The 40,527-nt window shown below is 69.3% G+C and carries 34 protein-coding genes, 1 tRNA gene and 1 pseudogene; 19 read left to right on the top strand and 17 right to left on the bottom strand.

From position 1 onward, the window contains the following. Positions 1 to 141: 141 nt before the first annotated feature. The gene (locus ACZ5DS_RS37340; protein WP_468247584.1) at positions 142 to 477 is read right to left on the bottom strand and encodes a hypothetical protein; all 336 of its coding nucleotides are present in this window, start codon (positions 475 to 477) and stop codon (positions 142 to 144) included. A gap of 323 nt (positions 478 to 800) precedes the next feature. Here ACZ5DS_RS37340 and ACZ5DS_RS37335 point away from each other — a divergent pair, with 323 nt between their 5' ends. Beyond that, complete coding sequence (locus tag ACZ5DS_RS37335) at positions 801 to 1,787, top strand: helix-turn-helix transcriptional regulator (RefSeq protein ID WP_468247582.1); 987 nt, start codon at positions 801 to 803, stop codon at positions 1,785 to 1,787. Between the two features lie 25 nt (positions 1,788 to 1,812). Next, entirely contained in the window at positions 1,813 to 2,799 is a 987-nt protein-coding gene (locus ACZ5DS_RS37330) for a helix-turn-helix transcriptional regulator (protein WP_468247580.1), read from the top strand. Here the strand turns inward: ACZ5DS_RS37330 and ACZ5DS_RS37325 are convergent. Next, positions 2,762 to 3,796 (bottom strand): helix-turn-helix transcriptional regulator, encoded by a 1,035-nt coding sequence (locus ACZ5DS_RS37325; protein WP_468247606.1) that lies wholly within the window; start codon positions 3,794 to 3,796, stop codon positions 2,762 to 2,764. The two genes, ACZ5DS_RS37330 and ACZ5DS_RS37325, sit on opposite strands and share 38 nt — an antisense overlap. Before the next feature lie 388 nt (positions 3,797 to 4,184). Further along, the gene (locus ACZ5DS_RS37320; protein ID WP_468247578.1) at positions 4,185 to 5,291 is read right to left on the bottom strand and encodes a sugar ABC transporter substrate-binding protein; all 1,107 of its coding nucleotides are present in this window, start codon (positions 5,289 to 5,291) and stop codon (positions 4,185 to 4,187) included. A 295-nt stretch (positions 5,292 to 5,586) separates the two neighbouring features. Between ACZ5DS_RS37320 and ACZ5DS_RS37315 the strand changes: the two genes are divergently transcribed. Next, positions 5,587 to 7,605, top strand: coding sequence for a PA14 domain-containing protein (locus ACZ5DS_RS37315; RefSeq protein WP_468247575.1), 2,019 nt, complete (start codon positions 5,587 to 5,589; stop codon positions 7,603 to 7,605). 7 nt (positions 7,606 to 7,612) lie between these two features. Further along, positions 7,613 to 9,577: a PA14 domain-containing protein gene (locus tag ACZ5DS_RS37310; RefSeq protein ID WP_468247573.1), complete on the top strand. Its 1,965-nt coding sequence runs from the start codon at positions 7,613 to 7,615 to the stop codon at positions 9,575 to 9,577. Between the two features lie 60 nt (positions 9,578 to 9,637). Here the strand turns inward: ACZ5DS_RS37310 and ACZ5DS_RS37305 are convergent, their stop codons facing one another. From ACZ5DS_RS37305 to ACZ5DS_RS37285, 5 genes are all read right to left on the bottom strand, one after another. Continuing rightward, on the bottom strand, positions 9,638 to 10,084 hold the full coding sequence (locus tag ACZ5DS_RS37305) for a heat shock protein transcriptional repressor HspR (RefSeq protein WP_468247570.1): 447 nt from the start codon (positions 10,082 to 10,084) through the stop codon (positions 9,638 to 9,640). Between the two features lie 5 nt (positions 10,085 to 10,089). Next, entirely contained in the window at positions 10,090 to 11,256 is a 1,167-nt protein-coding gene (gene dnaJ, locus ACZ5DS_RS37300) for a molecular chaperone DnaJ (protein WP_468247568.1), read from the bottom strand. A 36-nt stretch (positions 11,257 to 11,292) separates the two neighbouring features. Then, complete coding sequence (gene grpE, locus ACZ5DS_RS37295) at positions 11,293 to 11,988, bottom strand: nucleotide exchange factor GrpE (protein WP_468247565.1); 696 nt, start codon at positions 11,986 to 11,988, stop codon at positions 11,293 to 11,295. Further along, complete coding sequence (gene dnaK, locus ACZ5DS_RS37290; RefSeq protein WP_468247563.1) at positions 11,985 to 13,829, bottom strand: molecular chaperone DnaK; 1,845 nt, start codon at positions 13,827 to 13,829, stop codon at positions 11,985 to 11,987. Before dnaK ends, grpE begins: the two co-directional genes overlap by 4 nt. A 94-nt stretch (positions 13,830 to 13,923) precedes the next feature. Beyond that, positions 13,924 to 14,943, bottom strand: coding sequence for an MraY family glycosyltransferase (locus tag ACZ5DS_RS37285; RefSeq protein ID WP_468247560.1), 1,020 nt, complete (start codon positions 14,941 to 14,943; stop codon positions 13,924 to 13,926). Positions 14,944 to 15,137: 194 nt separating this feature from the next. Here ACZ5DS_RS37285 and ACZ5DS_RS37280 point away from each other — a divergent pair, with 194 nt between their 5' ends. Beyond that, positions 15,138 to 17,405, top strand: coding sequence for a (Fe-S)-binding protein (locus ACZ5DS_RS37280; protein WP_468247558.1), 2,268 nt, complete (start codon positions 15,138 to 15,140; stop codon positions 17,403 to 17,405). Positions 17,406 to 17,503: 98 nt separating this feature from the next. Here the strand turns inward: ACZ5DS_RS37280 and ACZ5DS_RS37275 are convergent, their stop codons facing one another. Continuing rightward, a complete protein-coding gene (locus tag ACZ5DS_RS37275) occupies positions 17,504 to 17,833 on the bottom strand; it encodes an antibiotic biosynthesis monooxygenase family protein (RefSeq protein ID WP_468247555.1) in 330 nt (109 codons plus the stop codon). A 354-nt stretch (positions 17,834 to 18,187) separates the two neighbouring features. Here ACZ5DS_RS37275 and ACZ5DS_RS37270 point away from each other — a divergent pair, with 354 nt between their 5' ends. Both ACZ5DS_RS37270 and ACZ5DS_RS37265 read left to right on the top strand, forming a co-directional pair. Then, the gene (locus tag ACZ5DS_RS37270; RefSeq protein WP_468247554.1) at positions 18,188 to 19,240 is read left to right on the top strand and encodes an alpha/beta hydrolase; all 1,053 of its coding nucleotides are present in this window, start codon (positions 18,188 to 18,190) and stop codon (positions 19,238 to 19,240) included. A 469-nt stretch (positions 19,241 to 19,709) separates the two neighbouring features. Beyond that, positions 19,710 to 20,990 carry a hypothetical protein gene (locus tag ACZ5DS_RS37265; RefSeq protein ID WP_468247551.1) on the top strand — a complete coding sequence of 427 codons (1,281 nt, stop codon included), beginning with the start codon at positions 19,710 to 19,712 and terminating at the stop codon, positions 20,988 to 20,990. Positions 20,991 to 21,148: 158 nt separating this feature from the next. Here ACZ5DS_RS37265 and ACZ5DS_RS37260 read toward each other — a convergent pair whose 3' ends face one another. Together ACZ5DS_RS37260 and ACZ5DS_RS37255 are read right to left on the bottom strand one after the other, a co-directional pair. Beyond that, entirely contained in the window at positions 21,149 to 21,427 is a 279-nt protein-coding gene (locus ACZ5DS_RS37260) for a hypothetical protein (protein WP_468247548.1), read from the bottom strand. Further along, entirely contained in the window at positions 21,424 to 21,654 is a 231-nt protein-coding gene (locus tag ACZ5DS_RS37255; RefSeq protein ID WP_468247546.1) for a hypothetical protein, read from the bottom strand. The genes ACZ5DS_RS37260 and ACZ5DS_RS37255 overlap by 4 nt, the downstream gene beginning before the upstream one ends. A 232-nt stretch (positions 21,655 to 21,886) precedes the next feature. Between ACZ5DS_RS37255 and ACZ5DS_RS37250 the strand changes: the two genes are divergently transcribed. The 4 genes from ACZ5DS_RS37250 to ACZ5DS_RS37235 all read left to right on the top strand — a co-directional run bounded on the left by ACZ5DS_RS37250 (position 21,887) and on the right by ACZ5DS_RS37235 (position 25,175). Next, a complete protein-coding gene (locus ACZ5DS_RS37250; RefSeq protein ID WP_468247543.1) occupies positions 21,887 to 22,141 on the top strand; it encodes a GntR family transcriptional regulator in 255 nt (84 codons plus the stop codon). Continuing rightward, complete coding sequence (locus ACZ5DS_RS37245; RefSeq protein ID WP_468247540.1) at positions 22,138 to 22,398, top strand: GntR family transcriptional regulator; 261 nt, start codon at positions 22,138 to 22,140, stop codon at positions 22,396 to 22,398. Before ACZ5DS_RS37250 ends, ACZ5DS_RS37245 begins: the two co-directional genes overlap by 4 nt. A gap of 153 nt (positions 22,399 to 22,551) precedes the next feature. Next, positions 22,552 to 24,033, top strand: coding sequence for an FG-GAP and VCBS repeat-containing protein (locus ACZ5DS_RS37240; RefSeq protein WP_468247537.1), 1,482 nt, complete (start codon positions 22,552 to 22,554; stop codon positions 24,031 to 24,033). A gap of 62 nt (positions 24,034 to 24,095) precedes the next feature. After that, positions 24,096 to 25,175 (top strand): Yip1 family protein, encoded by a 1,080-nt coding sequence (locus tag ACZ5DS_RS37235; protein ID WP_468247534.1) that lies wholly within the window; start codon positions 24,096 to 24,098, stop codon positions 25,173 to 25,175. A gap of 99 nt (positions 25,176 to 25,274) precedes the next feature. On the opposite strand, the gene ACZ5DS_RS37230 is transcribed toward ACZ5DS_RS37235, so the two are convergent. Further along, the gene (locus ACZ5DS_RS37230; protein WP_468247531.1) at positions 25,275 to 25,772 is read right to left on the bottom strand and encodes a phosphoribosyltransferase; all 498 of its coding nucleotides are present in this window, start codon (positions 25,770 to 25,772) and stop codon (positions 25,275 to 25,277) included. Positions 25,773 to 25,785: 13 nt separating this feature from the next. Then, positions 25,786 to 26,361, bottom strand: coding sequence for a dCTP deaminase (gene dcd, locus ACZ5DS_RS37225; protein WP_094215902.1), 576 nt, complete (start codon positions 26,359 to 26,361; stop codon positions 25,786 to 25,788). Between the two features lie 574 nt (positions 26,362 to 26,935). Between dcd and ACZ5DS_RS37220 the strand changes: the two genes are divergently transcribed. After that, positions 26,936 to 27,009: transfer RNA gene (locus tag ACZ5DS_RS37220), tRNA-Gly, on the top strand. Between the two features lie 671 nt (positions 27,010 to 27,680). Beyond that, a complete protein-coding gene (locus tag ACZ5DS_RS37215; protein WP_468247527.1) occupies positions 27,681 to 29,381 on the top strand; it encodes an RICIN domain-containing protein in 1,701 nt (566 codons plus the stop codon). Positions 29,382 to 29,694: 313 nt separating this feature from the next. Here the strand turns inward: ACZ5DS_RS37215 and ACZ5DS_RS37210 are convergent, their stop codons facing one another. Continuing rightward, the gene (locus ACZ5DS_RS37210) at positions 29,695 to 32,151 is read right to left on the bottom strand and encodes a non-reducing end alpha-L-arabinofuranosidase family hydrolase (protein ID WP_468247526.1); all 2,457 of its coding nucleotides are present in this window, start codon (positions 32,149 to 32,151) and stop codon (positions 29,695 to 29,697) included. Between the two features lie 76 nt (positions 32,152 to 32,227). Here ACZ5DS_RS37210 and ACZ5DS_RS37205 point away from each other — a divergent pair, with 76 nt between their 5' ends. Continuing rightward, positions 32,228 to 32,536 (top strand): hypothetical protein, encoded by a 309-nt coding sequence (locus ACZ5DS_RS37205; protein ID WP_468247604.1) that lies wholly within the window; start codon positions 32,228 to 32,230, stop codon positions 32,534 to 32,536. On the opposite strand, the gene ACZ5DS_RS37200 is transcribed toward ACZ5DS_RS37205, so the two are convergent. Together ACZ5DS_RS37200 and ACZ5DS_RS37195 are read right to left on the bottom strand one after the other, a co-directional pair. Next, positions 32,427 to 33,209: a hypothetical protein gene (locus ACZ5DS_RS37200; protein ID WP_468247524.1), complete on the bottom strand. Its 783-nt coding sequence runs from the start codon at positions 33,207 to 33,209 to the stop codon at positions 32,427 to 32,429. The two genes, ACZ5DS_RS37205 and ACZ5DS_RS37200, sit on opposite strands and share 110 nt — an antisense overlap. After that, entirely contained in the window at positions 33,206 to 33,736 is a 531-nt protein-coding gene (locus ACZ5DS_RS37195; protein WP_468247521.1) for a SigE family RNA polymerase sigma factor, read from the bottom strand. Before ACZ5DS_RS37195 ends, ACZ5DS_RS37200 begins: the two co-directional genes overlap by 4 nt. Before the next feature lie 472 nt (positions 33,737 to 34,208). Between ACZ5DS_RS37195 and ACZ5DS_RS37190 the strand changes: the two genes are divergently transcribed. Continuing rightward, the gene (locus ACZ5DS_RS37190; protein ID WP_468247519.1) at positions 34,209 to 34,391 is read left to right on the top strand and encodes a hypothetical protein; all 183 of its coding nucleotides are present in this window, start codon (positions 34,209 to 34,211) and stop codon (positions 34,389 to 34,391) included. Between the two features lie 684 nt (positions 34,392 to 35,075). Continuing rightward, the gene (locus ACZ5DS_RS37185; protein WP_468247517.1) at positions 35,076 to 35,645 is read left to right on the top strand and encodes a DUF4232 domain-containing protein; all 570 of its coding nucleotides are present in this window, start codon (positions 35,076 to 35,078) and stop codon (positions 35,643 to 35,645) included. A 373-nt stretch (positions 35,646 to 36,018) separates the two neighbouring features. Here ACZ5DS_RS37185 and ACZ5DS_RS37180 read toward each other — a convergent pair. Beyond that, positions 36,019 to 37,688 (bottom strand): annotated as a pseudogene (locus ACZ5DS_RS37180) (HelD family protein); the annotation flags it as partial. An 818-nt stretch (positions 37,689 to 38,506) separates the two neighbouring features. Between ACZ5DS_RS37180 and ACZ5DS_RS37175 the strand changes: the two are divergent. The 3 genes from ACZ5DS_RS37175 to ACZ5DS_RS37165 all read left to right on the top strand — a co-directional run bounded on the left by ACZ5DS_RS37175 (position 38,507) and on the right by ACZ5DS_RS37165 (position 40,283). Beyond that, positions 38,507 to 39,187 (top strand): RNA polymerase sigma factor, encoded by a 681-nt coding sequence (locus ACZ5DS_RS37175; protein ID WP_468247514.1) that lies wholly within the window; start codon positions 38,507 to 38,509, stop codon positions 39,185 to 39,187. Further along, on the top strand, positions 39,174 to 39,404 hold the full coding sequence (locus ACZ5DS_RS37170) for an anti-sigma factor family protein (RefSeq protein WP_468247511.1): 231 nt from the start codon (positions 39,174 to 39,176) through the stop codon (positions 39,402 to 39,404). The genes ACZ5DS_RS37175 and ACZ5DS_RS37170 overlap by 14 nt, the downstream gene beginning before the upstream one ends. 495 nt (positions 39,405 to 39,899) lie before the next feature. Further along, positions 39,900 to 40,283, top strand: a complete 384-nt coding sequence (locus tag ACZ5DS_RS37165; protein ID WP_468247509.1) for a hypothetical protein — start codon at positions 39,900 to 39,902, stop codon at positions 40,281 to 40,283. Positions 40,284 to 40,527 lie beyond the last annotated feature (244 nt).

Raw genomic sequence — 40,527 nt, 5'->3', positions numbered from 1 at the left:
CCCCCCCCCCCCCCCCCCCCCCCCCCCCCCCCCCCCCCCCCCCCCCCCCCCCCCCCCCCCCCCCCCCCCCCCCCCCCCCCCCCCCCCCCCCCCGCTGCGGGGGGAAGCACCTGAGCGATCTTTTACGACGGGGGAATCGCGTCAGGCACTGCGGGGGGTGGCCGAAATAGTCCTCAAGTCCGAAACCTCCGGTTCTGCCAGCCGGTGGTCTCGTTGGTCCAGGTTCACAAAGATCATGCCGTACCGGATGGCACATCGGACCGGCTGCGGCGCTCCGCGGGGCTTGCGCAGACACCGGTAGGCCCTGACATCCTCGTCATCGTCCCGGGTGACGACGACCGGCTCACCGAAGACGGTCACCATCAACGAGTCACCGGAGTGGGGGATCGCGGTGACCAGGTCGATGAAGTGCCAGCCCGAGCGGTAGGCCGTGGCCATTTCGCGTCGGAAGGAGCGGTCGTCTGGTGGAGTAGTCATCGCCAGTCAGTCCCAGACACTGTCGTCCATGCTGACCGGAGCGTCGACGCCGACAGCCACCGTCCCCGTGGTCCGAGTACCACTCGCCTTGTGGCCGTCACTCTGCGCACCGAGGAGGCCGGCCAGTGTTCCGAAGGCCACAACGGCGGAGAAGGCGGCGACAAGCACCGAGCGAAGCATTCTCTTACGCATAGTTGGCTTCGTCCTCACTTGAAGGTCCCCTCTTCCCCCGTCGAGTAAGACGATGGCTCATTCGGGCACGTCATGACCACACGATCGGTGCATCATGTTCCTGCACGTTCAGGACCCTGGGGGGTGGAGATTTGGCAACAAATGGGATTAAGGCGGCACATCCCCATGCGGTGACCGAGCTGTGTGACGAAGGCAACCGCCTCTATGCGACGGCGCTGCGCACCGGACGCATCGCGCGGGCGGATGCCGAGGCTGCTCCATGTCTGATGGAGTTCGCCCTCCTTCACCCGGATCCGGATGATGCGAACTGGCTGCGCCCCGTCCCGCCGTCGGTGGCCCTGGCCCAGCGCCTCCACCCCCTGGAGCAGGAGATCAGCGACCGGCGGCGGGTGTCCGTGGCCCTGGCCGACGCCTTCGAGCCGTTCATGGCACTCAGTGCCCAGGAGGCCGCGCCGACCCACTCGATCACCGTCCTGGAGGGGCTCGACCGGATCAACGCGGCGCTGGATCTGGCCACGGCCCAGTGCCGGACGGAGATGCTCACGGTGCAGCCCAGCGGCCGACGCCGCCCCGAACACCGGCTCATCGAAGGGCTCGAACGGGACAAACCACTGATCGAGCGCGGGGTACGGATCCGGACCCTGTACCAGCACACGGCCCGGTACAGTCCCGACCGGCTGGCCTACGTGGACCAGTTCACCAACGGCAAGGTGGAGTACCGCACCATCGACGAACTCGTGGAGCGGCTCATCATCTGCGACGACACCGTGGCGTTCATCCCCATCCGGGACGACCGTCAGGTGGCCCTGGAACTCCGCCACCCCGGCCTGGTCAGCTACCTGATCAAGGTGTTCGAGTTCATGTGGAACCGCGCGGTACCGCTGAACGCCGGCGCTCCCTATGAGACGGCCCCCGACGGCATCACCGACATCCAGCACACCATCGCCAAGCTCCTGGTCGAGGGCCACGTCGACGAGGCCATCGCCCGCCGTCTGGGCATGAACGTCCGCACCTGCCGGGCCCACATCGCCAAGCTCGCCCAGGCCCTGGGCAGCGGCAGCCGGGCCCAGCTCGGCTTTCTCATAGCCCAGTCAGGGATCCTGAAGCAGGAGCCCTGAAACGGCCCGGGGGGAGAGAGCCACCGTGACTGCACCGGCGCACGACCACGGACCGGAGGAGCTGTGCGAGGCCGGAGCGGAGCTGTACGCACGGGCGCTGCGCGAGGGCCGGCTGACCGCCGCGGAGGCCGAGACGGCGCCCTGCCTGGTGCAGTTCGGGCTGCTGCAGCCCACCGTCGACGACCCGAGCCGGCTGGAGCCCGTCGCCGCGGCCGTCGCCCTGCACGAGCTGCTGCGGACCTCCGAGGAGCGCATCGCCGACGAACGACGCCGTGAGGCGCGCCTGACCCAGACCTTCGCTCCGCTGCTCCGGGCACAGATCCCGAGCGCCGGGGCCGCCGGCGATCCCGCGACGATCCGTATGCACAGCGGTATCGACCGCATCAACCAGGCCATCTCGCTCGCCATGGCCGACGCCTCGGCCGAGTCCCTGACGATCCAACCGCACGTCTCCCACACGCACAGCCACCCGGACCTGCATGCCCGCGCTCTGGAACGCGACCAGGCGCTGCTCGACCGCGGTGGCCGGATCCGCGCCCTCTACCAGCACACCCTGCGCCATGCGCCCACCATTCACGCCCGCTACGAACAGCTGCGCGGCGACGTCGAGGCCCGCACGCTGAACGAGGTCACCGAACGGCTCATCGTCTTCGACCGGACCGTGGCCTTCATCCCCGCGAGCGAGGACCGCGCCCTCGCCCTGGAGATCCGCAACCCCGCCATCGTCGGCTACCTCGCCACGGTTTTCGACCGACTGTGGCACCTGGCCACCCCCATGTACCCCGAGACCGTCCACAGACCCTCGCTCGACGGCATCACCCCCCGCCAACAGGCCATCGCCGCCCTGCTCGTGGAGGGCCACACCGACGCGCGGATCGCCGAACGCCTCGGCATGAACATCCGCACCGCCCGCGTCCACATCGCCAAACTCGCCGCCACCCTCGGCAGCGAGAGCAGGGCCCAACTCGGCTATCTCATCGCACGCTCGGGGATTCTTGATCAGGAACGGTGAGCGCGGCGGCCTGCGGAGGCCCGTCCAGGCCCACCTGGGCGATGCGTACGCCGAGTTGGGTACGGCTGGCCGCGCCCAGGGTGTCCGAGAGGCGGGCGATATGGGCCCGGCAGGTACGGACGCTGATGCCGAGGCGCTCGGCGATCACCGCGTCCTGGTGGCCCTCCGCGAGCAGCGCGGCGATGGACCGCTCGCGGTGCGAGATGCCCTCGATGCCGGTGTCCGGCAGCGGGGCGGTCAGCGGCAGCGCGAGGCGCCACAGCCGCTCGAAGACCGTCACCAGGTACTCGACCAGGGCCGGGTGGCGCAGCTCCAGGGCCATCGTGCGCTCGGTGTTGGCGGGGATGAAGGCGACCGTGCGGTCGAAGAGGATCAGCCGGTCGATGACCTCGTCCAGGGTGCGGGCCTCCACCACGTCGCCCATCAGCTCAAGGTAGTTGAGCAGCCCCTGCCCGTGCCGGGCCACATGCGTGTACAGGTCGCGCATGCGCACGCCCCGGCCGCGCAGCGCCAGCGCCCGGTGCAGTCCCTCGGTCAGCTCCGCCTCGCGCCGGATGCCGCCGGGCTGCACGGTGAGCACTTCCGTGGTGCACGCCTCGGTCGCCTCGTCCATCGCGGCCTGGATGCGGGAGAGCCCGTCCAGCACCCGGATGGCCGTGCCCTCGCCCGGTGCCGACAGCGCCTGCAGCTGCCGGCCCAGACCGGCGTACCACTCGAACGCGGCCACCGCCGAGCCCACCCGCCGCTGGCTCTCCCTGACCTCGTCGTACACCCCGCGCAGCAGCCGGGTCATGACCTCCTGCGGGGAGGTCGGCACCAGCCAGTCCATGTCGTCGGGGTCGGGGTGCAGCAGGGCCAGTTCCAGCAGGCAGGGAACCGGCTCAGCGTCCGTGCGCGGCACCCGTCCCCGTCGTACGGCCCGGGAATACACGCGATCCCCGGCCCCGCACAGTCGGTCGGCACCGTGGGGATGCTCCTCCAGCCCGTGCCCGGCCATCGCCCATTCCACCCCCGGTGTGCTCCCTCTTCCGCAGCGCAACTATGCGCGGCCGGGACCGGGTCCGCAACACGGCTCGATCTGCCGTGCACGTCCTAACGCACCGTTTTGCGGCGGTTCCGTCCGGCCTCCGCCCGTCGCATTGCAACAAGATGATGGTGGTGGGGCACACGTGACCGGGGCATCGTTGATCCCGCTTCCCCCGGGTGCAACAGCACCCGGGGCGGTCCCGGTCGGACACCCCCCGTTCGGCCGGGACCGCCGTATCGCGCTCACGGGGGTGGCGCGATACGGGAGGGCCGCTCACCATGTGACGCGGCGAGCAGCCGCAGACCTTCCGACTCTCGCCGCGTCGCGTGCGCACCCGCGTACGGGCGCTGTACGGGCGCTACCTCAGGCCGGCCGCCGCGCAGGCAGCCTTGTACCTGGCGGTGCAGATCTCACCGATCGTGTAGATCCCGTCCTCGACGACCGTGTCCTTGATCCTGTCCTTGGTCAGGGCGGTCACCTGGACCAGCTTGGACGGGATGTCCTTCTCGGTGGGGCTGTCGACCTTGTCCTGGGTGAGGGCGTCGAACTGGATGTCCTTGCCCTGCACCTTGGTGACGGCCATCTCGGCGGCGGCCTCGGCCTCGTCCGGGTAGGACTTGTAGACGCTCATGTACTGCTCGCCGGCGAGGACCCGCTGCACGGCGTCCAGTTCGGCGTCCTGGCCGGTGATCGGGGGCAGGCTGGTGACGCCGGCCGCCTTCAGCGCCTTGATGACACCGCCCGCCATGCCGTCGTTGGCGGCGTAGACCGCGGCGATGTTGTTCTTGCCGATCTGGCTGATCGCCTCGGTCATCTCGGCCTGGGCGTTCTCCGGCTTCCAGTCCTTGGTGTCGTAGCTCTTCGCGATCGTCACCTTGCCGTTCAGCTCGGACAGCGCGCCCTGCTTGAACTGCTTGGCGTTCGGGTCGGTGGGCGAGCCGTTCACCATGACGACCTTGTCGGAGGTGTCGGCGTTCGAGCCCAGCGCCTCCAGCAGCGTGCGGCCCTGCACCTCGCCGACCAGCTCGTTGTCGAAGGAGAGGTAGGCGTCGATCGGGCCCTCGGCCAGCCGGTCGTAGGCGATGACCGGAATGCCCGCGTCCTTGGCCTTCTTCACCTCGCCGGAGATGGCGTGCGAGTCGACCGCGTCGAGCAGGATGATGTCGACCTTGTCGTCGATCATCTGCTGCATCTGGTCGGCCTGCCGGGAGGCGTCCGCGTCGGCGTTGGAGTAGGAGACCTTGCCCTTCTTGTGGGTCAGCTCCTCGACCTTCGCCTTGATGATGGGGTAGTCGAACTTGTCGTAGCGGGTGTTGGCCTTCTCCGGCAGCAGCAGCCCGATGGTGACCTCGTCGCCCTTCGTCGGGCTCGCGCTCGCGCCGTCCCCCGTCGCGTTCAGCACGCCGCAGCCGGCGAGCGAAAGGGTCATCGTGGACACGGCCACGGACAGGGCGATACGACGCATTCGAGGGCTCACTTCATGTGCGTTCCGGACGTGGGTGTTGCATTACGACCCAGGTGTCTGAAAAGACAACGCGGACGGCACACCCGGCGTCAAGAAGAACCACTTAACGAGTGCGCAACACCACGCTCCGCTGTACCTGTGAAGGTGGAGCGGAATCCCCTCCAAACACCCTTTACGGACCCTCCATCCAAAGGGCGTTCATGGGCAGGCAAAGATCAGTACAACCAACGCCAACCCTCACGAGTCGTGATCACCAGCGGCCTGCGCCGCCTCTCCGACTCGACCAGAGGACCGAATGAACCCAGCCAGACGGGCAACGGCCGCGGCCGTTGTGCTCTCCGCCGCCGGCACCCTGCTGAGCACGGCCGCGACCCCCGCCGCCGCCGCCAGCTGCACCTCCCCGACGTACACCCGCACGTTCTACGCGAACACCGCCTTCTCCGGCACCCCGAAGAAGACCGACTGCGACAGCGCGATCGCCGAGAACTGGAGCGGCTCCCCCGCCACCGGCCTGCCGAAGGACAACTTCGGCGTCCGCTGGACCGCGACCCGCGACTTCGGCTCCGGCGGGCCCTTCGCCCTCGCCGCCTCCGGGCTCGACGGGATACGCGTGTACGTCGACGGTGTCCGCAAGATCGACCTGTGGAAGAACACCTCCACGGCCGTCAGCAGGACCGTGAACGTCACTGTCCCCTCCGGCAAGCACACCCTGCGGGTCGACTACGTCAACTGGACCGGCGCCGCCCAGGTCAAGTTCGCCTACACCCCCCGGACGAGCGCGACCGTCGACAAGGTCAAGCCCCTCGCGCCGACCGGTGCCTCCGCCGACTACGTCCCCGACGGGGAGTACGGGTACAGCGAGATCGCCTGGGCCGCCAACAAGGAGATGGACCTCGCCGGTTACCGCGTCTACCGGCGGCTGAAGGGGTCGAGTGCCTGGACCAAGGTGGCCACGACCGCCGCCGGCACCCGCACGGCCGGGGACCGGCCGCCGCCCACGGGGCAGTCGTACTACTACGAGGTGCGCGCCTACGACAAGGCGGGCAACGAGTCGGCGGGCTCCGCCGACCTGCCCGTCACCACGTGGGACCGGACCGCCCCCGACGCACCGGTCCTCACCGCCACCGCCGTGGAAGCCTCCAACAACCTCTCCTGGACGGCCCCCGCGGACGCGGTGAGCTACCGGGTCTTCCGCAAGTCGGAGTCGGCGACCACGTACACCGAGATCGCCGAAACCACGGGCACGAGCTACGCGGACACCAAGGCGTCCTACGGCTACGCCTACGACTACAAGGTCAGCGCGCTCGACGCGGCCGGCAACGCCCGGTCCTCCAACGTCGTGCGCAGCACCCGGTCCATCACCCCGCCGCAGAACGTGACGGCGACCGTGCCGAGCTACGGCGTGGTGTTCACCTGGACCGAGGCGGCCGGCGGCGACACCGCCGACTACGTCGTCTACCGCTCGACGACCTCCCCGGTGAAGCTGACCTACGACAACCTCACCGACTGCCGCAGCCGGAAGACCGGTAAGGACGCGGCCGGCAACACGGTCCGCAGCTGTGTCGACTACGACGGCGACCAGGGCACCACGTACCACTACGTGATGATCCGGAAGAACACCGCCGGCCGCTGGTCCACCGGCTCCGCCGAGATGACCGTCACCCGCCCCGGGGACGAGATCCCGCCGCCGCCCGTGACCGGCCTGACCGCCGAGCCCCTGGAGTACGGCGTCAAGCTGGACTGGGACGACAGCCCGGCGGCCGACCTGGACCACTACGCGGTCTACGAGTACCGGTCGTGCTGCTCGCCGGAGTACCTGGGCACCGTGCCCGCCGGCACCTCCGAGTTCGTCGTCGGCCCGGAGGTAGCGAACGGCGAGGAGAAGACGTATGCCGTCATCCCGGCCGACGTCTACGGCAACTACGCCCAGTGGACAGGGGGCGACTGGGACGGCCCCGTCACCAGGGTCACCGTCACCGAGCAGGACCTCAGGCCGACGACCGTCCCCGAGGACACCGCGCGCTGCCACCTGACCACCTACACGACCCTCGGCGACGCGGGCGGCATGTACATCGACTGCGCCGACTCGGTGGCCACGGAGGCCGCCGGCATCAACGTGTACCGCTGGGACCGGGCGACGAGCACCTACGTCCGCGTGACGGACGTCCCGCTGGCCCCCACCGCCACCCACTACACCGACACCACCCTGCCCACCGGCACGACCGTCTACTACCTGCTCTCGGTCGTCGCCCCCGACGGCTCGGAGACCTTCAGCAACGTGGACTCCAGCGTGTCCCTGCCGAGCGGAGCCTGATCCCCCGATGAAGACCGCCCTCCAGGCGACGGCCGTGGTGCTGGCCACCACGGCCGGTGTCCTCACCACCGTCGCCACCCCCGCCGCCTCGGCCGCCACGGCCTGCAACTCCCCTGTCTTCACACGGCAGTTCTTCGCGAACACCACCTTCTCCGGCACCCCGAAGAAGACCGACTGCGACAGCACGATCGCCGAGAACTGGAGCGGCTCCCCCGCCACCGGCCTGCCGAAGGACAACTTCGGCGTCCGCTGGACCGTCACCCGCGACTTCGGCTCCGGCGGCCCCTTCGCCCTCGCCGCCTCCGGCCTCGACGGGATACGCGTGTACGTCGACGGCGTCCGCAAGATCGACCTGTGGAAGAGCACCTCCACGGCCGTCAGCAGGACGGTGAACGTCACCGTCCCCTCCGGCAAGCACACCCTGCGGGTCGACTACGTCAACTGGACCGGCGCCGCCCAGGTCAAGTTCGCCTACACGCCCCGCACGTCGGCGAGCGTCGACAAGGTCAAGCCCCTCGCGCCGAAGGACCCGCTGGTGTCGTACGACACGGCGAGCAACAAGGCGAAGCTGAGCTGGGGCAGGAACGCGGAGATGGACCTGGCCGGCTACCGGGTCTACCGGCGGGTGCGGGGCACCACGAGCTGGACCCGGCTCACTGCCACGACCGCCACGTCGTACACCGACACCCCGCCCGCGACCGGCGCCGTCTACTTCTACGAGGTCCGTGCCCACGACAAGGCGGGCAACGAATCGGCCGGTACCGCCGACCAGTCGGTCACCAGCATCACGCTGGCCGCGCCGGTTGGTCTCGGCTCCTCGGTCACGGACACCGCGGCGGAGCTGTCCTGGCAGACGGTGCCGGGCGCGGTGAAGTACCGGGTGGTGCGCACGGATCCGAGCGGCGCTGCCAAGGTCACGGACGTCACCGGGAACCACTTCGGTGACGACACGCTCGACCGGGTCTCCACCTACACGTACAAGGTCGCCGCCGTGGACGGCTCCGGTCACCTCTCGCCGTACACCGGCACCGTCAGCGCCCACCGGCCGCCCGCCGCTCCGCGCGGCCTCAAGGCGACGGCCGACATCGGCGCCGCGCTCCTGAGCTGGACGGTCAAGCCGGGGGACGGCAACGTCCGTGGCTTCCACGTCTACCGCTCGACGACCCTGCCCGTCGGCACGTCGGGCGAGCCGGTGTCCTGCACCACGACCTCCACCGAACTCGCCGACGGATCACGGCAGTACAGCTGCGGCGACTACTCGGCGGAGGAGGGGACCACCTACCACTACGTGGTGACGACGGAGGACCAGGCGTACGCCGTCTCGCTCCCGTCGGACACGGTCACCGTCACCACGCTCGTCTCGGACAAGCCGCCCGCCCAGGTGACGGGGCTGACCGCGACGGCCACGGAGTACGGCATCGAGCTGGACTGGGCCGACAACACCGAGCCCGACCTGAAGCGGTACGTGGTCTACCGGGGCGAGATCCTCGGTGCCGAGGGCGAGGAGCAGGTCTGCTCCGGCTCTGAGTGGGCGTGGCTGGGCCCGGACACCTCCCACTACACGGACGTGCGGCTGCCCGACGGCGACCACGCCTGCTACTGGGTGGACGCGATCGACACCGCGGGCAACTCCAGCAGATGGAACGGACCCGTGAGCGCCGTCGCCGTGAACGAGCTGGACCTGACCCCCTCCGTGGCGACCCCGGAGGGCTCCCCGCTCACCCTGACGGCGACGACCACCGACTCGGGCGTCCACCTGACCTGGAACGCGGCCGACTCGGCGACCGGCTACCAGGTCTACCGCTGGAACCCGGCCACCCGGACGTACGAGAAGCTGGCGGCCACGACGGACCTCGCGTACGACGACACCACCGCAGCCCGCGGCACCACCCACTACTACTGGGTGACCGCGCTGCACGCCGACGGCACGGAGTCGGCGCCCGGGGCGGCCTGGGCGATCCTGGAGCCCTGACCGGCACGAAAAAAAGGGGGCCCGGAAGATCTCTTCCGGGCCCCCTTTTCACACAGGCGCCTAGTCCTTGTTCTTCTTCGGCCGCCACACCACCAGCGCGCTGGTCTGCTGGACCTCCTGGTACGGGACCAGGTCGCGGCGGTAGGAGGCGTGGACGGCGGCCTCGCGCTGCTGCATCGCGGCCGCCGCGCCGTCCAGGGCCGCCTGCAGTTCCGCTACGCGGGACTGGAGCGCGGCGACCTGGTTCTCCAGTTCGATGATGCGCTTGATGCCGGCCAGGTTGATGCCCTCGTCCTGCGACAACTGCTGGACGGTGCGCAGCAGTTCGATGTCGCGGGCCGAGTAGCGCCGGCCCCGCCCGGCGGTGCGGTCGGGGGAGACCAGGCCCAGGCGGTCGTACTGGCGCAGCGTCTGCGGGTGCAGGCCGGAGAGCTGGGCCGCCACCGAGATGACGTAGACCGGGGTCTCCTCGGTCAGTTCATACGGGTTACGTCGACGGCCGTCCATCTCGCTCAATCTCCCTTCGCGGCCTCGAACAGGTCCGCCCGCGGGTCCTCGCCCGCGGTCGCCTCGCGATACGCCTCCAGTGCGTCACGAGCCTTCCCCGAGAGGTCCTTCGGGACACTCACCTCGACGGTGACCAGCAGGTCGCCGCGGGTGCCGTCCTTGCGGACCGCGCCCTTGCCCCGGGCGCGCATGGTGCGGCCGTTGGGGGTGCCGGGCGGCAGCTTCAGGGTGACGGCGGGACCGCCGAGCGTCGGGACCCGGACCTCGCCGCCGAGGGCCGCCTCGGGATACGTCACCGGCACGGTGACGGTGAGGTTGTCGCCCTTGCGGCCGAACACCGGGTGGTCGCCGACGTGCACGACCACGTACAGGTCGCCCGCCGGTCCGCCCCGCTCGCCGGGAGCGCCCTTGCCGCGCAGCCGGATCCGCTGCCCGTCGGTGACCCCGGCCGGGATGCGGACCTGCATCGTGCGGGAGGACTTGGCGCGGCCGCTGCCCTTGCACTCCAGGCAGGGGTGCTCGGCGATCAGACCTCGGCCCTTGCAGTCGGGGCAGGGGTCGGTCAGCGAGAAGCCGCCGCCCGAGCCCCGGGCGACCTGCCCGGTGCCGACGCAGGTCGGGCACACGCGCGGCGTGCCGTTCTTGTCGCCGGTGCCGGAGCAGGCCTTGCACGGTGCCTGGGAGGACATCCTGAGGGGCACCGTGGCGCCCTCGATGGCCTCCGTGAAGCTCAGCGTGACCTCGGACTCGATGTCCTGGCCGCGCCGCGGCTGGGTGCGGGTGCCCGTGGCGCCGCCGCGGTTGAACAGGCCCCCGAAGACGTCACCGATGCCTCCGCCGAAGCCGCCCCCGCCCTGGGGGGCGCCCCCGAAGAGGTCGCCCAGGTCGAAGTTGAAGGAGCCGCCGGCGCCCGGCCCGGGGCGGAAGCCGCCGTTGCCGAACAGGGCGCGCGCGTCGTCGTACTCCTTGCGCTTCTTCGGGTCGCCGAGTATGTCGTTCGCCTCGGAGATCTCCTTGAAGCGCTCCTCGGCCTTGGCGTTGCCCTTGTTGGCGTCCGGGTGGAACTCGCGGGCGAGCTTCCGGTACGCCTTCTTGATCTCGGCCTCGGTGGCGTCCTTGGGGACGCCGAGGACCTTGTAGTAGTCCTTCTCGATGAAGTCCTTCGTGCTCATCCCCGACGTCCCTCCTTCCCCTCAGTGGTTGTCACGTCAGCCCTCTTCCGGGCCACCGTTCTCCTTGTCGTCGGCGGCGGAGGCAGCGGAGGCGGCGGAGGCGGCGGAGGCGGAGTCAGCCGCGCTCTCCTCGGCTTCCTCGGCCTTGACCGTCTGCGCGCCCGGCTGCGGCTCGGCGACGGCCACCCGCGCGGGGCGGATGGTGCGCTCGCCGATGCGATACCCGGGCTGCAGGATCGCCACGCAGGTCGTCTCGGTGACGTCCGGCGCGTAGCTGTGCATCAGGGCTTCGTGGATCGTCGGGTCGAAGGGCTCGCCCTCCTTGCCGAACTGCTGCAGGCCCATCTTCGCCGCGACGGTCTCCAGCGACTCGGCCACCGACTTGAAGCCGCCGACCAGCTCGCCGTGTTCCCGCGCCCGCCCGATGTCGTCGAGCACGGGCAGGAGCTCGGTCAGGAGGTTCGCGATGGCGATCTCCCGGACCGCGACCCGGTCGCGCTCGACGCGGCGGCGGTAGTTCTGGTACTCGGCCTGGAGCCGCTGGAGGTCCAGCGTGCGCTCGTTCAGTGCCGTGCGCACCTGGTCCAGCTGGGCCACCAGGCCCGCGTCTGCTGCTACGTCCCCGGCCGGGGCCGCCCCCTCTTCGGGAGCGGCCTTCGACTCGGCGTCTTCGGGGGTCGCGCCGGAGGGGACGTCGGGCTTCTCCTCGAAGCCCGGGGTCTCCTCCGTCACGCGGCACCGTCCTTGCGCTCGTCGTCGACGATCTCGGCGTCGACGACGTCGTCGTCGGCCTTGCCGCCGGCGGTGGCACCCTCGGGGCCGCCCGCGGCCTGCGCGGCCTGGGCGTCGGCGTACATGGCCTGGCCCAGCTTCTGCGAGACGGCCGCGACCTTCTCGGTGGCCGTGCGGATCTCCGCGGTGTCCTCGCCCTTGAGCGCGGCCTTCAGCTCCTCGACGGACGCCTCGACCTCGGTCTTGATCTCGCCCGGGACCTTGTCCTCGTTGTCCTTGAGGAACTTCTCGGTCTGGTAGACGAGCTGCTCGCCCTGGTTGCGGGTCTCGGCGGCCTCGCGGCGGCGGTGGTCCTCCTCCGCGTACTGCTCGGCCTCCTGACGCATCCGGTCGACCTCGTCCTTCGGCAGCGAGGAGCCGCCGGTGACGGTCATCTTCTGCTCCTTGCCCGTGCCCAGGTCCTTCGCGGTCACGTGCATGATGCCGTTGGCGTCGATGTCGAAGGAGACCTCGATCTGCGGGACGCCACGCGGGGCCGGCGGCAGACCGGTCAGCTCGAACATGCCGAGCTTCTTGTTGTAGGCCGCGATCTCGCGCTCGCCCTGGTAGACCTGGATCTGCACGGACGGCTGGTTGTCCTCGGCCGTCGTGAAGATCTCGGAGCGCTTCGTCGGGATCGTGGTGTTGCGCTCGATCAGCTTGGTCATGATGCCGCCCTTGGTCTCGATACCGAGGGACAGCGGGGTGACGTCGAGGAGCAGGACGTCCTTGACCTCACCCTTGAGGACACCGGCCTGGAGCGAGGCGCCGATGGCGACGACCTCGTCCGGGTTGACGCCCTTGTTGGCCTCCTTGCCGCCGGTCAGCTCCTTGACGAGCTCGGCGACGGCGGGCATACGGGTGGAGCCACCGACGAGGACGACGTGGTCGATCTCGTTGATGGAGACGCCGGCGTCCTTCATGACGTTGAAGAACGGGGTCTTGCAGCGCTCCAGCAGGTCGGCCGTCAGCTGCTGGAACTGAGCCCGGGTGAGCTTCTCGTCCAGGTGCAGCGGGCCCTCGGCGGAGGCGGTGATGTAGGGCAGGTTGATCGAGGTCTCGGTGGAGGAGGACAGCTCGATCTTCGCCTTCTCCGCAGCCTCACGCAGACGCTGCAGAGCCATCTTGTCCTTGCTCAGGTCCACGCCGTGGCCGGACTGGAACTGCTTGACCAGGTAGTCCACGACACGCTGGTCCCAGTCGTCACCACCGAGGTGGTTGTCACCGTTGGTGGCCTTCACCTCGACGACGCCGTCGCCGATCTCCAGGAGGGACACGTCGAAGGTGCCGCCACCGAGGTCGAAGACGAGGATCGTCTGGTCGTCCTTGTCGAGGCCGTAGGCGAGCGCAGCCGCGGTCGGCTCGTTGACGATACGCAGGACGTTCAGACCGGCGATCTCGCCGGCCTCCTTCGTCGCCTGGCGCTCGGAGTCGTTGAAGTAGGCCGGGACGGTGATGACCGCGTCCGTGACCTTCTCGCCCAGGTAGGCCTCGGCGTCGCGCTTCAGCTTCTGCAGGATGAAGGCGGAGATCTGCTGCGGGTTGAAGTCCTTCCCGTCCAGCTGGATCTTCCAGTCGGTGCCCATGTGACGCTTCACGGAGCGGATGGTCCGGTCCACGTTGGTGACCGCCTGGCGCTTGGCCACCTCGCCGACGAGCACCTCGCCGTTCTTGGCGAAGGCGACGACGGACGGCGTGGTCCTGGCGCCCTCTGCGTTGGTGATGACGGTGGGCTCGCCGCCTTCAAGAACGCTGACGACGGAGTTAGTCGTGCCCAGGTCGATGCCGACCGCACGTGCCATGGTTGATTCCTCCAGCTGACTTGAGTGGAACAGGCTCAAGTGTGCACGAGGAGGTTCGCGGGGTCAACAGACCTGAGCCGGGCAGACTCAACTCTTATCCGTTCCTTACACGCAACTGGCCTCTGACCTGCGTGGATACATCCCTTCGAGGCTGTTGAACAGGGATGCGAAGGAGTACGAGAACGAGGAGGACCACCCCACCGGCCACCCACAGCACGGCCTTCTCCCCGGTCCACCCAGTGTGCACGAGCACGCCCACGAGCACGGTGGAGAAGGACCCGGCGCCCAGCAGCACGACGGCGCCCTGCGGGGTGAGCCCGAGCCGCCGCAGCCGGTGCGCGAGATGGTCCGGGCCGCGCCTGAGCAGCGGCCGGCGTGCCGCCCCGCGCGTGACGACCACCAGCAGGAAGTCGGCGGCGGCGACGGCGCCGAGGCAGAACAGCACGCCCGTGGTCGGTCCGAGCCCGTATCCCGCACGCGTGAAGACGGCGGCCGAGGAGAGCAGGAACCCGGTGAACAGCGATCCGCAGGCCCCCATGCCGACGCGGGCGGGATGCCAGTTGTGCATCAGGAAGCCGGTGAGGGCGGCGGCGAAGATGCTGAGCAGCACGGCGAGCCCGTCCATCACCTCGGCGGCCGCACAGGCCCCCGCCGCGAAGGCGGTGATCACCCCGACGGTGCCGGCGAGGCCGTCGGCGTGGTCGAGCCCCTTGAAGGCGAGGGAGACGAAGACGATCCACCCCACGGCCAGGATCCCGCCCCAGATGCCCGTCTCGTCGTACGGCACCACGCAGGCCGCCGCCACCGTCGTACCGGCGACCAGCACCCGCGCCCGCAGCCGCCACACGTCGGCGATCAGGCCCAGCGCGGCGACCCCGGCGCCGGCGACGAGCAGTCCCCCGACCCCCTCCCCGAGCGGGGCGACCCGCGTCCGCTCCCCCGCCCAGGCGACCAGGCAGGTGACCGCCACGACGGCCACCCCGCCGACCACCGGCAGGGGCCGCCGCTGCCGCCGGTCGACGATCCCCGCGCGCAGCGCGGGCACCCGGAGCAGCGCCGCGAGCACGGCGGTGAGGAGCAGGGCGGCGGAGGCCGCGGCGATCCCGTAGAGCACGGATCTAAATTAGGGGCGTACGTCGCAGTTTGGTACGAATAACACGTTCGGATCTTTTCGGATCTTAAGGCAAGCCTCAGCGACGCAGATCACCGCACGCCCCGCTACAGTGCGACCGAGGATGGGGGTAGTCTCAGACGGACTGCATAAGTTACCGCTTAGTAATCTCCCTCGCAGGCCCGAGGAGCCCCGAAATGCAACTCGCCGCGATCATCGTGTCGCTGGTTCTGATCGTGGTCGGCGTGGCCCTGTTCGCCCGCGCCCTCCTGCAGATCTTCAACTTCATGCGGCTCGGCCAGAGTGTGCCCGCAGGCACCCGCACCAACGAGCCCTATCAGCGCACCGTCACCCTGGTTCGGGAGTTCCTCGGCCACACCCGGATGAACCGCTGGGGCATCGTCGGTGTCGCGCACTGGTTCGTGGCGATCGGCTTCTACACGCTGCTCCTGACGATCGTCAACGCCTTCGGCCAGCTGTTCAAGGCCGACTGGATCCTGCCGATCATCGGCGAGTGGGCGCCGTACAACGTCTATGTCGAGTTCATCGGCACGATGACGGTGCTCGGCATCGCGGTCCTGATCGCCATCCGGCAGCTCTCCAGGCCGGGCAGGCCGGGCCGCAAGTCGCGCTTCGCGGGCTCCAACACGGGCCAGGCCTACTTCGTCGAGACGATCATCCTCATCGTCGGTGTCTGCATCTTCATGCTGCACGCGCTGGAGGGCGCCCAGCACCATGTGGACGGCTACGAGGCCTCGTTCTTCATCTCGTACCCGGTGGTGTCGTGGCTGAAGGGGATGGACGTCTCCACGCTGCAGACCCTCACGTACTTCTTCGCCGGCCTGAAGATCGCGGCCTCCTTCACCTGGATGATCGTGGTCTCCCTGAAGACCGACATGGGTGTGGCCTGGCACCGCTTCCTGGGCTTCCCGAACATCTGGTTCAAGCGGAACGCCAACGGCGAGACCTCCCTCGGCGCCCTGCTCCCGATGACCTCCGGCGGCAAGCCGATCGACTTCACCGACCCCGGTGACGACGACGTCTTCGGCGTCTCCCAGGTCGAGCAGTTCTCCTGGAAGGGCCTCCTCGACTTCTCCACCTGCACCGAGTGCGGCCGCTGCCAGTCGCAGTGCCCCGCCTGGAACACGGGCAAGCCGCTCTCCCCGAAGCTGCTGATCATGTCCCTGCGGGACCACGCGCACGCCAAGGCGCCGTACCTGCTGGCCGGCGGCGGCAAGACGATGGAGGGCGAGGAGAAGGCTTCGACCGAGGCCCTGAAGGACGTCCCGGCGTCCGCGCTGGCGGAGGCCGAGCGCCCGCTGATCGGCACCGCCGAGGAGAACGGCGTCATCGACCCGGACGTCCTGTGGTCCTGCACCACCTGCGGTGCCTGCGTCGAGCAGTGCCCCGTGGACATCGAGCACGTCGACCACATCGTCGACATGCGCCGCTACCAGGTCATGATCGAGAGCGCCTTCCCCTCCGAGGCGGGCACGATGCTCAAGAACCTGGAGAAGAAGGGCAACCCCTGGGGCCTGGCCAAGAAGCAGCGCCTGGAGTGGACCAAGGAGGTCGACTTCGAGGTCCCGGTCGTCGGCAAGGACATCGAGGACCTCACCGAGGTCGAGTACCTGTACTGGGTCGGCTGCGCCGGCGCCCTCGAGGACCGCGCCAAGAAGACCACCAAGGCCTTCGCCGAGCTGCTCCACATGGCGGGCGTGAAGTTCGCGATCATGGGCGGCGACGAGAAGTGCACCGGTGACTCCGCCCGCCGCCTCGGCAACGAGCCCCTGTTCCAGGAGCTCGGCATGGAGAACGTGGCAGCGCTGAACATGGCCTTCGGCGAGGACGACGAGGACGAGTCGACGAAGAAGCCGAAGTCGGCGAAGAAGATCGTCGCCACCTGCCCGCACTGCCTCAACACGCTCGGCAACGAGTACCCGCAGCTCGGCGGCGACTACGAGGTCATCCACCACACCCAGCTGCTCCAGCACCTGGTGGACGAGGGCAAGCTGATCCCGGTCACCCCGGTCGAGGGCATCATCACCTACCACGACCCGTGCTACTTGGGCCGCCACAACAAGATCTACACGCCCCCGCGCGAGATCATCGGCAAGGTCCCGGGCCTGCGCAACGAGGAGATGCACCGCCACAAGGAGCGCGGCTTCTGCTGCGGCGCCGGCGGCGCCCGGATGTGGATGGAAGAGCGCATCGGCAAGCGCATCAACAACGAGCGCGTCGACGAGGCCCTCTCCCTCAACCCCGACATCGTGTCGACGGCATGCCCGTTCTGCCTGGTCATGCTCACCGACTCGGTCAACGGCAAGAAGAACGAGGGCAAGGCCAAGGAGTCCATCCAGGTCGTGGACGTCGCCCAGCTCCTCCTGGAGTCCGTCAAGACGCCGGTCGACCCGGCGGGCGAGCCGGAGACCGAGAGCGAGCCGGAGCCGGAGCCGGTGAAGTGACCGGCCGCTGAAAGACCCGACTGCGCCCCCCTGACCCGCACAGGCAGGGGGGCGCAGCCGTATCCGCGGAGCTGCCTTCTAGACCCGTCTAGGCCCGTCTAGACCCGCTTCGGCCCTGCCTGCTGCACCACCTCGAAGGACCAGAGGGTGGAGTCGGTCGCCGCGGGCTTCGGCCGCTCCCCGCCCGCGCCGGTGCCCTGGTGGGCAGACTTCATCGGCCCCTCCATCCAGGCCTGGAACGACTCCTCGTCACGCCAGCGCGTGTACACGAGGTAGGTGTCGGTGCCCTCGACGGGGCGGAGCAGCTCGAACCACTCGAAGCCGTCGGAGTTCTCCACGGCGTGGGCGCGCGAAGCGAACCGCTTCTCCAGCGTCTCCCGCTGCTCGGCAGGCACGGTCAGTACGTTGATCTTCACCACACTAGGCACATGACACCTCTCGGGAACCACAGGCCGGGCGCTGTACCTAGCCTTCACCACGTGCGTGCAGTCTCCTACATCCGTCAGTCAAAGCGTCGTTAGGACGATTCCCAGGCTTCACCGATGGCGCAGCGCGACCCGGTTGGCCAAACGCGCCGCGCACGTGCCATGCGCGCCGGGCGGGCACCCCTGCACGACCCCTCGCCGGCTCTGGCCAATCGCGCACTACGGGCGCAGTGTTCTTATCGCGCGGCGGCCCCGGCACGCATCGCATCCGTTCTGGTCAGCTCAGGTCGGCAGCCCTTGGCTGCCGTAGTGCGGAATGTGGAGGCACATGTGGCCAGGTTTCGGAACGATGTGCGAGTGCGGCTTGTCCTCGGGCTGGCCGCGCTGCTGGCGGTATGTGTGCCCAGCGGGGCAGCGCAGGCAGCGCCGGCCTCGTGCCAGGGTGCCGACGTTCCCGTCACCGGTGTCGTGTCGGCGACGATGCACGGCACCTTGTGCATGCCCGCGGGTGGTACGGCCGACACGGTGATGGTGCTGGTGCCCGGCGCAACGTACAACCACACCTACTGGGACTTCCCGTACCAACCCGAGACGTACGACTTCCGCCAGGCCATGAATGGTGCCGGCTATGCCACCTTCGTCGTGGACCGGCTCGGAACCGGCGCGAGCTCACGCCCGCCCAGCGCCCTGGTCACCGCGTCCGTCCAGGCCGGGGCGGTGCACCAGGTGATCCAGGCCCTGCGCGGCGGCCGGATCGGCGGCACGGTCTTCCGCAAGGCCATCCTCGGCGGCCATTCGCTCGGCTCGCTGATCAGCGTCATCGAAGCGGGCACCTACAACGATGCGGACGCGGTGCTCATCACCGGCATCACCCACCGGATCGTCGCCCCGGCGGTCGTGGACATCTTCACGTCGTCCTTCTACCCCGCAGCTCTGGACCCGGCATTCGCCGGGAAGTCCTACGACCCGGGGTACCTGACCACGAGGCCCGGCACCCGGGGCACCGACTTCTACGCCCCCGCGACCACCGACCCGGCGGTGGTCGCCACCGATGAGGCCACCAAGGACGTGTTCAGCACCGCCGAGGCGGCCGACGGTCTCGGCGTGGCCGACCTCCTGCCGTACTCCCGCCAGATCCGGCGCCCGGTCCTGCTCACCGTCGGCGACCAGGACGGATTCTTCTGCGACTCGAGCGGCAACTGCGCCGGCTCGGCGGCGCTCAAGGCCCAGGAGGACCCGTACTTCGGATCTGCCGCCTGCCTGCACACGTACGTCCAGCCCGGGGCGGGCCACGACCTGAATCTGGCCACCAACACCGTCCCGTACCAGCGAGCGGTACGGGACTGGGCCGACGCGTTCGTCGGAGCGGGGCCCGAACCGATCACGCCGCCCGCGAAGGCCTGTTTCTAGGGCCGCATCACGGGTGCGGGCCGGCGGCCGGCTACTGGCGCTGCAAGTCGCTGGTGCTGTCCCTGCTGCCGCCCGCCACGCCTGCCTGCCGGCGGGCGCCGCAAGCAGTACTTCAGCACGGCGATCGGGCACAGGGCCCACGCCCGGCACACGGCCGGACCACTGCTGGCGGCCGAGTCCGGCCTGATCGACCGGACGGCTCTGACGTCTGACGGTGGAGCGGGACCCGGCCCTCCCCCCATCCTGGCCCAAGCCGCGCCACCACCCGGGCCAACGACGGCGTCCCGCACTACACCATCCGGTGGCTTATCGCCTCCGCAGCGTTATCCATGTCACCGTTTTTTCCTATTCATTCCACTATCCGGCTCTTGGGGCTGACAAGTCGTCAGGAGTCCCCTGCACCAGGTCGAGGAGAGTGGAGAAGATGACGACATCGCCGCGATGGCGATCTGTCCTGGCGTCAGCCGCCATGGCTGCCGCAGTCGGCGCAGCCGCGCTGACGAGCGCGTCAGCCGCCCAGGCCCAGGACGACACCACCCCGCACCCGCCCTTCCCGAAGGGCGCCGCCTACCCGGAGCACCGGGCGGAACCCGAGCACGCGACCAAACCCGCTCACCCGAGCAAGCCCACCTATCCGGAACACCCGGGCAAGCCGGCCCACGCGGAGAAGCCGGCCTATCCGGAACACCCCGGCAAGCCCGCGTACCCGGAACACCCTGGCAAGCCCGCCCACCCGGAGAAGCCGGCGTATCCGGAGCACCCAGCTAAGCCCGCTTACCCAGAGCACCCGGGCAAGCCCGCCCACCCGGAGAAGCCGGCCTATCCGGAACACCCAGCCAAGCCCGCGTACCCGGAACACCCAGCTAAGCCCGCCTATCCGGAGCACCCAGCTAAGCCCGCTTACCCGGAGCACCCAGCCAAGCCGGCCTACCCCGAGCGCCCAGCCAAGCCCGCGTACCCAGAGCACCCGGAGAAGCCCGCGTACCCGGAACACCCCGCCAAGCCGGCCTACCCCGAGAAGCCAGCCAAGCCCGCGTATCCCGAACACCCGGCCAAGCCCGCGTACCCGGAGAAGCCTGCTTACCCGGAGAAGCCTGCTTACCCGGAGAAGCCGGCCAAGCCCGCGTACCCCGAGAAGCCCGCCTACCCGGCGAAACCCGCTTACCCAGAACACCCCGCCAAGCCCGCGTATCCCGAGCACCCGGCGAAACCCGCCTACCCGGAAAAGCCGGCCTACCCCGAGCGCCCCGCCAAGCCCGCCTACCCCGAGAAGCCGGCCTACCCCGAGCGCCCCGCAAAGCCCGCCTACCCCGAGAAGCCGGCCTACCCCGCAAAGCCCGCCTACCCGGAGAAGCCAGCCAAGCCCGCGTACCCAGAGCGCCCGGCCAAGCCCGCGTACCCGGAGAAGCCGGCCAAGCCCGCGTACCCCGAGCGCCCCGCGAAACCCGCCTACCCGGAAAAGCCGGCCTACCCCGAGCGCCCCGCGAAACCCGCCTACCCGGAAAAGCCGGCCTACCCCGAGCGCCCCGCCAAGCCCGCCTACCCGGAAAAGCCGGCCAAGCCCGCGTACCCCGAGCACCCGGCGAAACCCGCGTACCCGGAGCGCCCGGCCAAGCCCGCGTACCCCGAGCACCCAGCCAAGCCCGCATACCCCGAACACCCGACGAAGCCTGCGTACCCGGAACACCCGACCAAGCCCACCCCCCCGGAGAAGCCCAAGAAGTCGAAGAAGTCGGAGAAATCCGACTGAGGACAACGACAAGGCGAAGCTGATCCCAGGGTTGGTGTGGCCGTCGGCGACCCCGACGGCACGTACGCAGCCCACGCACAACCGCACAGCCCGCCCGGGCCACCGCAAGGGTGGCCCGGAAGCGGGCGGTCCCATCCGCGGCCGTCGAACACCTCGGCTCAGTTCAGCTGGTCCAGCCGCCGACCGCGGCTCTCCGCGACACGGAGCGCATCACCGAGCGCCTGGGTCAAGCACTCGGCGAGGAAGCGGAGTTCGCCGGGCGGGGTGTCCGGCAGGATCTCGCGTGCATGGTCCAGGAGTTGGCCGCCCATACCGAGCTGAACGGACTCCGTGGCGTCGGCCAGTCGGGAGAGCGGCCCGTCGCGGTCGTCGGTGATCAGGTAACAGGGCTTGCCCCCGGAACCAGTCCAGGGAAGCAGACGCGGCAGCCCACTCATGCGACCTCCAGCCCGTGGATCCAGTACGGGCCGGGCATGTCCTGCCCCAGCGCCGCCAACGCCAACTCCCGGCGCTGTTCCCGCTGTTCATGGGCCGTCACGTACGGCCGTACGGCCCTGGCGGCGGTGGCGTCGAGGGGCGTGTCGAGCCCGTAGGGGCTGCGGTGGCGTGGGAGGGACAGGGGCGGGATCGGCCGGGGGTCGGCGACGGGGGCAGGGTATGGCACGCGTTTCTGCCCGGGAGGGAAGAGCAGGAGACTCACCCATGCGGCAAAGCGACGGATAAGGTCGGTCACGTCATCAGCTCCAGTTCGGCTGGTGGCCACACCCCCGGACGGCTCCACCCGTCGCGGGGGTCCTTCGTGCCCTTACCGTAGCGAAGGAACTCTAGGCATGCTAGGGATAACAGGATTCCCAGGTATCGCACGGATGTACAGGCATGCGGATGATGGTGCGGTGATGGAATTCGCTCCTGACATCCCCCGCTGGCGCCAGGTCGCCGAGATCATCCGGCGCCGCATCGCAGACGGCACGTACGGACCGCGCACCAGGGTGCCCTCCGTCGTACAACTCACGGCGGAATTCGGGATCGCCAATGCGACGGCCCACAAGGTGCTGCGGGCCTTGCGCGAAGAAGGGCTGACCTACACGGAGCCCGGCCTCGGCTCCTTCGTAGCGAAGCGCCCCACCGAGGAGAACGAACCGCCCGCATGACCCCCGACCTTGACCGCACTCGCCCCATTTGGCGCCAGGTGGCCGCGGCCATCACCAGCCGGATCGCCAGTGGCGAGTACCCCATCGGCGCCCGCGTGCCCTCCGTCGTCGAGCTCTCCGCCGAGTTCGGCATCGCGACCTCGACTGCGCAGAAGGCGTTGGCCCACCTCAAGTCCGAGGGACTCGTCCGAGCCGAGGTCGGCCTCGGCTCCTTCGTAGCGAAGCGCCCCGCCGAAGAAGCCGAACCCCCCGCATAAGGCCGCCCGGTGACGGCGAGTCACACCCGTCACCACAACATCAAAGATTTACCGAACGCCTGTACAACCCTCACACCCCGACGCCGGTCTCCTGATCGCCCATCGTCTGTGGACGCCCCGCCAAGCGTCCCCGCATGCCGCAGGAGAACCAGCATGCACACGCACCGCCGACTCGCCCTCGCGACGGCCACCGCGGCCGCGCTGACGGGCGGTCTGCTCACGTTCGCCGCCTCGTCCGCCACGGCCGCCGACTCCGTCAAGGTCGCCAAGGCCGACTTCAACGGCGACGGCATCGGCGACGTCGCCACCTCGGCGGCCACCGCCTACGTCAGTGGCCACAAGAACGCCGGCCAGGTCGTCGTCCTCTACGGCACGAAGACCGGCATCTCCTCCGCCAAGCGCACCACCCTCAGCCAGAACAGCGCCGGCGTCCCCGGCACCGCCGAGGACGGCGACGAGTTCGGCTACGACCTCGCGTACGCCGACTTCAACGGCGACGGCTACGACGACCTCGCCGTCGGCTCCCCGCACGAGAAGGTCGGCACCGACACCAACGGTGGTGCCGTCACGATCCTGTGGGGTTCCCCGCGGGGCCTGACCGGCAAGGGCGTCGACGTGCCCGACCCGGCCGCCGGCTCGCACGACTTCTGGGGCCAGAACCTGGCCGCCGGCGACTTCGACGGCGACGGCAGGGCCGACCTGGTCGTCGGCAGCTCCGCCGCCACCCTCTACCTCTACAAGGGCGGCTTCGGCAGCACCGGCACCCCGGGCAGCCGTACGACCGTCAAGCCGCCGATCCAGTCGGGCACCGACAGGTACCCGTACGGCCCGATGAACCTGACCGCGGGCGACGTGAACGGCGACGGCCGCACCGACCTCGTCGTCGACGGCTACGAGACACGGACGTCGTCCCACTGGAACACCAACTACTGGCTGCCCGGGACCGCGAACGGCCTGAGCGCCGCCTCCGCCAAGGCCCTCAAGCCCGGCATCATCACGGGGATCGGCGACGTCAACGGTGACGGCTTCGGCGACATCGTCTCCGGTGCCGCCTGGGACGACAGGACCGGCGACGGCCAGACCGTCCCGGACGCCGCCAAGGGCGGCAAGGTCAGCGTCACCTACGGCTCCGCCTCCGGGCCCGCCGCCACCAAGGGCATCACCCAGGACACCGGCAATGTGCCCGGCAACTCGGAGAAGGGCGACGGCTTCGGCTGGGACCTCGACCTCGGCGACATCAACGGCGACGGCTACCAGGACCTGGTCATCAGCGCCCCGAACGAGGACATGGGCAGCGTCACCAACACCGGCATGGTCACCGTCCTGTACGGCTCGGCCCACGGCGTCAACACCACCTCCGGCGCCCAGTCCTTCGCCCAGAGCACCGCGGGCGTCCCCGACAACGACGAGAAGGGCGACCTGTTCGGCGCCGACGTCAAGCTGGACGACGTCACCGGCGACGGCAAGGCCGACCTGGTCGTGGGCTCGTACGAGAACGGCGGCGACGGCGCGATCACCTACCTGCCGTCCAACGGCACGAAGATCACCACGACCGGTGCGCGAGCCTTCGGCGCAAGCACCGTGGGCGTCTCGACGACCGGCGCCCCGCAGTTCGGCGCGGTGTTCGCCGACTGAGCCGTGCCGCCCCGGTGAAACCGGGGGAACCCCTGGCACACCCCCTGACGGTCCCTTAGGGGATGTCACAGGTCGGCAGCAAAGCCGGGCCCGGACACCCGGGCCCGGCACGTCACACTCCGGGACCAGGTACGTTCGAAGACGTGGCTGGATTCAGGATCGGACGCGGGGGCCGCGACAATCGCACCCCCCAGGGACAGCAGGCTCCGCAGGGACCGTCGTACGGACAGGGGCAGGGGCGCGGACAGGGACGCGGGCCCGGACAGCCCGGGCCCCGGCCCGGGGCGCGGCCCTCAGGCCCGTCGCACGGCTACCCGTCGGCGCCACAGCCGCCGTACCAGCAGCCGTCGTACCCGCAGCCGTCGCACCCGCGACAGGGACAGGGACAGGGACAGCCGTACGGCTACCCGGGCCCGGCCGACGACGGCCCGGAGTACTTCGGCGACGGCGGCTACCCGAACCACGGCCAAGGCGGCACCCCGGACCCGTACGCGGCCAACAATCCCGGCCACACCCAGGCCTTCTCGATCGACGAGGCCTCCGGCTACACCCAGGGCGCGACCTACCACGCCGGCTCGGCCGCCCCGTCCGGCCCGGTCGGCCCGCCGCTGCACTGGAAGGAACTGCTGAAGGGGATCATCTTCTCCCCCGACCAGACCTTCCTGCGCATGCGCGACTACACGATGTGGGCCCCGGCCCTGATCGTCACCTTCCTCTACGGCCTGCTCGCCGTCTTCGGCTTCGACGGCGCCCGCCAGGACGCGATCAACGCGACGCTCTCCAACGCGATACCGATCGTCCTGGTCACGGCGGTCGCGATGGTCCTGAGCGCGTTCGTCCTGGGCGTGGTCACGCACACCCTGGCCCGCCAGCTCGGCGGCGACGGCGCCTGGCAGCCCACGGTCGGCCTGTCCATGCTGATCACGTCCCTCACGGACGCCCCCCGCCTGGTCTTCGCCATGTTCTTCGGCGGCGACGCAGGCTTCGTCCAGCTGCTCGGCTGGGCCACCTGGATCGGCGCGGGCGCCCTGCTGACCCTGATGGTCTCCCGCTCGCACGACCTGCCCTGGCCGAAGGCCCTGGGCGCGTCGGCGATCCAGCTGATCGCACTGCTGTCGATTGTGAAACTGGGCACGTTCTAGGACGTGCGACACAGACAGGGCCCACGGCACTGCGCCGGGGGCCCTCTCTTGTTGCTAATACTGTTGCCGCTGTTGCCGCTGTTATCGGCTGTTGCCGGCCTAGGCGTCGAGGACCTGTCCGGCGCGCTTCACCACGGGCGGTTCGACGCTCCACGGGAAGTTGATCCAGTCATCCGTGCGCTTCCACACGTACTCGCACTTGACGAGCGAGTGCGACTTTTCGTAGATCACGGCGGACCGCACCTCGGCGACGTGTTCGAGGCAGAAGTCATGCACCAGCTTGAGCGTCTTGCCCGTGTCGGCGACGTCGTCCGCGATCAGAACCTTCTTGTTCGAGAAGTCGATCGCATTCGGGACGGGTGCCAACATCACGGGCATTTCAAGCGTCTGACCGACTCCCGTATAAAATTCAATGTTTACGAGGTGAATGTTCTTGCAGTCGAGGGCGTAGGCGAGCCCACCCGCGACGAACACGCCTCCGCGCGCGATGCTGAGCACGATGTCGGGCTCATACCCGTCGTCGGCGATGGTCTGCGCCAGCTCGCGGATGGCGGTGCCGAACCGCTCGTAGGTCAGATTCTCCCGCACGTCACTCATGAAGTCGTCGCCCTCACACCTGGGTCCGATGGAAGTTCTGAAAGGACCGCGAGGCGGTCGGCCCGCGCTGCCCCTGGTACCGGGAGCCGTAGCGCTCGCTCCCGTACGGGAACTCGGCGGGCGAGCTCAGCCGGAACATGCACAGCTGGCCGATCTTCATGCCGGGCCAGAGCTTGATCGGCAGGGTGGCGAGGTTGGACAGCTCAAGGGTCACGTGACCGCTGAACCCGGGGTCGATGAACCCGGCGGTGGAGTGCGTGACGAGCCCGAGCCGCCCCAGCGAACTCTTCCCCTCGAGCCGCGACGCGAGATCATCAGGCAGCGAGATGACCTCGTACGTGCTGGCCAGCACGAACTCCCCGGGATGCAGGATGAACGGCTCATCACCCTCGGGCTCGACGAGCCGCGTCAGATCGGCCTGCTCGACCGAGGGGTCGATGTGGGGGTACCGGTGGTTCTCGAACACCCGGAAGAAACGGTCGAGACGCACGTCGATGCTCGACGGCTGCACCATGGATTCGTCGTAGGGATCGATGCGCACCCGCCCGGCGTCGATCTCGGCCCGGATGTCCTTGTCTGAGAGAAGCACGTAGCGAGGATACGCAAGGCGCGCGGAGCCGTGACAATCGTGAAGGCTCCACGCGCCTGTTGATCTTGCAGCTTCCAGCCCCCGACCGCTTCTGCAGCCCGCTACCGCTCGTGCAGCCCGCTACCGCTTCTGCAGGGCGACCGGCACCACACTGCGGAGCCGGGCACACCGCGGACACCGCACGAGCCGGCCGGGGCCGAGCCGCTCGGCCTGCTGCATCGGGAACGAAGTAGTGCTGAAGACGTGCCCGTCCGCACAGCGAACGACGGTGCGTTCCATCAAGTCCCTCAAGTCCCTTCCCCAAGAGCCGCGTCCGGCTTACTACCCTGACGACAAAAGCCACATTACGGGATCAAAGAGACGACTCTCCAGGCGGCACTCCGGCCCCACCCGGACCCTCCCCCACCCCTCCACGGTACGCCCCAACTCGCGTCCCCCGCACCGGGATCCCGCCCCTCACACACACCCCCAACGCACCCGGACCCCGCGGTCCGAGCACCGGGGGTCTGCGATGAGGTACAGTGAGCGAGCGTTCGGACATCGACTCCTCCAGAGCCGACCCAGTCCGTCTTACGCGGGTGTAGTTTAATGGTAGAACATCAGCTTCCCAAGCTGAGAGCGCGAGTTCGATTCTCGTCACCCGCTCCATGATTAAGGCCCAGGTCAGAGACCCGGGCCTTTTTGCTGTGTGGGGTGATCAGCGGTCGCGTTTCCAGGCGGTCCACATTGGACCCGATCTTGCTCAGAACCCACAAGCTGCCGGATCGGCGAGCCCCCTGCCAGAGTGGGTCATCCACAGGGGTGTGGAAGGGCAGCACGGGAGTGCCGTGGGCGTCGAAGGGGCTGGCGTCGAGGTGACGCAGACCACCGGTGTCGCACAGACAGTGGGTACTGCCGGTGGCTGCCGCAAGGTCGGCGAGGCGCTCGGAGCGGCCTTGCCGGGTCGGGATCTCGCTGCCGTCCCGCACCTTCCCCGACCAGCCATCAGGCGTTCGCCACCGCCGGCGTCAGGCGTGCCGTGCTCCGCAGCGAACGGGAAGCGGTCACGGCGAAAAAATCTGTGGATCTTCGCGGCAACCTTTTCGGCCTCTCGGACCACTCAGCGTTGTCCGGCCAAGTGGTCCGGTCAGATGCAACGGCTGAAAGAGAGCACAGGCATGTCCCTGGAACGAGAGCACAGACATGTCCCCGGCCCACCCACGTCATCGGTGGCGTCCCGCGCCGGCGGCCACCGTGCCGACGGCGGCGCGCGCGGTGATCGCCCGAAGCATCGTGGCCGTCGGTTGCTCGCGCGTCGGGGTCTCTGGGCGGGTCTCGCCATGGTGGTCGTGGCCGGCTCGGCTGTCGTGGTCAGCCAGGCCTCGGCGCAGCAAAAAACCCTGGATCTGAAGAAGTGGTACGTGCTGGTCAACCGCAACAGCGGCAAGGTGCTGGACGACCGCGCCTTCGCCAAGAACGACGGCGCGGCGGTGGTGCAGTGGAGCCGTCACGGCGGCGCCAACCAGCAGTGGCGGTTCATCGACGCGGGTGACGGGTACTACCGGCTGCAGAACCGGAACTCCGGCAAGGTGCTGGACGACCTCGGCTGGTCGAAGACCGCCGGCTCCGCCATCGTGCAGTGGAAAGACCTGAACGGCACCAACCAGCAGTTCAAACTGGCCAAGTCGCCGGACGGCTACGTGCGTTTGATCAATCGCTTCAGCGGCATGGCCGTCGATGTCCACAACGCCGCCAAGGCCGACGGGGGCGACGTCGTCCAGAACCGCGACCGGGGCGGCGCCGATCAGCAGTGGCAACTCGTCCCGGCCGGGAGTGTCGGCAGCTCCGGTACGCCCACCGCGCCGGGGGGCAGCGTTCCCACCAGCCCGGCTCCGAGCGGCTCGCACCCGTCGTCGCCGTCGCCGTCGTCGCCGTCGTCTCCCGAGGCTGGTGGCGGCAGCTCGACGAAGCGTTTCATGGGCACCAGCACGGTGCTCATCGGCGGCTCGATGTCCGACGCCTCGGCGGCCGCCGCGCCGTTCGACGTGCGGTACGCCTATGTGCACAGCCAGCCCGCGCCCTCGTCGGACTACTACTCGGCAGCGCGCTGCCACGACGGGTGGTCGGGCTGGTGGGGCTGCTGGAACGGCAGCACCACGGCGCCCGGCACTTACGTGACCTGGCGGGACACCGTGGCGGCCCAGGCGACGTACAAGGGCAGCCCGCGTCCGCAGAAGATGCTCTGGACCTGGTACTCGTTGCGCGACCTCGGGGATGCGGCAGGCGAGGGCGACGGCCCGGGCGAGGTCAAGGCCATCAACAGGACCGACCTGCTCACCCGGTACCTGAACGACTACCGCTTCTTCCTCCAGAAGATCGGCACGTCGCACGACGCGATCGACCTCGAGCCCGACTTCTGGGGATACGTCCGGTCGCTCGGCAATCCGCACCAGGTTGCCGCACAGGTCACGGCCTCGAATCCGACGGACTGCGGATCGCAGGAGAACAGCGCCACCGGCCTGGCCCAGTGCCTGATCTCGATGGCGCACAAGTACGCGCCGAACACCGCCGTGGGGATGCACCTTTCCTGCTTCGACTGGCAGACCAACACACCGGCATGCGTCAAGGACTACGCGAACCTCGGGGCGCAGAACGCCGACTTCCTGGCCACCGACGTGTCGGACCGCGACGCGGGCTGGTACGCACAGCCGGCCCACGGCGGCAGTGACCACTTCTGGAACGACCAGAAGGCCGCCGCCGCGCTGCAGTTCTACAAGACGATGGCCGAGTCCGTGGGCAAGCCGGTGGCCCTGTGGCAGATCCCCGTGGGCAACATGGCGCAGAACAACACCCTCAACCATTACAAGGACGACAAGGTGGACTGGTTCTTCGGGCACATGGACCAGGTGGCGAACGCCCATGTCGCCGGCCTGTTCTTCGGTCCGGGGCAGCAGGAACAGACCACGGTCGAGTCCGACGGCGGAAACCTGATCCGCAAGACGATCGCCTATCACAACTCGGGTGGTACAGCACTCAAGTAGGCGAAGCCGACGAATGCGCCCCCATCTCTTCGATGGGGGCGCATTTCTGCTGACGGGTGACGGCGGGGAAGCCGAGTTCGACCGCGAGGCCGGGACAGTGCGGGCCGTCCCGGTCGATGAATGCGCCGATGTGGCGGAAGGTGAATGCGGCCGGCCCGGGACGCCGGCGCCCACACCGCGCAGGACCAGGAGCCCGCCCATCAGCCCTACAAGCCTCGCCGAGCCTCCGTCCGGTCCCCAAACGATGGGAACCCCAGCCGGCGCACGGCTGGGGTTCCTCGAGGCGGTGAGTAGCGGTCAGCGGGTGGGCGGGTCAGCGCTGCAGGGTGAGGACGCCCGGCCGCCACGGCAGCTGGTCGTAGGGGCCGGTCGCGGTGGGGGACTTGCCCTGGTAGAGGAACTGCAGGTGGCAGGGGTCGATGGTCATGGTCTGGTCGGGGTTGTTGCGGACCAGGTCACCATGGCTGATGTCGTTGGTCCAGGTGGCACCGCTGTTGGCCTTGCCCGCGAAGGGGTTGGACTCGGTGGCGGCCTGTGGGGTCCATGGACCCTTCAGGCTGGTGGCGGTGAAGGAGCGGAAGTAGCGCTGCTCGTTCGCGCCCCGAGCCTCGACGATCATGAGGTACTGGTTCTGGCCCTGGACCTTGTAGACCTGCGGCGCCTCGAACAGGTTCTTCGTCGTGTCGCTCATGACCGTCGTGTACGACGAGCCGAAGTTGCCCGGGAAGTTCCCGATCGGCATGCTCGCCCGGTAGATCTTGCCGTTGTCGCCGGCGAAGAACAGGTACATGTTCTGGCCGTCGGCGATCAGGGTCTGGTCGATCGGGCCGGTGGCGGATTCGGTGCGGGGGATGCTGCCGGTGAACAGCGGCTGCGGCGCGGACCAGCCGTTGGGGTTGGTCGGGTCGCTCGACGTGCGGTAGACGAAGGGCCAGGCACCCCATTGGTACGCCAGCACCCAGATGTTCTTGGGCGCGAAGTAGAACAGCGTGGGCGCCACCGCGGCCTGGCTCATGCCGGTCTGGCCGGCCGACACCATGTCCGCCCAGTTCGTGAAGGGCTTGAACATCATCGAGCCGTACGACGATCCCGACACGCTCGACGCGTAGACCAGGTGCTTGCCGTTGTACGTCACGGTGGTGAAGTCCTTCACCGCGTCCCACCCGTTCGCCGGCTGCGCCAACGCACCCGTCGAGCTCCACCGGTACGTCGGCGGAAGAGCACACGTGGCGCCCGTCCGCGTGGGCGTTGTCGGGGCCGACGTCGACGTCCTGAAGTTCCAGTGCTGGTTGGCGCCGCCGCCGTTGGAGTCCCAGATCTGGACGGGGGTGCCGTTGGCGGTCTTGCCACCGGGGGTCTCCAGGGCTCGGCCGCTGGCGACGTTGGTAAGGGTGTAGGAGCCGTCACTGTTCCGGGCGGCCCGCCAATGCTGGTTGGCGCCGCCGTTGGAGTCCCAGACCGCCATCCTGGTCCCGTTGCCCGTCTGGTTGCCGGGCTCGTCCAGTACCCGGCCGCTGGCGACGTTGGTCAGCGTGTAGGAGCCGTCGCTGTTCCGGCCGGCACGCCACTGCTGGTTGGAGGCACCGCTGGCGTCCCACACCTGGAGCGGGGTGCCGTTGCCGTTGTATCCCGCGGGCTCGTCGAGAACGCGTCCGGCGGCCGCGTTGGAGAGCGTGTAGACGGTGCCGGAGGTGATGCCCCCGCCCGTCGTGCCGCCGTTGCTGGTGTTGCCCAGGGCGGTGAGCACCGCGCTGTAGGCGGGCTTCTCGTTGCCGCCCGCGTCGAACAGCAGCGGGTTCTGACCGGTGCGCCAGGAGTCGCTGTCGCGGATGCCCCACACCGTGATGCCCGTGCAGCGAGCGACGTTGAGGCAGTCCTGCACGGTGTTGGCGTACGCGGTGGCGGACGCCTGGGCGATGTCGAGTTCGGTGATCTGTACGTCCACGCCGAGCGCGGCGAACTTGGACAGCGTGGTCTGGAAGCTGGCCGGCGGGCCGCCGGCGCCGAAGTGGCTCTGGAAGCCGACGCAGTCGATGGGCACACCGCGGGACTTGAAGTCCTTGACCATCGCGTAGACGCCCTGCGTCTTGGCGTCGGTCCAGTTCTCGATGTTGTAGTCGTTGTAGCAGAGCTTGGCGGAGGGGTCGGCGTTCCGGGCCGTGCGGAAGGCTTCCTCGATGAAGCCGTTGCCCAGCACGTCCTGGAAGACCGAGCTGCGGTGCTGACCGCTGCCGCCGTCGGCGAACGCCTCGTTGACCACGTCCCAGGCGTAGATCTTGCCCTTGTAGTGGGTCATCTCGGTCGTGATGTGGTTGTCCATCACACTGCGCAGGGTGTTGGCGTCGGTGATGGACTTGACCCAGCCGGGCAGTTGGGAGTGCCATACCAGGGTGTGGCCGCGCATGCGCTGGCCGTGCGCGGCGGCGTGGCCCACGATCGAGTCGGCCGGGCTGAAGTTGAAGTTCCCGCGGGAGGGTTCGACGGTGTCCCACTTCATCTCGTTCTCCGGGGTGATCATGTTGAACTCCCGGTCGAGAATGGTGGAGTACGTCGAGTCGCCGAGCCTGCCCGAGGACACTGCCGTGCCGAAGTAGCGGCCGCTGCCGGCCGCCGCGGCGGCCAGGGTCGGTGTGCGGGCCTCCGGCGTGCGTGCGGCCAGCGCGACCAGCGGTACGGCGGCACCCGCGGCGGCGAGGACCACGGCGGCGGCGAGCACGCGGCGGGTAGCCGGACGGCGGCGATGAGAGCGGTTCTGATCTGACAACGGCATGTCCTTCTGGCACAGCGGGCCTTGATCCGGACCCGGTTACCGGCCAGTTGCCGCCACGCACACAAAGGTTGCCGCGATCGAGGGACGGGTTTTCACGGCCGCTGTCACCGTCCCCACCCAGTTCCACGGCGACCCGCTGGCCACCATGGAGGCCACCTACGCCGACGGGACCAACGTCGGCCCGGCCGACTGGACCCCGTACCAGCAGTGCGGGTACTTGTTCTCCCATCGAGCTGTGCGGCAAGGGGACTCGTCCCCTTGCCGCACAGCGGCGTTCACCGGGTCGGGACAAACCCTCCCCGGACCGACGCGGAGCCGCCCGAACCCTGCGCGTCGACGCGGTAGCCGTCGCCCGCGGCACTGCGCACGCCAGTGCCGTTGTTGAACTGGGCGGCAAACTCATAGCTCCCGGCCGGCACGGTGCGGCCCGGCTGGAGGACCCAGCGGTAGACCAGCGTGCCGTCGGCCTCCTGAGCGGTGACGGTGAAGTCAGCACTCGGCAAGGTCTGCCAGGTGCCGGTGATCTTCACCCCGCCGGTCTGCACGATCCGCATCTCGACCGTGAGCGAGGTGAGCGGCTGGGTCGTCTTGAGGGCGAGGTTGCTCTGCGTCCAGTAGACGGTGCTGTGCGGGTCCACCGAGCCTGCCGACCACAGCGGCCCGTTCTGGCTCTCGCCGGCGGTCGGCGATGGACTGGTGGCCGGCGGAGTCGGGCGCGCGCTGCCCGGGGTGGCCGGGGCCGGCGCGACAGGGGTGGGGCGGGCCGATGTCGAGTGCGGGGAGCTGACGGTCGGGGACGGGGTGGCAGGCGCGGTCACGGTGGGCGACGGCGACGAGTGCGCGACGATGGCGGCGACGGCGAAGCCACCGGTCGTCAGCATGCCGGTGGCGGCGAGCCCGGCGAGCGCGACCCTGGTCCCGGACCTCGCGAACGGCCGCGCGCGGTGACGGACGGCGGGGCCGGCCATGCCGCGTTGCACCCGGGCCAGCATCCGCGCGCGGTCGGGCCGGTGGGCCTCGGCGGCCTCGCGCAGCCGACGGGCGATCTCCTCGTTCACCGGTTCCTCCTCCCTGCCACCAGGTCCCCGACCGCTCGCGCGCCCAGTATCCTTTCCAGTTCGGCCATTCCCTTCGAGGTCTGGCTCTTCACCGTGCCGACCGATATGCCCAGCGCTGCCGCCGTGTCCTTCTCCGACAGGTCGAAGGCGTGCCGCAGCACCACGCAGGCGCGCTTGCGGAAGGGCAGCCGGGCGAGCGCCGCGCGGACGTCCAGCACGGCCGCCATGTCCGGCCCCTCCACCTTCTCGGGGCTGCGGGACCAGAACAGCGTGATCCGGCGTCGCTCGCGCACCGCGCTGCGGATCCGTCCGCGCGCCAGGTTGGCCACCACACCGCGGGCGTAGGCGAGCGGGTGGTCGGCCTGCCGCAACCGGTCCCAGCGCTGCCACAGGGCGACCAGGGCATCCGCCGCGAGGTCGTCCGCCGCGTCGGTCTCGCCGGTCAGGAGGTGTGCCAGACGGGCGAGTTCGGCATAGTGGCGTTCGAAGAATTCGTGGAACTCCGCGGACGCGTCGTCGAGGAGCATCCCTCCGTCGCCCTCTCCTGGCAATGATGTGCGCGTTAGTTGCATGTTTAACAACAGGGAGCGCAGCCTAACAGTGCCCGGCCCGGGATTCGAACGGCGGTCGTGCTCGGTTGCGGACCGGTGAAGGCTGTCCGGCGGGCTGGTCAATGCCAGGCGAACTGGACGCCGGTCGGCTGTGCGACGTCCGGATGCACGGCGGTGCCGTCGACGGTCAGCCGCTCCCCGTAGATGTCGGTGATCCTGACACCGGTCCCGCTCCCGGGGGGACGGCACGCCGGCACCCGACGACCAGCAGCGCCAAGGGAATGCCCGTGACCAGTCCGCGCCTGCGCCACGGTTGCGGCGCGGCGTGCTTCGTTGCCCTCATGCCCGTCCATCCGGTAGTTCGACTCGGCCTTCCGGCTTCCAGTTGCCGGCCGCTTGCGCCTGTGCTCTCCCGCAGTTGGCGATCGCTGCGACATGGTGATCGGCCGTGCTGCTGCGACTGGCCTATTTCGGCGTCACGAGCGCGTTCGCCATGCTGCGTCTGCTGGCGATGAGCGACAGGGACAAGGACGCGGCCGCCAGCTGCTCCTTTGCCCTCCAGGACGCTGGCTTCGTGCGCGCGCGATGCGTGAGCGGACTGTCCGGCACGGAGCGTCATGCGCGGGATTGAGTGCACGGCCCGCATGTTGCTGACCAGGGAAAACAACATCAGGTAGCACCGACGAGCGTACCCGGCAAGGATTCGATCCCACTCCCGAAGCGGGTGTCGAACTCTGTGGAGGCATTGGATGAGGGCAGCGCAGAGGATCTTCGACGCCTCGCACTGACCCGGCTGCTCTGCTCGGCCGAACGTGGCCGCCCGCTGGGCCACCGCTGCCCTCGGACCGCATACGCTCTCACAGGAGTGTGCGTCTGCAATGCCAACACGTCAGGCACATCCCGCACCCGCAGGTGCAGTACCGCAACGGAGCGGTCGAGCCCCCGCACACCGCCCCCCTGTGGGTCCATGCCCAAAGCGTGCCCATAAGACCGGGCAACAACGGCAAACAGCGGCACGAAGCCAGCCCTCCGAAGCCGCTTTGCGGCAACATAACTGCAGGTCAGCGACTCAGCGCACCTTCGGTGCGCGCCGGGGGCGTGGTAAAACCCGTGGCGCGCTGGAGGTGCTTCTGTCTGCCCTGACGGCGATCTGCACGGGTGCAGCCTGTCGTCACCGTTCCGTCACAAGTAGCCGCCGCACGGAACCCTGCCGCTCTCCCGCCCTGTCTGCACTCACGTACCACGACCACGCGTACCGCGGGGCAACAACCGACGACCGAAACCCGCGGACGAGACGACTCAGGGGGACGACAGCATGCGGCGCAGCAACGGCATTCGCAGGGCGGCTCTGGCGACGACGGCGGTCACGGCCGTCGCGGCGGCGGTGACCGGCATCCTGCCCGGCACCGCCATGGCGAGCACCACCACCACCTCCACCCCGCCGCCCGCCTGCCCGGCCTCCGCCCTCCAGGTCAGCGCCTGGCAGGCCGTCCACCGGCCCGTCGGGACCGGGACCGGGGCGGCGGTCGTGCAGTTCACCAACGTCTCCCGGAGGACGTGCGTCCTGAAGGGCCATCCGACGGTCGCGGGCGCCGGCAACGGCTCCCCCGCCCACAACACCCCGCTCAAGGTCACCCGCACCGGCAGGGCGGCCACCGTGACGGTCCGGCCGCACGGCAAGGCGTGGGTGAAGCTGACCTTCGTCCAGGTCCAGGGGGAGGCCGACGGCTACTGCGTGTCGGGCAAGGACCCGGTGACGTATCCGACGATGGTCATCGGGCTGCCGCACTCCGGGAAGCACCAAGTCGCCCTGAACGACGGGGTGTGGGCCGAGTGCGACAACAAGGTGACCGTCACCCCGGTCTCGACGGTCAAGCCTTCCTGACCCCACCGTCCCCACAAATCGAGCAGCCTGCACGACGATCGCAACGCTCTGACCTGCACGTTTACGAGGCACTGCGCATAAGTGCAGGTCAGCGACTCAGCGCGCCTTCGGTGCGCCCCCGGCGCGCACCGAAGGCGCGCGCCGGGGGCGTGGTAAAACCCGTGGCGCGCTGGAGGTGCTTCTGTCTGCCCCGACGGGGGCTGATTCCGTCCGGGACGCTGGAGGGGCTCGTTCCGGCCGAAACCGATGCTTCTGTGATGCCGGTGAGCTCGCAGGTCAGCGTGGTGCTGGGGGCCGACCACGGGAACCGTGGAGTGTTGCTGTGAGCACGTGCGTCAGAATTCCTTATTCACCCTGGCCCTCCCGGAACGGCATACGGGTCCGTCCGGGTGTGCAGGGAGAACCGGTTGCCGAGATGCGGACCCAGCGCCTGGGACCAGTCGCTCGCCGCCGTCGCAGGGCCCGCCTGGGCGAAGTCACCCACCAGCGTCATCGACCTGGCCGGACACCGGCGCATCACCATCCGCCACTGCATCGCGGTCAGTTCCTGGGCCTCGTCGACCACGACGTGCCCGAACGACCGCTCCGGCAGCCCGTCCACCAGGGCCGCCGCCTCATCCAGCAGCGGTACGTCGGCATCCGTCCACGGGGCATCAGGCGAACGCACCAGCCGGGACCGTTCGTCGCCGGCGAGCGAGGGCAGGTGCCTCGCCAACGTGCGAGCGTCTGCCAGCAGGGCCCGTACGACCACTTCGGGCGTCAGCCGCGGCCAGAGGGACTCCACCGCACGGTCGGCGTGGGCGTCGGCCGAGAGGTCCGCGCGGACGGCGTCCGCGTCGAACACCTCAGTCGGATCCGCGGCCGGCGCGTCGTCGAAGCCGAGAGCCCGCAGATCGGCCTCGGCCGCGGCATCGAGATCCATGCCTGTGCTCTCGGCGATCTGGGCGTCGATCTGTTCGAGGGCCTCGACGGCGTCGCGCTCCAGGGCATCCGTGACCGCGCCGATCAGGTGCTCCTTGAACACCTCCCGCGCAGGGTTGTGCGCCAGCCCGCTCGCCACCGCGGCCTCCCGCGCCGCCGCGACATCTACGCTCTCCAGCCGGACCCACTGCTGCCCCACCCGGACCGCGAAGCCGCCGGCAGGTGCCTGCCGGGAGTGCACCAGGTCCGCGAGCGCCTCGGCCAGCGCGGAACTCCCCTTGAGGCGCGCGACATCGAACGACTCCACGGCTGCGGGCTCCACCCCGGCCAGCTCCGCGCACGTCGCCAGGAGCACATCGTTCTCCCCCAGCGAGGGGAGCACCTGGGAAACGTAGTCGAGGAACCGCGCGTTCGGCCCGAGCACCAGCACACCGCGCGCGGCCGCTCCCGGGAACGCGTACAGGACGTACGCCGCCCGGTGCAGCGCAACCACGGTCTTGCCTGTACCGGGGCCGCCCTGCACCACCGCCCCCCCCGATGCGGGGACCGGACGATCGCGTCCTGCTCCGCCTGCAATGTCGCCACCGCCGCACGCATCCGCCCCGTGCGCTGCGCCTCCAGCGCTTCGGTCAGCGGCCCGTCGCCGACGATGTCGCCGACCGCGGCCGACGATCCGTCCGGTAGCTCGTCGCTCACCGCACGTACCGCACGGCCCTCGACGCGCAGATGACGCCGGCGCCGCAGCGCCATGGGGTGGACGGTCGTCGCCTCGTAGAAAGGCCGCGCCGCGTCCGCTCGCCAGTCGACGAGCAGTGGCAGGTCCCGGTCACCCACGTGCAGGCCGAGCCGTCCGATGTGCAGGACGGTTCCGTCCGCGCCATCGACCCGGCCGAACGCCAACCCCTCCTCGGCCCCCTCCAGCCGACGAACCTGACGTGCCAGACGCTCTGCGGCGACATCGCGCGCGTGCACCTCGCCCGCGCTGTCGGCCGAGGACTTCAGCACATCCGCCAGCTGGGCCCGTGCATCCGCCAATCGCTCATCGAGCAGCCGGTACATAGCGGCCACGTGGGCCTGCTCCACCTCGACCTGTCCTGCGGCATCCCTTTGGAACTGCGGCAACAGCAGCCCTCCCGTCGACTCGGCCCTCCACTATGCAGCCAAATTTCCATGGAAGTAAGGCTTGACTTACTTGTCCGAGTCAGCCGCTGCGGCCGGTCCGCCGTCACGGCTCAGGTCTGGGCGGCCTTCTGGCACCGTCGGACATGAGGAGCCGACCGGTCTCGATCCCGGCCTGAGAGATTCGAGCTCAAAGCTCAGCACTTCGCCGCCATGCCACAGACCCTGCCCAGACCGCCTGATGCAGCCGGCCCCACCCGGACACCGTCCATCGGCGCGTCGTTACCGCCGCTGAAGCGGCACCAACCTCATGAGACGACACCGCTAGGGTCGGCAGCCAGCCTGCAGTGCATCATGAACGCGCAGGCCTGGCAGTCCTCCAGGTGAACGGCATGTTCGTCTCCCATTCGTCGGCGGCCGGCAGCCGCTCTGCAAGGTGCCTTCCACTGTGACCGCCACCGGGTTCGCGGGCCTGAGCACCCGTACTCATCACCGTCCACCCTCGTGCTCACGCGGGTGAGTACCGTCGGCCGAGCGCACCGGTCGGCGCTCTCCGCGATGCGTGCAGTTCCGTGGGTGGGAAGGGCCGACCGGGTGCTTACCCGGCGAAAGTCTGAACGCCGGAGCGCGCGGCCAACTGTGTGGCACTTTCGGCGCGTTGCGGCGCGGCTGACGACCAGCCGCAGCCGGATCCCCACGGCTGCGGATGTCCTGACCAGGACATGAACGAAGGCGGACATGAACGAAGGCGCAGGCCCGGCATGTCACTTGACTGCCCTAAGCTGACACCCTCAGTTGACGGCCGGCAAGGAGACAGACGAATGGCGGGCGCGAGCGTATTGCCGCCGGACGAGGTCCTGGTCCAGCGGCTGCGTGACGGTGACGAGGCGACGTTCGCTCTGGTGCTGGACACCTGGTCAGGTGGCATGCTCCGGCTGGCCATGTCGTTCGTGTCGACCAAGGCATCCGCGGAGGAAGCCGTCCAGGACACCTGGCTGGCGGTCATCAGGGGTATCGGCGGCTTCGAAGGCCGTTCATCGCTGAAGACATGGGTGTACCGGATCCTGGTCCACACGGCCAAGGCACGCGGTACGAAGGAGAGCAGAACCGTTCCCTTCGCCAGCCTGCTGCCGGAGGAGGAAGGGCCGACGGTGGACGCCGCACGGTTCCGTCCCGCCGGTGAGGAGTACGCCGGACACTGGACCGTCGGGCAGGAACCGCGTCACTGGCACATTCCCGAGGACCACGTGCTGCGCGGCGAAGTCCGGGGGGTGATAGCGGAGGCGCTCGACGAACTCCCGCCCCGCCTCCGTACGGTGATCACCCTTCGCGATGTCGAAGGCTACGGCTCGCAGGAGGTGTGCTCCTTGCTGGAGATCTCGCCCGGCAACCAACGCGTCCTCCTCCATCGGGCCAGGGCCGTCTTGCGCCGTAAGCTGGAGAACTACTTGTCGAGCACCCAGGACGTCGCGGCGGGAGGGGACGAGCGTGGACTGCGTTGACTTCGTAGAGCTGGTGACCGATTTCCTTGAGGGTGCCCTGCCCGAAGACGACGAGCGGCGCTTCATCGAGCACCTGGCGGAATGCTCCGGGTGCGAGCGCTACCTCGATCAATTCCGTCGGACGATCGCCACGACGGGCGAACTGACCCCGGACAGCATCTCGCCGGACGCCAGGCAGCAGCTGCTTTCCGCTTTCCGGGACTGGCCGCGTCAGTGATCACCCGTACTCCGTAGGACGGCCCGGCCTCGGCCCGACCTACGCCGTCTCCGGACGCTCCACGCCTCTGCCGGCGCCTTTCTCCCCAAGGGACTTGTAACGCTTGGCAGGCATGCCCGCACTGAACGTCTGACAGCGGGCGTTGGAGCCCTCAGACCTCGCATGGCCTTCGCCGGTCCTCCTTGACGGCGGCCATGCGGCTACCGGAGACATTCATGACTCTGCTCAGAAGGATCTCTGTTCGGCATCATCGCCGGACTGCCCTCAGGCGCGATCGTGGCGGTCGTGTCGGATCCGTCGTGGATCCCATGGGCGGAACCGGACCGGAGGGTTCGGCCGCGGGCTCGACGCCCATGTGGCGCTGATCAGCCACTCGAACTTCCTGCTGTTCACCCCGCTGCGTACCGGGCTGCGCCACGGCACCTTCGTGCGGCCGCACGGTTCTCGACGGGACGATTCCACCGCGCGAGTCTGCGCGGGCAATTGGGGAGAATGATGAAGAAGAGCACGTTGAAGAAATGGTCTGCACGGGTTGCAGCCACCACCGTGGTCGCGGTGGGCGCCGCGCTGATGCCGGCCGCCGGCGCGCAGGCAGCCACGCCGGGCTTGTTCAGCGTTTGCAACAGTGGAAGCAACTTCCAAGTACAGGCGGAGTTCCCGCCCGCTCCCGGCGACGACGGAGGCAAAACGGCGTGGCTGACCCGCGGGTACTGCTCGATCATGGCCCCATGGGCCTGGGGTAACCAGAGGGTCGTGATCAGGGCGCGGAACGCGAGCGGGCAGACCTACGATTTCGCGAAGTTCTCCTTCCCCAGCAAGGCCGGGGTCAATGTCAAGGTCAGGGGCTCCTACGGATCGATCATCTGGGCCCGGAGCTGAGAACGCACCCTGGCGGCGCGGCCGGGAGTCGTCGGACTCCCGACCACCTGGGTGAACGCGAGTCCGTCGTCGGGCCATGACCAGGGCGCCTCCTCGACTTCGTCGTCATGGGCGGCAACGCCCGTGACCGCGTCCAGTCACCGCCGACAGGAACCGGAAAGGCGTGGGGGGGGGGGGGGGGGGGGGGGGGGGGGGGGGGGCGTGGGGGGGGGGGGGGGGGGGTGTGGGGCGTGTGGCGGTCGCT

Source organism: Streptomyces sp. NPDC031100 (genome assembly GCF_055570785.1).
The sequence above is the reverse complement of the archived record's forward strand: the minus strand, read 5'-3'. Positions and strand labels throughout refer to the sequence as shown.

Bases quoted from the DNA above. Each gene is read 5' to 3' on its own strand.
- ACZ5DS_RS37325 (WP_468247606.1), bottom strand. From the start codon at position 3,796: ATGGCCGGGCACGGGCTGGAGGAGCATCCCCACGGTGCCGACCGACTG.
- ACZ5DS_RS37185 (WP_468247517.1), top strand. From the start codon at position 35,076: ATGCGGCGCAGCAACGGCATTCGCAGGGCGGCTCTGGCGACGACGGCG.
- ACZ5DS_RS37230 (WP_468247531.1), bottom strand. From the start codon at position 25,772: ATGAGTGACGTGCGGGAGAATCTGACCTACGAGCGGTTCGGCACCGCC.
- ACZ5DS_RS37340 (WP_468247584.1), bottom strand. From the start codon at position 477: ATGACTACTCCACCAGACGACCGCTCCTTCCGACGCGAAATGGCCACG.
- dnaJ (WP_468247568.1), bottom strand. From the start codon at position 11,256: ATGAGCACGAAGGACTTCATCGAGAAGGACTACTACAAGGTCCTCGGC.
- ACZ5DS_RS37260 (WP_468247548.1), bottom strand. From the start codon at position 21,427: ATGAGTGGGCTGCCGCGTCTGCTTCCCTGGACTGGTTCCGGGGGCAAG.
- ACZ5DS_RS37215 (WP_468247527.1), top strand. From the start codon at position 27,681: ATGGTGGTCGTGGCCGGCTCGGCTGTCGTGGTCAGCCAGGCCTCGGCG.
- ACZ5DS_RS37210 (WP_468247526.1), bottom strand. From the start codon at position 32,151: ATGCCGTTGTCAGATCAGAACCGCTCTCATCGCCGCCGTCCGGCTACC.
- ACZ5DS_RS37310 (WP_468247573.1), top strand. From the start codon at position 7,613: ATGAAGACCGCCCTCCAGGCGACGGCCGTGGTGCTGGCCACCACGGCC.
- ACZ5DS_RS37280 (WP_468247558.1), top strand. From the start codon at position 15,138: ATGCAACTCGCCGCGATCATCGTGTCGCTGGTTCTGATCGTGGTCGGC.
- ACZ5DS_RS37250 (WP_468247543.1), top strand. From the start codon at position 21,887: ATGGAATTCGCTCCTGACATCCCCCGCTGGCGCCAGGTCGCCGAGATC.
- ACZ5DS_RS37265 (WP_468247551.1), top strand. From the start codon at position 19,710: ATGGCTGCCGCAGTCGGCGCAGCCGCGCTGACGAGCGCGTCAGCCGCC.
- ACZ5DS_RS37195 (WP_468247521.1), bottom strand. From the start codon at position 33,736: ATGCTCCTCGACGACGCGTCCGCGGAGTTCCACGAATTCTTCGAACGC.
- ACZ5DS_RS37240 (WP_468247537.1), top strand. From the start codon at position 22,552: ATGCACACGCACCGCCGACTCGCCCTCGCGACGGCCACCGCGGCCGCG.
- ACZ5DS_RS37165 (WP_468247509.1), top strand. From the start codon at position 39,900: ATGAAGAAGAGCACGTTGAAGAAATGGTCTGCACGGGTTGCAGCCACC.
- ACZ5DS_RS37235 (WP_468247534.1), top strand. From the start codon at position 24,096: ATGTCACAGGTCGGCAGCAAAGCCGGGCCCGGACACCCGGGCCCGGCA.
- ACZ5DS_RS37245 (WP_468247540.1), top strand. From the start codon at position 22,138: ATGACCCCCGACCTTGACCGCACTCGCCCCATTTGGCGCCAGGTGGCC.
- ACZ5DS_RS37315 (WP_468247575.1), top strand. From the start codon at position 5,587: ATGAACCCAGCCAGACGGGCAACGGCCGCGGCCGTTGTGCTCTCCGCC.
- ACZ5DS_RS37320 (WP_468247578.1), bottom strand. From the start codon at position 5,291: ATGCGTCGTATCGCCCTGTCCGTGGCCGTGTCCACGATGACCCTTTCG.
- dnaK (WP_468247563.1), bottom strand. From the start codon at position 13,829: ATGGCACGTGCGGTCGGCATCGACCTGGGCACGACTAACTCCGTCGTC.
- ACZ5DS_RS37175 (WP_468247514.1), top strand. From the start codon at position 38,507: ATGGCGGGCGCGAGCGTATTGCCGCCGGACGAGGTCCTGGTCCAGCGG.
- ACZ5DS_RS37305 (WP_468247570.1), bottom strand. From the start codon at position 10,084: ATGGACGGCCGTCGACGTAACCCGTATGAACTGACCGAGGAGACCCCG.